Raw genomic sequence first — 57671 nt, 5'->3', positions numbered from 1 at the left:
GTCAAGAACCTTCTCTTTTAACGTCTCATCGTCAAGATTTAATTTGTTTTCTTCTGAACTCATATGATTAGGAATTATTTACTGTTTTGACTGCAATAGGGCTTGATATGCAACTGCATCCAGTTTCATTTGCTTCAGCATAGATACAAGACCGTTTGATCTTGTAGGAGAAAGATGTTGCTTTAAGCCAATCTCATCAATAAAATTGATATCAGCTTGGGCAACTTCGGCAGGCGGATGGCCTGAAAATACTCTCACAAGTAAACTAACCAGTCCTTTTACAATCACTGCATCACTATCTGCCTGATAAAAAATTTTGTCATCTTTTAGGTAAGAGTTTAACCAAACCTGAGACTGACAACCTTTTATTTTCTTTTCCTCTGTTTTATGAGAAGGGTCAAGAATTTCCAGTTTTTTACCTAATTCAATCAGGTATGCATATTTTTCATCCCACTCATCGAAATATGAAAATTCTTCGACAATCTGATTTTGTATTTCCTTAACTGTTTTTTCTGCTGTGCTCATTTTTTGAAACTCCCTTATTTCAACATCTTTACAGCTTTTTTAATTCCCGCTTCCAGTCTGTCTATTTCTTCAAAAGTATTATAAACTGCGAAGGATGCTCTGGCTGTACCGGTGATTCCGAAATGACCCATTAATGGCTGAGTGCAATGGTGGCCTGTTCTTACAGCTATTCCTTCCTGATCAAGCAGAATGCCCAGATCCTGATGATGAATTCCTTCGATCACAAAAGAGATTACACTCACTTTTTCTTTTGCTGTCCCTTTAATGGTAAGGCCAGGAATCGCAGAAAGCTTTTGAGTGGCATACTCTAGAAGCTGATTTTCAACTTCTCTAATTGCTGGTTTCCCGAATCTGTTGATGAAGTCTACAGAAGCTTTTAATGCAATAGCATCAGCTATATTAGGAGTACCAGCTTCAAATTTGTATGGCAATTCATTGAATGAACAAGTGGCATAAGTTACCTCTTTGATCATTTCTCCTCCTCCCTGATAGGGCGGCATTGCTTCGAGTAAGGCCTTTTTACCATATAGAATGCCGATTCCAGTAGGACCGTACATCTTGTGTCCGGAAAATGCATAAAAATCTGCATCCAGTTTCTGAACGTCTATGTCAAGGTGAGAAACTGCCTGAGCTCCGTCTATAAGCACTTTAACGTTTTTACTGTGCGCGATTTTGATAACCTCAGCTATAGGGTTAATGGTGCCTAATGCATTGGATACATGATTAATGGCAATGAGTTTAGTCTTGCTTGTAATCAGGTTTTCCAGCTCACCAAGTATCAGTTCTCCATTTTCATTTACCGGAATAATCTTTACAGTGGCTCCTTTGTCAGTTGCAAGTATTTGCCAGGGAACCATGTTGGAGTGATGCTCTAGTCCGGAAACTACGATTTCATCACCTTTTTGAATATTTTCTTTTCCCCAAGTAGCAGCTACAAGGTTTATGGACTCTGTAGTTCCTTTGGTAAAGATGATCTCTTCTGTAGATGAGGCATTTATAAAAGCTCTGATCGCCTCTCTGGTGCTTTCAAAAGCAGCAGTAGCTTTTTCTGCAAGTGTATGAATGCCACGGTGAATATTAGCATTGTAAGATGAATAGTAACTTACAAGACTGTCAATAACGGCCTTGGGTTTTTGAGTGGTAGCTGCATTGTCAAAATAAACAAGAGGCTTCCCGTTTACCTGTTGATCCAGCACAGGAAATTCTTCTCTTATAGTCGTAAGGTCTAGCCCTTTTATCTTTGTTCCACTCATCTTACTTAGCTTTTATTTTAACTTAATCTGTCGAGGATGGTCTGATCGAGCAACTCTCTCAAAGGCTCTAGTTTGATGTATTCAAGTATATCAGCTGCAAAAGCATGCATTAACAATGCTTTGGCTTTTTTCTCACTGATACCTCTTGATCTCAAATAGAATAATGGCTCTTCATCCATCATACCTGTTGTTGCTCCATGTGAACACTTAACATCATCAGCAAAGATTTCAAGCTGAGGTTTTGTGTTCATTGTAGCGTCCTTGCTTAGAAGGATATTTTTGTTAGACTGAAAGGCATTCGTTTTTTGTGCATCCTGTCTTACATAGATTTTTCCGTTGAATACACCTGTTGATTTATCATCCAGTAAACCTTTGTATAGTTCATTGCTATAACAGTTTGCTTTTGCGTGGTCTACAAGAGTGTGATTGTCTATGTGTGTATTGCCTTTTACCATATACAGTCCGACCAGTGAAGCTTCAGAATATTCTGAAGAAAGTCGGATGTTAAGGTTGTTTCTGATGATGCCTCCATCTAGTGTAATTGTAGTAGCTGCAAAATTGCTTTTCTCTGGCTGGTAAACCTGAGTAGTACCAACATGGTCAGACTTGGCATCATTCTGTATCTTGTAATAGGTTGCATAAGCATCTTTCTTTACAACAATTTGAGTAATGTTGTTTGAGAAATGAGCATTTGAGCCTATTGTAGAATAGTTTTCAATAAAAGTAGCCTGAGCATTTTCTTCAAGAATGAAAAGGTTTCTTGAGTTAGAGAAAATATTACCCTTTCTGCCGTCTCCTACAAAATGAATGATGATAGGCTTGCTTACTACTTTACCTTTTTTTACAGTTATCACAACGCCATTTGCTAAGGCAGTGTTGAGCTCAGTAAGGCTATCGTTTAGTGTGATAGACGAAGCTGTAAGATATTCGTTGATATCACCAGCCTGGCTCAGATCACTGATAACAATTGGTTCGTCAGCATTTACTGATGAAAGTTCTTTGTTATAATTTCCGTTAACAAAAACAACATGATTTGCTTCCAAAGATGAAAGCAATAAACCATCTATATCTTTTTTGTTAAGTGTTGTGGTATCTTCAATCAGATAATCTCTCCCAAGTACAGGAGCGAGATTTGTGTATTTCCACTCTTCGTTTTTTCTTCCTGGAAAACCTTGCTTCTGAAAGGCAGAGATTGCGTCTTTCCTGACATCAGACTGAGCAGGAGAGAGCTTCTTTGAATTTTCGTTGAAGGTTTTTACCAGTTCTTCTGTAGTTGTTAAATTCATGGCTTAAACTGCAGATCCTGCCTTTACTTCGTTTTTAATCCAATCGTAACCTTTTTCTTCAAGCTCAAGCGCAAGTTCTTTTGTGCCTGATTTTACAATACGTCCGTTATATAACACGTGTACAAAATCAGGAACGATATAGTCTAGAAGTCTTTGGTAGTGGGTAACCACTATCGAAGCAGTTTCTTTAGACTTTAGTTTATTTACTCCATTAGCAACAATTCTCAATGCATCGATATCAAGTCCTGAATCAGTTTCATCAAGGATTGATAACTTAGGCTCAAGCATTGCCATCTGGAAGATTTCATTTCTTTTTTTCTCACCGCCAGAGAATCCTTCGTTCAGAGATCTTTTCAATAAAGCCTGATCGATTTCAACAAGCTTCATTTTTTCTTTCATAATATTCAGGAACGTTACAGAGTCAAGAGGCTCTTGCTTGCGGTACTGACGAATTTCATTCACGGCAGTTTTAAGGAAGTTTGTATTAGAAACTCCTGGTATTTCCACAGGATACTGGAATGCAAGAAATACACCTTCTCCGGCTCTTTCTTCAGGAGCAAGATCCAATAAATCTTTTCCTAAAAACTCAACACTTCCGCCTGTTACTTCGTAATCTTCTCTACCTGCAAGTACAGAGGCAAGTGTACTTTTTCCTGATCCGTTAGGTCCCATGATTGCATGAACCTCACCAGCCTTTACTTCCAGGTTTATTCCTTTCAGAATTTCTTTTCCATCTACGGAAGCTTTAAGGTCTTTTATCTTTAACATAAAAGTTATTGTTGAATGTTGAATTTAAATGTTGAAAGCTCCCGGGGACAAAGCATGTAGCTGAATCTCCGGGAGCATTATTGTTAATGCTGAATATATCTAATTTAAGAACGGTTAACCGACACTTCCTTCAAGACTGATAGCAAGAAGTTTTTGTGCTTCAACTGCAAATTCCATAGGAAGCTGGTTTAATACTTCCTTACAGTATCCATTCACAATCAATGCCACAGCAGCCTCTGTTCCTATTCCCCTTTGATTGCAGTAGAAGATTTGATCTTCACCGATTTTTGAAGTAGTAGCTTCATGTTCTACAGTCGCAGTATTGTTTTTTACTTCTATATAGGGGAATGTATGTGCACCGCATTTGTCACCCATCAGAAGAGAATCACACTGAGAGAAGTTTCTTGCATTCTCCGCTCTCTTCATTACTTCTACTAACCCTCTATAGCTGTTTTGGCTTTTTCCTGCAGATATACCTTTTGATACAATTCTGCTTCTGGTGTTTTTACCAATATGGATCATTTTCGTTCCAGTATCTGCTTGTTGCATGTTGTTTGTAACAGCAACAGAGTAGAACTCTCCGATAGAGTTATCTCCTTTAAGAATAACGCTTGGATATTTCCAGGTAATGGAAGATCCCGTTTCAACCTGCGTCCAGGATATTTTAGAATTCACACCGCTGCAGATACCTCTTTTGGTAACAAAGTTGTAAATACCTCCTTTACCTTCTTTGTCTCCAGGATACCAGTTTTGAACGGTAGAATATTTTATCTCAGCATTGTCCATTGCTACAAGCTCAACAACAGCAGCATGTAGCTGATTTTCGTCTCTCATCGGTGCAGTACAGCCTTCAAGATAACTTACATAACTTGAATCTTCTGCAACGATCAATGTACGCTCAAACTGACCAGTATTGGCAGCGTTTATACGGAAGTAAGTAGATAGTTCCATCGGACATCTTACGCCTTTAGGAATAAATACAAATGATCCATCGCTGAATACTGCTGAGTTAAGAGCAGCAAAGTAGTTATCGGTCATGGGAACTACTGATCCCAGATATTTCTTCACAAGTTCAGGATGTTCCTGCACTGCTTCGCTCAGAGAGCAGAATATGATGCCCTGTTCAGCAAGCTTCCCTTTGTAGGTGGTCGCCACAGAAACGCTATCCATTACAGCATCTACAGCAACACCTGAAAGTCTCTTTTGCTCATCAAGAGAGATGCCCAGTTTGTCAAACGTTGCTTTCAATTCAGGATCGATCTCGTCCAGGCTGTTCAGTTTTACTTTTGGCTTAGGCGCTGAGTAATATATAATGTCCTGATAGTTAATTTTAGGATAATTAACATTTTGCCAGTTTGGTTCTGTTAGAGTCAACCAATGTCTATATGCTTTCAGTCTCCATTCCAGAAGCCACTGCGGTTCATTTTTCTTTGCTGAAATGAACTTCACAATATCCTCGTTCAGCCCTTTAGGTGCAGAATCCGCTTCGATCTTTGTCTCAAAGCCGTATTTGTACTCAGAGCTGGTTATTTCTTCCAGAATTTTTATATTCTCACTCATCGCTTTTTTGTTGTAGGAGCTTATTTAGAACAAATCTAATTTAATTTACAAATTTAGAACAAAACATCCAAATATAGGTTCAAAAAACCTTTTTTTTTAGGGAAAGTAAGGAATGTGTTGGTTTTCAATCATCAAAATAGTTTGATATTTCTGTTTATCGATTCTTCCAGAGAAATACTTGTTTCAGTCCGCTGAATTCCTGATACTTTTTGAATTTTGTCATGCAGCACCTGTCTTAAATGCTGAGTGTCTTTACAGATTATTTTTACAAACATGCTGTAATTTCCTGTTGTATAATGGACATTAACCACTTCAGGTATTTCCTGTAACTCTTTTACAGCCTGATCATAAAAGGAGCTCTTTTCCAGGTAAATGCCCAGAAAAGCTGTTACATCGTAGCCTAGGCGTGCATAATCAATAGATAAATGCGACCCTTTGACAATTCCCAGTTGCTCCAGTTTTTTCATCCTGACATGGACTGTACCAGGGGAAACAAAGATTTCCTTTGCGATATCGGTGTAGGCAATCCCTGCATTATCCATAAGGAGGGAAAGTATTTTGAGGTCCACATTATCAATCTCAGAATTTTTATCCATTTTGGAAAAGTTGTTTTGCGTTATTTTTAATAAAAATAGTATATTTTTGAATTAAATGTAAATTTTAGTAAATTTTAGTGAATAATTTGTAAATATTGACCTTATCTATTACTTTTGTATCAGTTCTTTAATGAACAAAACAATGTAGGGTGATGAAACTGGCAGACATGCCCTCCTGTCTCGGGGGTGAGGAATAACGGGATAAACGTAACTTAATGGGTTGACCACTATTAATCTTTCTGAGTTACAGCTAACTGCCTCTTGGAGGTTCGACTCCTTCTCCTACAGCCAAACTAAAAGGTCACTTAGACGAAGCGGCCATATTAATCAGTTTTTTCAAAGACACACAATGTAGGGTGATGAAACTGGCAGACACGCCCTCCTGTCTCGGGGGCGAGGAATAACGGGATAAACGTAACTTAATGGGTTGACCACTATTAATCTTTCTGAGTTATAGCTAACTGCCTCTTGGAGGTTCGACTCCTTCTCCTACAGCCAAATTAAAAGGCCGCTTAGACGAAGCGGCTATAGTATTAGTTTATTCAATGATCACACAATGTAGGGTGATGAAACTGGCAGACATGCCCTCCTGTCTCGGGGGTGAGGAATAACGGGATAAACGTAACTTAATGGGTTGACCACTATTAATCTTTCTGAGTTATAGCTAACTGCCTCTTGGAGGTTCGACTCCTTCTCCTACAGCCAAATTAAAAGGCCGCCTAAATTTTAGGTGGCCTTTTTAGTTTTCAATTATTAGGTCCTTGGAAAATAAAAAAAGCCCTGGTTTTTACCAAGGCTTATCTTTTTGGATTTGACCACTATAATCTTTCTGATTAGTCGACTTTTATATATAGAGAACAAAAATCGGGCTAGTTTTGATTTATAGTTTCTATCTTTTTGTTAATGACCGTTTTGTTTTACAATTTCTATATCGCATTCAATATCAATTTTTTCTCCTACAATTGCCCCTCCGGTGTCCATAACATTATTCCAGTTTAGTCCGAAATCAAAACGATTTACCCAAGCAGACATGTTGAAGCCTGCTATTTCTCGACCTGAAGGGTCTGTTGCAATGCCACCAAGGCGGACATTTGCGGTTATATTTTTTTTGACATCTTTTATTGTAAGATCTCCTTCAACTTCAAATTCTTTAGAATTTATTCTGCGCATGGAGGTGCTTTTGAAATGTATGTTTGGGTATTTTGATGCCCTAAAAAAGTCTTCAGAAAGAAGGTGTGAATCCCGTTCTTTTTTTCCTGTATCAAGACTGCTTACCTCAGCCTTAAATTCTATTTCAGCGGTTGAAAAATCATTGCCCACAGTTTTGACCTTACCTTCAAATGCTTTGAAAATACCTGTGATTTTGGAAATAATAAGATGTTTGGCAAAAAACCTAATGTTAGTATGGTCCTGATCAATAACCCATAAGGTATCTCTTTCTTCTGAAATATTGGTTTGTTGCTTTGATTCTGTTTTCATCTTAATGTAGATCTGTTTTTTCTCAACCGACCGTCTTGGTTTTTGTTTCCTGATCTTTCTGGATCTGATTTAACTTTTATGTGCTAGCACAAGTTCTTTATCTAATAAGCATTCTTTCATACCATGGCAGATCAAAAGATTAAAAAACTTGCAGATAAGATCAGAGAATTGATTAGAAAAGAGGGATACCATTCTTCAGAGCCTGAAGTAGTAGTAATTACCGGTGGTACATCAGGCGTAGGCAGGGCTACTGCAAGAGAATTTGCCAGTAAAGGAGCAAAGGTTGCAATTCTTGCAAGGGGAGAGGATGGTTTGCACGGAACTAAAAAAGATATTGAAGATCTTGGAGGTATAGCATTAACAATTAAAACTGATGTTGCGGATCCTGTTCAGGTGGAAGAAGCATGCAGAAAAGTGGAAGAAAATCTTGGTCCCATCGATATCTGGATCAACAATGCCATGACAAATATTTTTTCTCCTGTTAGCCGCATGAGACCTGATGAATTTAGAAGAGTAACGGATGTAACATACCATGGTCAAGTTTACGGTACACTTGCAGTTCTTAAAAGAATGCTATCAAGAAACAGAGGGGTAATTCTGTTTGTGGGATCGGAAAATGCGTCCAAAGGAATTCCTTTGCAATCAGCATATTGTGGGGCAGAGCAGGCGATTATTGGTTTTGTTGATTCATTGAGGAAAGAATTGGTTCATGAAAACAGCAATGTAAGGGTAACTCTTGTACAGCTGCCTGCAATAAATACACCTCAATTTAACATAGTTAAAAGTAGCCTTTCTAATAAAACAAAGCCTTTAGGAAGAATCTTTCAGCCGGAAGTAGCTGCCGAAGCTATTTATTTCGCCTCAAGGCACAATAGAAAAGAAGTTCATGCTGGATCTCCTTCAATAGAGACTCTCCTTGTTGATAACAATCCGCTCGTTGGCGGAAAGTTCTTAGCTGATTCTGAAATAGAGGGACAGTTGTTAAATGAACCGGAAGATCCCGGAAGAAAAAATAATCTTTGGGAGCCTGTCCCTGGAGATCCTATGGCTCATGGCAAATTTGATGCTAATGCTTCGAATTTCAGCCCGCAACTTTGGTTAACAAAGCATAGGGGAATAATTATGGCTGTCACTGGTGCACTCATTGCCAGTATATTGGTCATAAAAGCATTGTCGGGCAAAAAATCCAATGTACCGCTTTCTTAATAGTTCGATTTCTGTCCGAATAAACATCCTAAGTAAATATAGGTTAAGCCTAAGTATATAAAACTGCTTAGGTAATATGAAAGTTTTTTTCTGGTCCATTGCGGGGATCGCAGGGATATCGCTGTTTTATGTTTTTCTGAAAATTTTATCCGATTATATTCTGTATAGGAAAAATGAAGTAGAGTTAAAGTCGGATTATAATAATTTAAATGCCCATTTGCTCTTTTCATTCCTTGTAACTGGCCTACTTCTTTTCTTTGGCTATAATTATTTTCATGAAGGGCCTTTTCTACCTGTAAATGCATCTGAGCATGGAGTGTATGTAGACAGAATGTTCTGGATAACTACTGCATTAACAGGATTTGTATTTCTATTGACACAAGTATTGCTGTTCTATTTTTCATACAGATATGCTAAGGGTAAAAGTAATAAAGCTTTCTATTGGAAAAACAATCTATATATCGAAGCTATCTGGTTTTCTGTGCCTACTTTGGCTTTCATTGTATTATTTATGACAGGTAATTATTACTGGGAGGTGATCAATCAGGGAGTAAATGAAGATGTTCTTGAGATAGAAATCCTAGGAGAGCAGTTCAACTGGAGAGTGAGATATCCTGGTAAAGATGGAAAACTGGGCAATTATAATTTTCATTATATCGATGGTATCAATGCAATGGGACTAGATCTTAGAGACACCAATGGTTATGATGATTTTATGCCCGTACAGTTACATCTTCCCAGAAACAAAAAAGTCATGCTGAGAATACGTTCAAGAGACGTCATTCACAGTGTGTATATTCCTAATCTTAGGGTAAAGATGGACGCAGTTCCTGGAATGCTTACCAGGTTTTCTTTTATTCCTAGGCATACAACTGAAGAGATGAAGGAAATTACCAATAATCCCGATTTTAACTACGAAATGGGGTGTGCCGAACTTTGCGGAAGAAATCATTTTTCAATGCTTTTAATTCTGGTTGTGGAAGATGAAGATGATTATCAACGATGGTATAATAAGCAAATCCCTTGGCTGGCAAGAAATTCAGAATATCTGGTAAATGTTCCTGTAGAAGGCAAGGAAAAAGCAAAGCAAATAATTGAAGCATTTTCAGGAAAGATAATTTCTAATCTATAAGAACTTATGGAGGTAACAAGGCCCAAAAGGAATAAACTGCTTAGATTCATCTTTACCTACGTCTTTAGTCAGGATCACAAAATGATCGCTAAACAATATCTTTTTACAGCGATATTCTGGGCTCTTCTAGGTTCTTTGTTTTCAGTAATCATGAGAATTCAATTGGGGTTTCCCGATGCTGACATCTCTTGGCTGAAACCTCTTCTGGGAAGGTGGATACAAGATGGAAGACTTGATCCTGAATTTTATCTGTCAATGGTCACAATTCATGGAACAATCATGATCTTTTTTGTGCTCACTGCAGGCTTTAGCGGTACTTTTAGCAATCTTCTTATTCCTTTGCAAATAGGAGCGCGAGATATGGCATCTCCTTTTATCAATATGCTCAGCTATTGGCTGTTTTTTATTTCTGGCTTCATCATGTTTTGCTCTTTGTTTCTTTCTACGGGACCTGCTGCGGGAGGATGGACAAGTTATCCTCCTCTGAGCGCCCTTCCGGAGGCATTGAGAGGGTCAGGTGGAGGAGTGACGTTATGGATCATCAGTATGGTTTTCTTTATTGTCTCTACACTTCTTGCGGGGTTGAATTACATTACGACTGTTCTTAATTTAAGAACTCAGGGAATGTATATGACAAGGCTTCCACTTACTGTTTGGGGCTTATTCTTTACCGCGATTCTTGGGCTCGTATCGTTTCCGGTTTTGTTTTCAGCAATGTTATTGTTGCTTGCAGACAGGACGTTCGGTACTAGTTTTTTTCTTTCAGAAATATACATAGGAGGAAAACCTCTTCATTTTAATGGAGGTAGTCCCATTCTTTTTGAGCACCTGTTCTGGTTTCTAGGTCATCCTGAAGTATATATAGCCATTATGCCAGCATTTGGTATTACATCTGAGGTGATCAGTACATTTTCCAGAAAGCCTATATTTGGCTATTCTGCAATGGTAGTTTCTTTTTTTATCATAACCGTATTATCTGCCCTGGTTTGGGCTCACCATATGTTTGTGTCAGGCATGAACCCCTTTCTGGGTTCCGTATTTAGCCTGACTTCATTTATAATCGCAGTGCCTTCATCGGTGAAAGTATTTAATTGGCTTGCTACACTATGGAAAGGAAGTATTGAGTTTACTCCTGCTATGTTATTTGCAATTGGCATGGTTTCGTTTTTCATCACAGGCGGACTTACTGGTTTGTTTGTTGCCAATCCTGCTATAGACATCATGGTACATGATACGCATTTTGTAGTTGCTCATTTTCATTTGGTAATGGGCAGTGCTGCTATGTTTGGCTTTATTTGTGGTGTTTATCATTGGTACCCCAAAATGTTTGGCAGGTTGTTAAACCCTCAATTGGGTTATCTGCATTTCTGGATTACATTTGCTGGTATTTATCTTATATTTTTTCCGATGCACTATGTTGGAATGGCAGGCTTTCCAAGAAGGTATTACTCATTTACAATTTTTGAATCATTCAGTAAATATTATGATTTGAATATTCTGATCAGTGTTGCGGCATTCGCCACCTTTGGAGGACAGCTTATCTTTATTTATAATTTTATCCATAGTATGTTTAGAGGGAGAGCGGCTGGAAAAAATCCCTGGAGATCCAATACAATTGAGTGGACTACTGAACCAATACCAGGTCATGGAAATTGGAAAGGTCCGCTACCAGTTGTTCATCGCTGGCCTTATGATTATAGCAAACCTGGAGCAAAAGAGGATTATATAAATCAGACAGTTCCTTATTCTGAAACTATGGATTCTAATATGCCCGAAGATCAGAATAGAGGCGGTAAGTCAAATATTAAAGAAGGAGAGAAGAAGGATGAAGATCTCTGATTATTTATTGTTTATTCTTCTGCTTTTACTTCTTGGTATTCCTGAAAGCTCTTCAGGACAGATTAAGGAATTACCTTCAGACAAAGCAAGTATTTCCAAAGGAAAAGAACTGTTCCTTAATAATTGCAATGTATGTCACGCCATATCTGTTGAGAGGATAGGTCCAGCCTTATCCACTGTACCTAAAAGGAGGCCAATCAGCTGGTTATTGAGCTTTATTAAAAACTCACAAGGTGTGATTGCAGCAGGAGATACTCATGCAGTCTTTATTTTCAAAAGCTACAACAATACTGTAATGCCATCATTTAAAAAACTATCAGATGATGATATTTACAATGTATTGGCATATATCCAGGAAGCATCAAAGACAGGAGCTTCAAAAGATTTATACCCTGAAGCTCTGTTAAGCGGAAGTTATGGTGAAGCAGCATTGCATGGTAAATTTCTTTTTGAACAGCAATGTGCAGTTTGTCATGCCTTCGATAAAGAGATCATTGGCCCGGCTCTTGGAAGTACGCCTAAAACCCGTCCTATCAGTTGGCTAATTCCTTTTGTGCATAATTCTCAGAAAGTGATTAAAAATGGAGATCCTTATGCTAATTTTATATCAGAGCAGTATGATCATTATAAAATGCCCGCTTTCACTTATCTGAGTGAAAAGGATATAACTGATATTTTTCTTTATTTGAACGCTAAAGCTTCCGGACCTGTACATGTTTCCGGGTCTAATGCAGCTTTGAATCCAGACCTCTCTCCAATGCCAAAATTAAAAGTAGATCCTGGGCCTCCCAGAATGAGTTTTGAGGAAGGAAGTCATTACCGAAGGTTTATAAGTTTAAGCCTTATGCAAGGTTTATTTCTGCTGGGAGCCTTAATTCACATAGCGTTAATAATTACATTGGCTTTCGGTTTTTTTAAGTTGATAAACAAGTATTAAGAGATTTTGCTTTTCTTTTTTTTATAACATATTCTCCTTTGATTTTTTGAAAATGTCATTGATTTTCAGGGGTGTTTCTCATCTTAAATCGATAATTTATCCAAAAATAAAGCAAGAGAAGGGAACTATTCGAAAAAAATATCCTTTATAAGAGATAATGAATTTTATACCAGGGAATAATTTTTTAATTTTATCCTTTCTAAGGAAAGGTTAGGACAAAATAAAGCATGAGACAAAAGATATTAAGCGGTGGAGCAAAAGAACTTAGCTATGAAATAAGGGAAATAGTGAAGAAAGCTGATCAGTTGAAAAACCTTGGCTTGACTATTTACTGGGAAAATATTGGCGATCCGATTCAGAAAAATTCGGAAATCCCTCTTTGGATGAAGGAGATTATTTCCGGTTTGGTGATGGATAACAAATCTTACAGTTATTGTCCTTCCAAAGGTAATCTTGAGACGAGAAACTTTCTAGCCAAATTGAATAATGCCAGAGGTGGAGCACAGATAACTGCAGATGATATATTATTCTTTAACGGACTTGGAGATGCTATTGCTAAAGTTTATCAGTTTATAGATCCTACTCTGAGAGTTATAGGACCATCTCCAGCGTATAGCACTCACTCTTCAGCTGAAGCTGCGCATGCAAATCAGGTTCCGATTACCTATAAACTTGATCCTAACAACCATTGGTATCCTGATTTAGATGATCTTTACAACAAAGTAAAATACAATCCAAACATCATAGGAATTTTGATTATCAATCCTGATAATCCAACAGGAATGGTGTATCCTTACGAGACTTTGAAAAGGATTGTAGAGATCGCCAGAGAATTTAAACTAATGCTGATCAGTGATGAGATTTATCTTAATATCACATACAACGGGGCAAGGGCATATTCTCTAGCTGAAGTAATTGAAGACCTTCCTGGAATAGCAATGAAAGGTATTTCTAAAGAGCTGCCTTGGCCTGGCTCAAGATGTGGCTGGATGGAGTATTACAATAAGGATAAAGATAAAGAGTTTACCAAATTCTGTGCTGCATTGGACAATGCAAAGATGATTGAAGTTTGCTCTACTACTTTACCTCAGCTGGCTATTCCTAAAATTATGGGTGACCCAAGGTTCCAGCCATACAGAAAAGAACTTAATGAACGTATAGGAAGAAGAAGCAAGATTATAGCCGATATTCTTGGAGAAATTCCTGAACTAATGTTTAATGAAACATTCGGCGCGTTTTACAATACTATCATTTTTAAGGAAGGCGTTTTAAGGGCAGATCAGAAGCTGAAGATTGAAAATCCAGAAGTGAAGAAGCTTGTAGAAAGCTGGGTTGAAAAAGAAGATGTGGCATTAGATAAGAGATTCGTTTATTATCTGTTAGCTTCCACTGGAATATGCGTTGTTCCTATTTCATCCTTCTGTTCGGATTTGAAAGGCTTTAGAATCACTCTTCTTGAAGAGAATGAAGAAATGCTTAGAAATAACTTTATAAGACTCAGAGAAGCGATAAGAGAATATCTAGCAAGCAAAACGGAGACGGTTAAAGTAATAGCTTAAAAATATAACAAATTATAATAAAAGACCCTTGCATATTGAATACTGCAAGGGTTTTTTATTTTCTGGTTCTTCCTCTGTTTTACGCCTTTCTTCTGATAAAAATATCATTTAATACTTTTCATTTAAAATTGAATTGAAGATCTTAAAGATTGTAAATTCAACAAAGCTCAGCTTTAATTTTACTAAGAAATTATAAAAGAAAAAGAATATGCAAAATGGCTTCATAAAATTTGCGTCAAAACCTGCGACTGTAAAAAAAGGTCTGATGGTAAGCTTGATAGTGGGAACTGTTTTAAATGTTATCAATCAGGGCGACCTCTTTATATATCAGAAATGGGAAAGTCTTAATTTCTTTAAATTATTTCTGACGTATGTTACACCCTTTCTGGTTTCTGTATATAGCACAGCTACAGCTCTTCAAAATTTTAATAAGACAGAAAAACATCTTAGTTAAAATTATTAAGTAATAGGAGAATGTCTGAAAGCTTTTCTGAGATATAAATACGGTTGTTAATCAGAAAGGTAAGTTTAATAGATAGACAATGTTATTTGTTTATTGGAAAGGTGATTTTGTTATTTTTAATATTAACTTTTAACGGATTTTTTAAAATATTTTCTAAACTTAAAATCAATCATCATGAAGAAAACATTCGGGACTACATTGTTTTTTTGTTTTTTAATTTTGTCTGAACTCCATTCCCAGGCAATAGATTGGGTAAAGCCTTATGAAGGTGAATTTGCTAATAAGCAGGAGAATATAGATGTTGACAGTAACAGGTATCTTTATGAAAGCTATGAAGAACTCACTCCTGAGGGCTGGCCAGAGACTTTGATCTATCTGGTTAAATATGATAAGAATGATGTTCTTATCTGGAAGGCACTATTGCCTGAAGTTGATTATACAAATGGAATTATTAAAATAGATAATGAGGGGAATATTATATCTGTATGTATTATTGATTACTATGTTAATTTACTGGTTTCAAAATTTACCCCTTCAGGGAATAGAGTTTTTGAAGTTCGGGCTGATCGGAATTCGTTTAGTTGCTTTATTTTCCCAAGGGCTGTAAGTATAGATAAAGACGATAATATTTACATTGCTGGTAATCTAAATGGCTTCTATCAATTTGGCCCTTTTTCTTTGAAACCTCAGATTGAATTTGAAGATCCTTATTATATTCAATATTTTGATGAACCCTTCTTGGTTAAATTGAATAAGATTGGACAATTTAAATGGGGGAATGTTGCGAATAGCTCTGAAGTATATGGCAATCAATGTACCGCCCTAACTAATGATGCACTCGGTAATATTTATATTGGAGGATATCATCAGTCAGACATAGATTTTCAGGGTGAAACTTTACATAATGCTTCAAACTATCCTGATCTCTTTATAATAAAATATGATAGCACGGGAAAGAGAATAAATGCTCTAGGCCTTGGTACTGTGGAAGGGGCGGAAATGGTGGAAAAGTTATCCGGTGATGAAGAAGGCAATGTTTATCTGCAAGGTAGAACTGATTTCCCATTTACTTTAGATAGCTGGAGTGCCTCAGAATCTTTTCTAGTTAAGTTCTCCGATGATGTAATTGGCCATCCTATTCAATACAGAATAAATGCAGGTGGTCCTGATATAAGTGCATCAGATAAGAACTGGGAAAAGGATTATCAATTGCAACGATCTGTTTACCTAGATCCTTTCAGTTCAAACCATACAACAGGTAGCTGGCACTATTGGCAAGGCATTAATACCACTGGGGCTCCTAACGCATTGTTTGGGTCCAACAGATATGATTTGCCTTTTGGCGGTGAGCTTTCTTATAACTTTCCTCTTGCAAACGGTATTTATAGGTTGAGTTTGTTTTTTGCAGAAAAGGTGCCTGGAGTAAACCAAGCAGGAGTGAGGAGTTTTGATGTGAATGTAGAAGATGAAGAAGTACTTTCTAACTATGATATTTTTGCAAGTGTTGGGCTTAATGCTGATAAAAAGAACTTTTATGTAAAGGTAACTGATGGAGTATTGAATATTGATTTTATTCGAAATGTTGGCAATCCCCAGGTGAATGGTATTGAAATAGCCTCATTGGAAACAGAGACATCATTTGTTTCCTCAAGAGCTTCGGATAATGGACTTACTACAGCGATACCTGGAGGCTCTAAATACAATGTATCAGCTAGAGATGCTGAAGTATTATATATTTCTTCTGAAGAAGAAAGTATGCTTCCTGTAAATTTTAAAATTTATGATATGCAAGGAAAGCTTGTATATGAGGAAAATTTATCTTCTTCAGATAAGCAATTTAGATTAGATACTAAGCAATTCGGTAATTCACAACAAGGGCTTTATCTTATCAACATTAATAATGAAGAAATTATTAAGATGATTAAATAGCTTTTTGCATTGCCTTTCAATTTTAATTAATAAGAGTTTTAAAGGTATTGTCATATTGAAATTTTAAAGCATAAAGATCTTATATGTTCATGCTTTTTATTTAAATATCTACAATGTTTCTTTAGAGGAATTTTTTATATTTATAATTAACTGAATTTTAAATAAAATTTTTTAAAGCAAATGTCAGAAAAAGCACCCTTTAAGATTGGAGAAGGCTATATAAGTAGTTATAGTTGTATATTTTTAGGATTATTATCATTGTTTGCAATTCTTTGTTTCCATTTTCCGGAGCATTTTACAACACCGGAATTTCGTGAAGTATACACAGGTGATATGATGAAGACATTATTAATGGCTGTTATCATTGCTTCCTTCTTTTTTGCAACACTTGGTTTTTTACTCAGTAAAAAGAAAAAGCTTCCTGTAATAGGAATAGTACTTTGCACACTCTCTGTAGCCTTGGGTGGGTTTGAAGTAAAAGCAAGAGCTGTTGATAAAACCGCATGGAGCATTGGACTGGACTGGCTTTTAATTGATCTCTTTATTCTTGCCTTGATTTTTATACCTATAGAAATGGCATTTCCGAAACGAATAGGGCAAAAAAGATTTCATGCAGAATGGAGAACAGACCTTGTTTATTTTGCAATCAGTCATTTGTTTGTGCAGTTCTTCGGAGTTATCACACAAGCTCCGGCAAAGGTATTGTTTGGTCAATTAGGGCTTAATGCATTACACACATGGGTTCAGGGCCTTCCTTTTGCTTTAGAGTTTTTACTTGCTTTACTGGTAACTGATTTGTTTCAATACTGGGCTCATCGTCTTTTTCATTCGCACGTATATTTATGGAGATTTCATTCTGTGCATCATTCCACACAATCTATGGACTGGCTTGCAGGGTCAAGGACTCACTTTGTGGACATTTTTGTTACAAGATCAATCTCATTTATTCCTCTTTATGTGTGCGGATTTTCAACGATTACATTTAATGCCTACATTATATTTGTATCAATTCACGCAGTACTGATTCATGCCAACACAGGAATTAATTTCGGAATATTTAAATACATCTTTGTAACGCCTCAGTTCCATCATTGGCATCATAGTGATGATCCGAACATATACGGCAAAAATTTTGCAATTCATTTTCCATTTTTAGATAAAATATTCGGCACATATTATTTGCCTGGAAATGTATGGCCAGAAGGGACAGGAGTGAGAGAAGCCAATTATCCCAAAGGATATATTAAGCAATTGATTCATCCATTTACTAAAAGTCCATTTGATAAAGACTTAAACATGATTGATAAAAGCGAAAGATGATTTTTAAGTTGTAAGTAATAAGTTTTAATTAATAAGAAAAAGAGGAAAACCAGAAAGAATTTGTTGGTTTTCAACAAAATAAAAAGAGCCTGAGTTTTAAAGCGCAGACTCTTTTTATTTATATGACTATTAGTTAACTGAATGTAATCCAATACGATTTCCTTCTGTGTCTATTATATGTGAAATAAATCCGTATTCTCCTATAGGAGTTTTAGGGAATACGATTTTTCCTCCACTCTTTTCAACTCTTGAAAGTTCATTCTGAATATCATCACAGGAGAAATATACCACTGTGCCTGATGAACTAGGTGTTGTTTCTTCGCCTTTAACCAAAGCTCCACCTGAATTAGGACCATCATCAACCATGTCAAAAGTTGCCATCTCGAGATCATCCATTGGCATGTCGGTTAATTTTTTCTCAAAAACCGTACTGTAGAATTTTTTTGCTCTGTCCATTTCTTTTACCGGTATTTCAAACCAGCCTACTACGTTCCTATCCATATTCTTTTATGTTATAAAATACCACTTACCAAGAAAACGAAACGCAATGAATATGGGTTCTCTATCCATAGTTATAAGGCTTGAATGAAACTTTATGTAAGGATGATGAGGGAAGCTTGGAAATGGATATTAACAAAAAAGGAGAACTAAAATTGTTCTCCTTTTGTTACTCACCTTTTTTATGCTTGCGATGTTTTTTGCCGAAGAGTTTAAGTCTTTCCATGTACTTATAGTTATAAGTCTTGGCATTACTAGCCTTCTTTTCATGAAAAGCAGCACCTCTTTCATCTTGTTCATCAGTTTCATTTTCCTTGTGGCTTTTACGATCGCCCTCTATAATGAGACCCATTGGTAACTCTTCAACCGGTAAGTTCTGACCAATCTCCTGTTCTATTTTTCTTACAAGAATCAATTCTATGTCAGTTGCAAATGAAAATGAAAGTTTTTCATTATTTTCTGGTGTCTCTTTTTTGATCCTGTCAATGAACAATACTTTGGAAGGAGGGATATCGAAATGGAATATGAACGGAATGTCTGCCGTATCTGTAATAGGGTTTTCTTCACTGGAAACAATGAGCATTCTTATCTCAGGATTTTCAATGAACGCCTCTAGCGATGGAAGAGAAGGATAGGATGATCTGCTTACTTTAAATAAAGCCACTTCGCCGGGATTCCTTTTATCAAGGCTTTTGCAGATACTTTCCGCCGTTATTTTCGTATTTGCAAAAATAAGAACTTTAGAAAATACCTCTGTATCCCTCATCAGAAGGTTAATCAGATTTAGCTTGGTCTTATAGTTTGGTACATGATAAAGAATCTGATCTATCACATCCAATTGTTCCATGCTGTCGATATCTACTTCAACAGTGTTATGATGTTTGAGAATAGGTTCAATCAGACGTTCGAGTTTTTCGTGATACACTTCAGAAAAAATAATATGCTGACACTTTAAAAGACTTTCAGCTATCTGAAGTATGATAGTCTGAAAACCTTGCTTGATATGGCGTTCAGCATCATCCACTATAAATACTTTTAGTTGGCTAAGGTTGATTTTTGACTTATAATACATTGCCTGTATCCTGTCAGGAGTGCCGACCACAATATCAACACCCTTATCAAGCTCCTCTTTCTGACCTTCCATACCAGCACCAGGAAAGATGCCAATATATCTCAGATCAGTGTTTTTACCCAATAATTGAAAGTGCTCAAGCAAGGCAAGTCCTGATTCTTTATCCGGTACTAAAATTAAAGCTCTAGGAGCCTCTTCCTGAGCATATTTCAGACGCATAAGCGTTGTTAATACTAAGGAGGTAGTTTTACCGCATCCTTCAGGTCCGATACCAAGGAGATCCTGCCCCCCTAGAATTCTGGAAATTGATTTGGCTTGAAATTCTCTTACTTTGTTGAATCCTGCATCCTGCATTGCAGTGATCAGCTGCTTATTCAATTTTAATTGGTCCAAAGACATGTGGAATGTATTTAATATACAAAAATACAAAACTTATTTCTGCAAATAGTAAGAATACAAGGCAATTACTTACATAGTTTAATATATAAATAAGGCTGGTAAATATGCTTTTGTTTGAAAATCAAAGCTTTCATTCTGATTGTTGTCCAGCCTGATCTTGTTTGATCACGAAAGAAAGTAAAGCGACACATAGACCCAGAAATGAAATAATTAGGAATGAAATCCTAAGGCTTGTTAAGCCTGCTACGATGCCAATAATGGGTGGGCCAATCAATAATCCGATAAAGCCAATAGAGGCGACTGCTGTGAGGGCAATTTCTGTAGGCACTTTGTTCGATTTTCCCGCAGCTCCATAAGCAAGTGGAACAACAGAGGAAACTCCCAATCCGATAAGCAAAAAGCCTATGGTCGAGGTTAATAGCTTTGGAAGTATGATTGCAATAAGCAAACCGATTGTTATCAATAGACCGCTGACAAACAGGGTTTGTTTTAACCCAAAGCGAGAGGTATAGCTGTCGGCCAAAAACCTTCCCATCGCCATTGTTCCCATAAAGGCTGAGTAGCCTACTCCAATCCAATCTTTTTCTGCAAGAACAACTTTTTTGAAATAAACTCCACTCCAGTCAAACATGGCTCCTTCACATGTCAAACAGCAAAAAGCAATGACTCCATAAATCAGAATTGATTTATCAGGCAATACAAATAGAGGACCTTTACTTTTCTTCTTTATTGCTTTGGGTATAAAAAATGAGTTTATAGCTGCAATACAGAAAATAAAAATGGTAACAATTAAAAAATGTACTTGTATTGAAACCGTGTTACTGATCATAAATGATCCCAGAGCTGCTCCACTAAATCCTGCAAGGCTCCAGAGACCGTGAAATGACGCCATGATGGAACGATGATATAATGCTTCCACCAATAATGCCTGAGTATTGACGGAGATATTTACTGTGTTGCTTGCTACTCCAAAGAGTAATAAGGCTAGAACTAGCTCAAATTGATCTTCTGCGAGACCTATAAATGATAAGATTAATCCATAAGATATAATGGCAGCCAAAACTACTTTACTACTCCCATATCTGGCAGCCAGCCATCCGGATAAAGGCATGGAAGCCAGCAAGCCAGCGGGTAATGCAAACAAAACCATTCCCAGTGATGCTTCAGTCAGTTTTAATTTTAGTTGTATATCGGGGATTCTTGATGCCCACGTAGAAAAACAAAGACCATGCAGGAAAAATAGTGAACCTACTGCAATTCTTTGTGTTGTACGACTATGTTCAGTCATTGATTTTAATGTTCTTGAGAAATACTATCTAAACTTATAAAACACAAAAGCAGAAAGAAAATCTTTCTGCTTTTTGTTTATGATTATTTAGTTAAAATTTTATTTGTTCTCAATATAGTTGTTTAGTTCACTTATAGACGAAGAGAAAGAGAAGACATCGTTCACTTTGTAGTAATTTTGTTTATCCCCTGTAAAATCATAAAGGTATTTCGCAAGATCCAGCTTATCCTTTTCAAAAGAGAATAGAGTCATCAATTCCATAACCTGTCCGGTTGATACGCATCTTCCTTTTACTCCTTGCTTGGTAACGGTCATCATTGTTTCACTGAAGTTTTTTGAAGAGATACTTGATTTAAATCTGGAAAAATCATCGCTTGTAAAACCACCGTTTGCACATGAGCCGTTAACACCTCCTGCATTGGAGTTTTGAGGGCTGGTTGAAGTATTATCCGTATTACAAGCCTTCGTATTTGTCGATGAATGGTTGTTGTTTTTTAGATCTTTGGAAGCAAGAAATTGATCAAATTCTCTTTCATATGTGGATACGGAAAAAACGGAGCTTACCATATAATAGCTTGACTTATCGCATGTGTAATCGTAAAGATATTTGGCCATGTCAAATCTATTTCTTTGAACATCCAATAACTTTATTAATTGTGTACATTGATTTACAGTCAGCATTTTAGGTCTGGCCACTTGCTGCATCAGAGATTTACGACTAGCTTCCGTTGGTTTGCTTTTTATCAGATTATATGATTTGGTAAATTCCTGTTCAGACATGCCATTCTTGTGACATTTATCAGATGACTGATTTGACTGATTATTGTTGCTGTTATTGTTTTGATTGTGCCCTCTGCCACCCGAATTTTCATTACTTCCACTATTGTTTTGACCACTACCTGAATTTTGCTGATTTGCTGTAGTATTATTATTGCCGTTTCCATTATTTATAATGGTTGTATTATTAATAATAGTTGTGGAGTTATTGTTATTCGTAGTATTGTTTGAATTATTATTGGAGTTATTGGTGTTAACACTTGTATTATTGATCGCTGTTGAACTGTTTCCGCCACTATTATTGACATTGTTATTTGAAGAAGAAACATTTGCACTTCCGCCACCATTGTTGTTTATATCAATGTTGGAGTTTGTCGCATTTACTTGTGTGTTGGAGCTTCCCTGGTTACTATTGTTATTATTGCTTGAAGAAGGATTACCAGTTTGGTTATTGTTTGAAGTTGGATTTTCACCCACAGTAACTATGTTATCTTTATTTATAGCATCAAAAGGATTAGCGCTGATATAAAATAAGACATCGTTAAAATCATTGTCGCTTCCCTGATCTCTTCTGGTATCTTCAAATCCAAGTATCAGTTTATTACTACCTGATAAATTTAAAAGGACAGTATGAGCTTTATCTGTTTCTTTAGTCTCAGGATTAAAAGCAGCGTTGGAATAAATCAGGTAATTGCCTTTGGTGACGGTTTCATTTCTCCACCCGTCTGCAATTAGAAACCATCCTATGCCTGTATTAGCTGTGAAATTTCCGATTTTTACTGTATTTCCCGGATTCAGATTACCACCATTACCAGCCTGAGATGCATTAGGGAAAATGATGAAACAATCTTTTATATCGGCCACTGATCGGGGAGGGTTATTTAAATCATAAGTGTAAAAGCCCAGGCTGTTTTTCCATCCAGCCACTTCTGCGACAAATGTAATCCAGACATCAGCTTGTTTGAATAGTTTTAAATCTGTTTCTGCCTGTTTAGATATATATTCAGGGTGAAATTGAGGTACAGGTTTCCTGTCAGGTAATGCTTCATTAATTTGTTTTAATAAAGCCTGATCAGGAGTAACTGTATTTGTTTCCAGATATTTAGGAGTGCCTTGTTGATCATAGGGGCCCAGATATTTAAAATTCTGAGCAAACGCCAAATTGGTTAGGAGCGAAAATGGAAGAAGCCATTTTAAAAAGGAGGTTCTATAAAGCATAAATGCGTATAAGGCTAATGTTTAGTTACTTTATACGCAGACCCTTATAAAAAAGATTATATCAGCTTCTTGTATCTCTGAAAGAAATATCGATAGTAAAATTTCAGGTGTTTAGATTACTCGTAGCTGATAATTTCTTGAATATTAGCTTTCATTCGACCTGCCATTTCATCAAATGGTAGATCATTCATGTCTTTGCCGAATGGTTCTTCAATTTCTTCTGCAGTCAGAACGATACTCATCATAATGTAATACAGAATTATTTCCAGAGGTAAAGCTCCCCAGCCAAGGTCATTAGCAAGACCAACAGGTAAAAGAATTACGTAGATGTTTATGAAAAATTTAAGAAGCAATCCATATGCAATTGGTATAGGAGTGTTTCTTATTCGTTCACATTTGCCGCAAATGTCGATCAAAGTATTTACCTTGGTAACAAGAAGATATTGTTGCATGTCAGTGAGCATCTTCTCTTTCCAAAGAATTTCGATCCTTGCCATAATAAGGTTAGCGATTGCAGAAGGTTTATGGTGGGCTTGCTCAATAATTTTGTAGTCCGCATCTTCAAGGTTCTGCATATCCTTCATTTTTACTCCACCTCTCAAATGTTCCTTAAGTGCATAAACGAAGGCTGTGAGTAGGTTTGCAATCCTCGTTTTTTCCTTGTTTCCTGGAGGTAGTAAACCATTGATGTCAATGGCAAAATTTCTGGAAATATTTACTAGCGCTCCAAGTTCTTTTCTTGCTTCCCACCATTTGTCATAAGCAGTATTATTTCTAAATACAAGAAGTAGACCTAGTGCAGCACCCATATATCCAGGCAGTGCATTACTTATCTGTATATGAAAGATATCTTTCTGCTCCATATACAGTAATACTGCTGTTACTGCAGTAATGTATACAAGTCCCCTTAATAATCTTTTAATTAATGAACTCTTGAAGGAAAATAACAATCTTACGTCGTTCGTGCTATATTTTATGCCTAGAAAACGTTTCATCAGATCTTCTCTTTATTCATTATTTGCGCCTGCCCATCAATAATGATTTTACCAGTTTCCTTATCAATGACTTTGGTTTCAATTACTGCCTGATGCTTGTCTCTGTTTACTTCCAGAACGGTTAGAGTTGCTTCATAGGAAGTGCCTGCGTACATGGGGCGTTTGAAGTTGACTTCCTGTTTTAAGTAGATTGTTCCTTCTCCGGGGAAATTCATTCCAAGTATTTTGGAGAAAATACTGGTGCCTAGTATACCGTGAATGATAGGCTTTTTAAAAGCTGTTTTAGAAGCATAATCAGAGTCCAGGTGTACAGGATTATGATCTCCTGACACCTCGGCAAAGCTGATTACTTGTTCCTGTGTGAATGAAAACACTTCGGAATAAACCTGACCCAAATCAAGCATAATTAACCGACAGTTTTCTTAAGCGCATTCACAAGCTCTTCTGTTTTTTCAACAGAATAAGCAGGAAAGTTCGCTATTCTTATTTGTTTTTCTTTATAGCTGCTATAGCCACTGCCAACTGCAAGGTCAAATGGTTCCAGTTTCTTATTAACTTCAGGCGCTGGTATGGCAGTATTGGCAACAATGGTAGTTTTGGATCTGTGGGCAGGCTCTTCAACGCCGAAAGAGAAGTTATTGCTATCTTTTATATAGCTATAAAGCATATCAGCTTTTACCTCAGTTTCTTTTCTGATGGTTGCAATACCTTTTTTATTCATATCCTCAATCACTTTTCCTAGCAGGAATATATTCCAAACATTTGGAGTTTCCGGTGTCTGGTTATCTTTTGCTTTGCTTAGAATAGAAGATATAGTATGATAGGTACCTGTCAGCACTTTTTTAGCTTCCAGTTGTTTAGCCTTTTCAATGACTCTATCATTTAAAATCCACACTCCAAGTCCTGCAGGAAGGCCAAAGCATTTCTGCACTGAGAAAAAGGTTGAATCTATTTTGGTAAAGTCAAATTCAGGATAGGGTAGAGATGAAACCGAATCGACAAATAACAGAGCTTCTTTGTTTTTCTCTCTTATTTTGTTGATATCCGCTACAGGCATAGATACCCCTGAGCTGGTTTCATTCTGTGTAAGACAAATAGCTTCTGTTTCGGAAGGGATTTCAATGTTTTCAGGATAGAAACCTTTTCCAAAAGCAGCTTCAGCTTTGAATGCTTTTTTACCAAGCTCTCCGGAAAATTCATAGAACCTTTTTGAAAAACTACCATTTACACAGTGAAAGCTTGCATGCTCTACACAGTTCTGAATAATTCTTTCCCAGATTTCAGTAGCACTGGAAAGAAAGAATATCTGATAGTTATCAGGTATGCTCAAAAGAGTTCTGAGTCCGTCTGTTGTATGTTTATACAACTCCTGGAATTGCTTGCTTCTATGAGATATAACTCCGATTTTTTGCTCAAGCGCAGTTTGAACGTGAGCTGGCACTGTCGGGTATAGCTCAGATGGCCCTACCGTGAAAAATGTCTTTTTTACCACTGTTGTTATTAATACAAAATTCTAAACTTGATTGTGTTATTGATAGCTTTAAGCTCTTGTATTACCTGTTTGTCGTATTCCTTGTTGATGTCTGTAATCACATATCCGACAGTCTCATTGGTTTTTAGGTACTGACCAAGGATGTTGATATTGTGTTTAGCAAGTACATTATTGATTTGTGCAAGGATACCAGGTACGTTTTCATGCAGGTGAATAAGTCTGTGCGCATTATTCAATTCAGGCAACTGAATATTCGGAAAGTTCACACTCTGGAATGTATTTCCAGTATTGATGTAATCCAATATCCTGTTAGGAACAAAGCTAGCAATATTGAACTGTGCTTCTTCTGTACTTCCTCCAATGTGTGGAGTTAAGATTACATTTGGAAGACCTCTTAGTTCATTTATAAATTCTTCGTTATTGTTTTTAGGCTCGTAAGGGAAAACGTCTGCGCTGGCGCCAAGGATTTTTCCACTCTTTAGATTCTCTGCAAGAACCGGAACATCTACCACATGACCACGGCTTAGATTAAGGAATATTACACCTTCTTTCATAAGGTCAAATTCCTTCTTGCCTATAAGGTTTTTGTTGCTGGCTCTTCCATCAACGTGTAAAGAAATTACGTCAGCCAGGCTCAACAATTCATTCAGACTAGAGCATTTTTTAGCATTACCCAGTTGAAGTTTTTCTACTATGTCATAGTAGTATACTTCCATACCCATAGATTCTGCAAGTACAGAAAGCTGCGAACCGATATTTCCATATCCTACAATACCCAGTTTTTTTCCTCTTATCTCATAGCTGTTTTTAGCAGATTTATCCCATTTTCCCTGATGCATTTTATTGCTCTTCTCAATGGTATTTCTGTACAGCATGATGATCTGTCCGATCGCTAGCTCCACCACACTTCTGGTGTTGCTGTATGGGGCATTGAAAGCCGCTACACCGCGTTGCAGGCAAGACTTAAGATCTATTTGGTTCGTACCAATACAAAATGCACCAACTGCGATAAGTTTATTTGCACTTTCAAGTACTTTTTTTGTTAACTGAGTTTTTGATCTGATACCAAGGATAGAGACATTTTTGATACGTTCACAAAGCTCATCTTCATCAAGACCACTTGAAATAACCTCAACTTTATATCCTTCACTTTTGAATAATCTTAAAGCCTCAGGGTGTATGTTTTCAAGAAGCAATACACTTATTCTGTTTTTAGGATAAGAGATTGCCATTGGAAGGTTGTTCTGATAAAGGAATTCATCAAAACTAGGCGCCACGTGCTCTGCTTTTGCAAGTACAGCATCCCTTTCAACATTCTCTGTAAATGCGTAGAATTTATTAGCAAGACCAGCTTCTTTAATCTCGTAATCTGTATATCCATCGCCAATTACATATACATCACCTTTAAGATTTAAAGCTTTTAGTTGCTGTATTTTACCTTTGTCAAGGCACAGTACATTATTCTTATCAAATCCTATAATGTTACCTTGCTCATCATATACAAATGTATTGGCATAGATATTTTCTTCTTTAATTCCGAATTCAGTCACTATAGGAGTAATGAATTCTTTAAATCCACTGGATACGATTAGAATATTATCAGAAAAGTCTTTGAAAAACTCTCTATTTCTCTTCACTGATTCAGAAACCTTAGTTTTTAGTCTTCCGATTAGAGGAAGAAGGTGTCTTTTATTCGCTCTCAACAACTCAAGTCTTCTTGTCAGATTCTGAGTGAACGACGCTTTACCCTCCATTCCGCTGTTTGTCAGCTCGACGATTTCTTTTAAAATTTTATCTTTTTGCGGATCACCGTCAAGTGAAATATCTCCCAGTTCGTCTAGAGCTTCTACTTGTGTGAAAGTGCTGTCAAAATCGATGATGAAATACTTAATATTCTCCATTTTGTTTCCCCAGAAAATTTTTAAGGCGCTAATTTCTTTATTTTTTACCAATAATGGAATTTTAAAAAGCTTTTATTTTAATCCTTGCAATCAAATCCGAATTAGAAATTTAGATTAGAAAACAATTTTCTACTTTTGGTATAATTTATTGACTGATAATTAAGTTATTAACTTGCCAAAAAGTAAAATTTCAAGATTGGTCAATGTTAAAACAAAAAGGAAGGTGAAAACCTTCCTTTTTATGTTAACTATTTGTAAAACAGTAGTTAAAATCTTTCTTTCTTTTTTCCGGCAGTAGCAGTTTTGAATTCAGCTATATCTGTAAAATTTTTGAATTCCAGATCAGTTTTGGCTTTTTCGCAAAAAGCTGGATTGTCCTCACAGGCTCTTTGGAGATTTTCCACAACCATTTCTTCATTATTGGTTCTGGCTCCAATCACAGCCAGTGCATAAAATCCATTTGGATCATTTGGATTGGTATTGATATAGCTGGTCAAAGCTTTTTCAGCTTGAGGGTAATCTTTTAAAAGCATGGCTACTACCCCTTTATTATATTTTACCGCTGGCAGTTTTTCTTCAGCTAATTTAAATTCAGCCAGTGCTTTTTTATATTCACTTTCTTTAGCATAGGCAAGTCCCAAATTATAATGAGCTTCCGGACTTTTCTTTTCTTCAAGGGATAATTGAAGGTATTTTATTGCTTCTGGATAATTACCTTCTTTAAGATATATCATTCCCAAATTATTAAGCATACAATGGTTGTGCGGATTTTTTTCCAACTCAGCCAAATAATGATCTCTGGTACTTTCAGCCTTGGCTTTTCCCTCAGGTGAATTCATATTAATGGAGTTATTCAATGCAAATGTATCCGGTTGAGGTATTTTATAGAAGGCTAGAAACATAGTCTTTTTACCCTCATGGTTAAAGTTACCAGCTTCCTGATCTATCCATTCTCCTTCTTTGAATACTTGATTCACTGGCATCTCTGCAGTTGCCTCACTCGCTTCTGCAATCGTATCTTCAGCTGTGAGGTGAGTTCCTGATACTATAATATTGGTCCTTCTTAATGGAGCCAGATAAGGTACCAGCTTATCCATTCCTCCTGCAATCTTCAGTATCTTTTCTTCTTTAAGATCTGAGTCAATATCAGATCCTGCAATTTCTATAATTTGCCTTTTCTGATCTATGCTAAAGTCAGAGTGTTTTATGCTTTCCTGAAGGCCTTCCCAGTCTTCGGCAACGATACTTACTTTAATCTTATCTTTAATTTTTTCATAAAGAGAAGGGGAAGTTGCTTTAATTTCATTCTTGACAAGTTGCTCAAGTTTGGTGGCTCTCTCTTTTGCCAGTAACTCATTCCTTTCCAGCTTGCCTTCAGGCGAAGCAAAACCTTTTATCTCAATAGAAGAAATTTCCTGTTGATCAGAAATAAAGCTTCTGAAAGTTGAATAGTCCGATTTCTCCATTGAGTGAGCATTCAGATCATAGATGTTTTGTGGAAAGTTAAATTGAGCTATAAGTTTAAGTGCTTCCTGTTTCTCTGATTTCAAAGGCAGGAAATAACCATCGGAACTTAGCAATTCTCCGCTCTTCAGACAACAGTATGCAAGGTTTTCCAATTTCTTAAACTCATATTCATCGGCATTTTTATCGAAATAATACTGCCTGGCGCTCATGTATTTCCCCATCATATCCGGATGGTATGGCGCTGAAAAAGTAAAGGTACAATCTGCATTTGTGGGTTCATCCACTTCACAGTGTACACCGTCTACAGCTATGGTGTCGAAATGGTGACCAGCTATTTCAGGTACTATATAATATTCAGATTTGAACTCTAAACCTGAATTTTCAGGAATGATAATCTGGGCATTAAATCTTATACTATCGCCGTGTACTTCTAGTACCCCAGGTTTTACTTCTACTTGGGCTCCTTCAAATTTTTTTTTCTCCGTGTTTTTGCAGCTTTCCAGGAGTCCTAGAGAAACTAATAAAATTAAATAATAGACGACCTTTTTCATGCACTTCTCCATCTTTAAGTCTGTAAGTTTAACAGTCCCTAAAAATGGAATGTTATTAAATGAAAGTTTGTTGAGTGTAATTGATTGATTTATCGATGATTGTGGGAGTGCGAAGTTGCTTGTAAATGTGCGAAAAATAAAAAGATTAAAAATGGGTTTAGGATTCAGCTATAAACAAAAAGGCCAAAACAAAATGTTCTGGCCTTTATATCTATTATCTTTTACAACCAATGTTATTTAAGATTCATATCATTGATAACGCTTTCAATTTTCTTGTCAAGTTCAACATTTACTTTATCGTAATCTTCTTTTTTACTCAAAAGTGTATTTACGCTGATGTAGAATTTGATTTTAGGCTCTGTACCTGAAGGTCTTGCTGAAACAAGCGTTCCGTCTTCTGTTAAGAATTGAAGAACATTTTCTTTTGGAAGATTGGTAGGAATTTCCTTGCCAGTCTTAAGATCTTTGATTGTTTGTGCCTGATAATCTTTCAGCTGAATAAGAGCAGAACCTGCAACTATTTTAGGAGGGTTGTTTCTAAGGTCTTTCATCATCTGCTGTATTTCTTCAGCTCCGGATTTACCTTTTTTAGTAAGAGAAATAAGTTTTTCTTTGTAGAAACCATATTTCACATACATATCACGCATCATGTCGAACAAGCTTACACCTTTGTCTTTAGCATAGGCCGCCATTTCAGCAATAAATGCACAAGAAGAAATAGCATCTTTATCTCTGACCTGATCTCCTACAAGATAACCGTAGCTTTCTTCTCCTCCGCCTATAAACAACTCTTTACCTTCTAGTTCTCCAATCAATGCTGCTATATATTTAAATCCAGTAAGAGTATTATAGCATTTCACACCATTGTCTGCAGCAATTTTATCTATCAGATAGGTAGTAACAATTGTCTTAACAATAAATTCTTTTCCTTTTATCTTTCCAGCGTCTTTCCATGCATTGATAAGGTAGTTTAAAAGCAAGCTTCCTGTCTGGTTACCATTTAACAATTGAAATTCACCTTTGTGGTTTTTAACTGCAATACCTACACGGTCAGAATCAGGGTCTGTTCCCATAAGGATGTCAGCATCAATCTCTTTTGCTTTTTTCAATGCAAGTGAAAGTGCATCCGGTTCTTCTGGGTTTGGATACACAACTGTTGGAAAGTTACCATCTGGCTTAGACTGCTCTTCAACAACATTGATATTGGTGAAGCCGAATTTCTTCAAAACATCTGGAACGAGCACAATACCTGTTCCATGGATAGGAGTGAAGACAATTTTTAAGTCTTTTTGTCTCTTGATTGCATCTTTGGAGATAGACAATGAATGGATCATATCCAGATATTTGCTGTCTACTTCTTCTCCTATATTTTCAATAAGCACATCGTTTCTTTGGAATTTGATATCGCTTACATCTTTAATATTCTGTACTTCAGTAATTGTGTTCTTATCATGAGGAGCAATCATTTGAGCTCCATCTTTCCAATAAGCTTTGTATCCGTTATATTCTTTCGGATTGTGAGAAGCTGTAAGAACCACTCCACTGTGGCAGCCGAGAAGTCTTACTGCGAAAGAAAGCTCAGGTGTAGGTCTGAGTGCTTTGAAAAAATAAACTTTAATTCCATTTGCAGAGAAAACTTCTGCTGTGATTTTAGCAAAATAATCACTGTTGTTTCTACTGTCATGAGCAATTGCAACTTTAAGTTGCTCACCTGGAAAGCTTTTTTTCAGGTAATTACTTAAGCCTTGGGTCGCCATCCCGATTGTGTATTTATTCATTCTGTTTGAACCAACACCCATGATTCCTCTAAGACCGCCAGTACCGAATTCGAGATCTTTGTAAAAACTGTCGATCAGCTCGTCTTCTTTTCCTCCTTTAATAAGACCTTTGATTTCGTCTTTCGTCTGACTATCATAGTTGCCATTCAGCCACTGATTAATCCTGTCTTTCGTTGCTTTGTCGATTTTTGTTGACTCAATTAATGTGCCTTCCATATTATTTTTCAAAAATTGTGTTTTATAAAAAGATCTGCTCTCAAATTAAGAACAATGCAAGAATAATTAAACTCAATTGTACGAAAATAGTTAAGCGGTAGTTTAAATTTTTGTAAAAATTAAATTTTAGAAAGAATACCTTTACTTTTTTTAATTAAAATTTATTTAGAGATATATTTTTGAATAATTTGCAGTCCGTAATTTTAATGAAACTGAATTAGGTCTTATGGACACGTTACAACTCAATAAAGCACTGAATGCAATTGTAGAAAAGAAGAATCTTCTTGGAACTTTATCTTATGATGATAAGAAATATGATAAAATAGAAGAAGAGCTTCATGATCTTGAAGATGACTTTATGGATAACTTTGGAGATGATCTGGAAGAGGTATTACAAGATGTTCATGATGAAAAGTGTCCTGATAATGAAGTTCTTATGCCGATAGCTTATTTGGCTAACAAGTATAAGGAAGTTGGTAAAAATGCTGACGGATCTAAAATCTATGAAGCATTGCCTAAAGAAGGTGTAATGGTGGATGTGGATGACTTTGCAGGAAAAGATACTAGACTTGTGCTTATCCCAAATCCTACCAGACTTGAACTGATCATTGATGGTAAGAAAAAAGTTGTGCTTTGGGAAGCAGATAAAAGTAATAAGTAATAGGTATAAGATGTTAACAGACTATAAATATATTATAGTCTGTTAACTTATCTGTTAAAGGCTGTAGCCTAATTTTTTTCTGACTCTGTCAAGGACTGAATTTGCAATACCAGAAGCTTTTTCAGCACCGATTTTTAACCTGTTTTCAAGCTCGCCTTTATCATTCATAAACCTGTTAAAGTTTTCACGTTCCTTTGCATAGGTAGAAACAATGGTATCAAACAGCTCTTGTTTGGCGTGGCCATATCCGTAGCCACCTGCTTCATATTTTCCTCTTACCTGTTGTATATGCTCTTCTGAGGCGATAAGTTTAAAAATGTTGAATACATTGCAGGTATCCGGATCTTTCGGCTCTTCCATTCCTTTGCTATCCGTAACTATAGTTTTAATTTTCTTTAGAAGATCTTTATCTGGCAAAAAGATATCAATATAGTTATCGTAAGATTTGCTCATCTTTTTCCCATCAACACCTGGAACAATCATGACTTGTTCGTCTGTTTTGGACTGAGGAAGCACAAAGGTTTCACCATAGGCTTTGTTAAAAGTAGTTGCTATATCTCTTGTAATTTCAAGGTGTTGCAACTGATCTTTTCCTACAGGAACAATCTCAGCATCATAAAGAAGTATATCAGCAGCCATCAGAACTGGATAAGTAAACAAACCTGCATTTACATCAGATAATCTGCTCGATTTATCTTTGAATGAATGCGCATTGGCAAGCATTGGGTAAGGTGTGAAACAATTCAGATACCATGCAAGCTCACATACCTGAGGAACGTCAGACTGACGGTAGAAAATATTTTTATCAGTATCGAACCCGAAAGCAAGCCAAGCAGCAGCTACTGCATAAGTGTTTTCTCTTCTGATAACCGGATCCTTAATATTCGTGAGTGTATGAAGGTCTGCAATGAAAAATAAAGATTCATTTTTTTCGTTTGCAGAAAGTTTGATGGCAGGTAATATTGCCCCTAATAGATTTCCTAAATGGGGTTTACCTGTACTTTGAATACCTGTTAGAATTCTTGACATAATGCGGCAAAAATAGAAAAAAACTCCATTGAGAGCGAAATTTCTCTATAGGAACCCATTATTATAGGATTAAAGTTCTGAAATAACAGAAAATTGCATAGTTTTTGACTTGATTGCTTAAATTAACGAATTCATTTTTGTAAAAAAATCATTGTAGTTCAATATGAGACGCATAGCATTATTCTCCTTCGTATTCTCCTTACTGGCATGTCAGCTATTTGCACAAAGCGGTAAGTTCGAATTTGAAGAAACCACTCACGATTTTGGAAATATTCATGAAGAAAACGGAAAAGTTTCCCATGAATTTAAATTCACCAATAAGGGCTCAGCCCCACTTTTAATCACAGAGATTATCCCTTCCTGTGGTTGTACTACCCCAACCTGGCCCCAAGAGGCGGTAGCTCCTGGTCAATCAGCTGTGATAAAAGCAGAATTCGACCCTATGGGAAGACCGGGGGAGATTCATAAAACACTTACCATTAAGGCTAATACAGAACCTGCTACCTCAGAGGTTTACCTTACAGGAATGGTAATCCCTAAACCGAAAACCCTTGCAGAAGAATTTCCCGATTCACTGGGAAGTATAAGATTAGCATCAAGATATATGAACCTTGGAGGAATAACCAATAAGGAGCCTGTCATTAAAGAATTCGGAGTTTATAATGACGGATCATCTGCTGTTACTTTTAAGCCTGTTCAGGGTTTACCCAAACATATGAAGGTAGCTTTTGAGCCAACGACATTGCAATCTAAAGGAAAGGGAGTCATCAAGATCATTTACGATGCTAAGACTAAAAATGACTTTGGTGGTGTTTCTGACAATTTTGAGCTTATTTCTGATGATAAAATCGGTACTAAAACTACTATAACGGTAAATGCGACCATTAATGAATACTTTCCACCAATGGATGAGGCTCAGATTGAACAGACACCACGACTGGAATTCACCAAGACCGTACATGATTTTGGTGCCGTGAAGTCTGATAAAATTGTTGAAACGGAGTTTGAATTTACCAACACAGGCAAGCAGGATTTGATCATCAGGAAAGTGAAATCCAATTGCAGTTGTATTGTAACAACACCTCCTAAAACTGCTATAAAACCGGGAGCGAAAGGAAAAATAAAAGTCGCTTATAACTCTGCTGGGAGAGAAGGTTCAGAAAGTAAGACAGTGACTGTATATAGTAATGACCCAAGAGGAGCGAATCAGGCTCTGGTAATACGGATGAAGGTAGGGCAGGAGTAGTATTACTAAAAGACAAATTAAAGAGGGATCGTAAAGGTCCCTCTTTAATTTGAAGAGTATAATATCAAATTTTAAGGAAGTTAAAACAAAATGCCCATTAAAATTTTATCATTAGATCAAAACAAATGAAACAGAATAGATGTGTTTTCATTTGATTAATTAAATTAGCATTTCAATTTTTGCATAGAATAAAGGAGTTTTATATGATACGAATAACTGCCATTTTTACATTTTTAACTTTCCTAACGTTTCAGCTTTTTGCTCAAACGGGGGTACTTCAATTTGAAGAAACAACTTTTGATTTTGGTTCAATCAATGAAGAAAAAGGACCAGTTTCTCACGAATTTAAATTTACCAACAAAGGATCCGCTCCTCTTGTAATCAGTGAGGTGAGAGCATCGTGCGGGTGTACTACACCAGCTTGGACGAAGGAGCCTGTTCTGCCTGGACAAACCGGTGTGATCAAAGCTCAGTTTGATCCTACAAACAGACCGGGGGCATTCAATAAATCGCTGACAATTACAGCTAATACTGAGCCTGCGACCAATGTTGTATTTATAAAAGGAACAGTGGTTCCCAAACCAAAGACTCCTTCTGATGAATTCCCGGATACACTTGGAAGTCTTAGAGTTACTTCAAGATATATGAATCTTGGGGGCTTGACTACAAAAGAACCTGTTGTAAGAGAATTCGGTGTATATAATGATGGAGAAACTCCTATTACTTTTCAGGCAGCTCAGTCAGTACCAAAACACATGAAAGTATCTGTAGAACCTGCCACACTTCAGCCAAAGCAAAAAGGAGTTATTAAAATCACTTATGATGCTAAAGCAAAAAATGATTTTGGGTATGTTCACGATAATTTTATTCTTGTTTCCAATGATAAAAAAGGTGGAAGAAAGAATGTCAATGTAGTGGCAACCATCAATGAATATTTCCCTCCAATGAATCCTGAACAACTTGCTCAGGCCCCAAGATTATCATTTGATAAAACTGTTCATGATTTTGGTCCTGTGAAAGCCGGTACCATTGCAGAAACAGAATTTGAATTTACTAACACCGGTAAGCAAGATCTTATCATTCGAAAAGTTAAAGCTAGTTGTGGATGTACTGCTGGAACACCGGAGAAAACACTTTTGAAACCAGGAGAGAAAAGCAAAATTAAAGTTACATTCAACTCAGCAGGTAGAGAAGGTGCAGAGACTAAAACTGTAACGATATATAGTAATGATCCTCAAGGCTCGAATCAGACTTTGACTATAAAGGCGAAGGTGAGTAAGGAGTAAGGTTATTTTTGATTCTGATTTTGGATTAATCAGCATCAATATTATAGTTATAAATAAAAGGGAACGATTCAATTTAGATCGTTCCCTTTTTAATTCTGGTTGTGTTAAATAGAAACAATGACAAAAAAATTCTTATACTTATTTATATTACTATCAATTCCGGCACTATCACAGAATGTGGAAAGAAGATTTGAGCTTGGGGATTCAATAAATCTAACATTAACTCAAAAAAAATTTAATTATAAGAAATCATAGTATGACTTTTGGTAGAGATTGTTTAGTTGTTCTAATTGATGGTAAACCCGTTTTCGGAACAGATGCAACATTGCCCAAAAATCAGTTGACTAGTGTAATTTTAACAATAGGAAAAAAAGTTTCAGTTTAGGCACGGAGGAATGTTTGATCCATATGTGGATATAAAAGTCAAGGAGGAGTTTTTTATTGAGCCTAATTATGCTGGATTTATTCTACGAGCTAAATTTTCAATAGGTGCAGGAACTTATGGTGTGGAGTGGCTTATTGTAGAAGATAAATCATATAAAACAGTAATTACCAACGATCTTAAAATAATAGGTGATGATTTTATTCCTCTCACTAATTCTAGTAGCGAACGGAATTGAGGGATTTCAGATTAAAAAATAGAATTTATACCACCACTTCTTAAAAAGAATAAGCAATTCCTATTTTTTGGGATTAAAAGCCTATATGTCTTAAACCACAAACTGAAACCCCACCCCATGCACATTGCGAATGCATATCGTTGTATCTTCTTTTAGGTATTTTCTTAATTTTGCGATAAAAACATCCATACTTCTTCCCATAAAATAATCGTCATCTCCCCAGAGCTCTTTCAGCATATCTTCCCTTTTTATTAATTGATTCTGATGGGTACAGAAGAATCGAAGTATATCTCCTTCCTTTTGAGTGAGTGTGAAAATTTCTTTTGGAGATGTAAGCTTAAGATTTTTGTAATCAAATGTGAATAGCCCGAATTTATAAAAAGGCTCGACATCAGATAGACCTGAGCGTCTAAGAAAGACAGCAATCCTCATTAAAAGTTCTTCTACACTGAATGGCTTTGTAATAAAATCATCTCCACCGGTTTTGAAGCCTTGAATCCTGTCTTCTTTCATAGACTTTGCACTGATGAATAAAACAGGGATGGCTTTATTAAGCATTCTTATTTCTTTAGCAACTGTAAAGCCGTCGACAGCGGGCATCATCACATCAAGAAGACAAAGATCAAACTTCTCCTTTTTAAAAAGCTTCAATGCATTTTCACCATTTGAAACATGTGCAACTTCATATCCATTTAATTCAAGATGATCCTTTAATACAAAAGCAAAGCAATCATCATCTTCAGCAAATAAAATTCGTAGTTTCATTTATTTCTTGGAAGAGTAACTGTAAAAATACTGCCTTTCTCAATCTGGCTTTTCAATTCAATGTGCCCATTATGGGCTTTCACAATGTTTTTGACATAATTAAGACCTAGCCCGAAACCCTTTACATTGTGGACATTTCCGTTAGGTACTCTGAAAAATTTTTCAAAAATCTTTTTCTGATATTCTAATGCGATACCAATACCATTATCTGCCAGACGTATTACGATGTCTGAATTATTTTCTTCTGTGGTAACAATAACTTTAGGATCCTTTTCACAATACTTAACCGCATTATCTAACAAGTTAAAGACTATGTTAAGCAAGTGGAGTCTGTCTCCCATAAAGATGGGATTTTCTGCTAAGAAATTATATTCAATTGTAAGACTCTCATTATTCCCTGATGAATTTAGTTTGGAAAGGGCTTCAAGGAGCAAATCGTGAATATTAATTTGTTCGTGCTTTAACTGAATATTTCCCTTATCTATTTTTGCCATCTGAAGCACCCGCTCTACATGCTGATTAAGCCTGTGAGCCTGACGCTCAATTATAGCTGCATAACTATTAAGCCTTTGTGGATTGTCTATAATTTTGCTGTCCTTTAAAACTTCACAAGATATCAATATGGTTGAAATCGGGGTTCGAAACTCATGAGTCATATTATTGATAAAATCTTTTTGTATCTCAGAGAGTCTTTTTTGTTGGAATACTACAAATAATACATATGCAAAGAATATGATTAAAACTATAAGAACAATGGTTGAAATCAACCACAGTTTCATTCCAGAAAGAAGAACCTTTTCCCTTTCCGGAAAATAAACACTGAAATAAAAGTTGTCATAGTTCCAATGAGGTAAATTCCCTGTCACAGTTGCAGTACATGTGGAAGTGCTATCGAAGCAAACCATGCCGGTCACGTCAATTCTTTTTCCCATACAATCATATATGGAGTAAAATATATCTGTTTTTATTCCTTCTTTTAAAAATTCATTTCTTAACAAACCTCCAAGAAGATTTGAATCTATTTTGTCATTAACTTTAACCGTAAAAAAGTCGGGACTTATTTCCGCGACCGGATCAACAAGGGGAGAGCTATTGTGATTGTACTTAAGAATATTTTCCGCAACATTTTTTAAACTTAACCTTACTGTCAGGTCAAATTCCTTCTCTTTTAATTCATAGTTTTTAATTACCCAATATGCTTGTATAAGCAAAATTCCTATGATCGATAATGTGCCGACAACCAAAATAAGTCTTATTGTATTCCTGCTCATTACCGAAAATAATCAAATTCTTAATCATCAATTTAATTTTAACAAATCATTAACAATTATTATGATTTTAATAACAAGGAGATTGGATGAAAACAGTGATGTTTACATAAAAATAAAACTTATGAAAAAAGTATTTTTTGTCTGCATGTTATTGTGCTCTGTAAATCTGACACAGGGTCAGTACAAAGAGGAGCCAGCAATTATCCTTGAGGTCTCCCATTTAAAATGGGATCAAAAGGTGATCAACTTAGGGAAGTTAAAACTTAATAACCCCGGCACCGCTACTTTCCGCTTTACAAACAATGGAACCAGTCCCCTTATTGTAAGTGACGTTAAGGCATCATGTTCCTGCACAGTAGCTGAGTTTACCAAAGAACCGGTTGCTCCAGGAAAATCGGGAGTGGTAAAAGCTCAGTATAATGCTTCAAAACTTGGTTCCTTTACCAAAACTGTAACGGTATATTATAATGAAGAAGGAGGTATGGAAACGTTGACTATTGAGGGAGAAGTTGTAGAATAATTAATTACATACTAAGATAAATAAATAACCCACTATAACAGTGGGTTATTTATTCTATTTTATAATTCATATTTCTTAATTCCTTTCCAGCATCAGTCTGTAAAAGGTTATAGCTTCCATATAATTTTTTGTACTTATTCTTTCGTTGTTCCCGTGTATTCTTTTTAAATCATCTTTTTGAAGATCCCAGGGATTAAATCTGTAGATGTTTTTACTAATGCTTCTGTAATGCTTTGAATCTGTAGTTGCCAGCATTAGGTAAGGTGAAATTACTGCATGTGGAAATACTTCCGAAACTGATTGACTGATCAGTTTGAACGCTTCATTACCGGGATCTGACACTTCTGAAGCTTCAATCTGATCCGGAAGTACTTTAAGTTTGATAGCAGGATTATTAATAGTTTTTGTAATGTAATCAAGGATATATTGAAGTGTATCTCCAGGAAGCGTTCTTAAATTTACCACAGCCCTAGCTTTCATTGGGAGTACATTTTCTTTAGTACCTGCATTAAATATAGTAGGGGCCATGGTGGTCCTCACAGAAGCATTGGTACTTTCAGTTTTCCCCATCTGACTTGTTATAACTGGCTTCAACAATTTATAGTTGGCAAAAACAATCTTCATAGGATACTCCATTTCAGGGGCAGTAAATTTAAAGAGCTGTTCTGTGGCACCGGCAATTTTTGCAGGAAAGGGATGCTTCTGAAGTTCTGCTATTGCCTCACTTAATAATCCTATGGAAGTTTGGGCAGGTGGCATTGAGCTATGTCCTCCGTCTGTTTCAATAGTTAATTCAATACTTAAATAACCTTTTTCTGCAATACCTATCACGGCTACAGGAGCTTTTACACCTGGCATAATACCATGAATGATTGTTCCTCCTTCATCCAATACATAATCGAAAGTTATGCCACGACTTTTAAGCACTTCAGCCATCTTCTTATTTCCATTATCACCACCAAGCTCTTCATCATGACCAAAGGCAAAATAGATAGATCTTTTAGGCTGATAGTTTTCTTTCAGAAGCGATTCGACAGATTCAAGGATTGCAAGTAAAGCACCTTTATCATCCAATGTTCCTCTTCCATAGATGTACCCATCAAGTAAGTCTCCGGAAAAGGGCTCTTTTTCCCATTCTCCACAGGGAGGCACTACGTCTTGGTGAGCCATAAGAAGTATAGGGTCAAGTTGTTTGTCTTTGCCTTCCCAGTGGAATAGTAAACTCAGTCCATGATTTTCTTTCTTAAGTTTACTATGTACCAAAGGAAAGTTCTGTTCAAGAAAGTGGTGAAACTCGAGAAACTTTGAAGTATCTGTCTTATCATTTTCATATGAGACTGTTTGAAACTGTAGACCTTTACTTAATCTACTCAGAGCTGATGTGTCTGAATAAAGCCTGGCTTGCTTTATATTTTTGGGTTGCATGCTTTTTAAAGTGAACGTATTAAAAAGCAGAACTGCCACCACCAGTATAACCAGTAGTAGCAGTATAAGTGCGATAGTTCTCATATCTTATTATTTAAAAGCAGAAATGCCTGTAATGTCACTACCTGTTATAAGTTGGTGAATATCATGCGTTCCTTCATAAGTGATAACAGACTCAAGATTCATCATATGGCGCATGATTGGAAACTCACCTGTAATTCCCATACCTCCGAGTATTTGTCTTGCCTCACGTGCAATAGTGATTGCCATATGAACATTATTTCTTTTGGCCATACTTATTTGTGGAGTTGTGGCTTTACCTTCATTCTTCAATGTGCCTAGTCTCCATGCAAGCAATTGTGCCTTAGTGATCTCTGTAATCATTTCTGCAAGTTTTCTCTGAGTGAGCTGAAAACCTGCAATCGGTTTACCGAACTGGTGTCTTTCAATGGCATATTTTCTTGCTGTTTCATAGCAATCCATTGCTGCACCAATTGCTCCCCAAGCGATGCCATATCTGGCAGAATCCAGGCATCTGAGAGGTCCGCTAAGGCCATCGGCAAGTGGTAATAGGTTTTCTTTAGGCACTTTTACATTATCGAATACAAGTTCTCCGGTAATGCTTGCCCGTAATGACCATTTATGATGGGTTTCGGGAGTGGTAAATCCTTCCATTCCTCTTTCCACGATGAGTCCTCTTATACGACCTTCCTCATTCTTAGCCCAAACCACGGCAATATCAGCTTTAGGAGAATTGGTAATCCACATTTTAGCTCCATTTAAGAGATAGTGATCTCCCATGTCTTTAAAGTTGGTAACCATTGCAGATGGGTTGGATCCATGATCAGGTTCTGTCAGTCCAAAACATCCAAGAAATTCACCAGATGCAAGTTTGGGAAGATACTTTTTCTTTTGTTCTTCAGAGCCATACTTAAAGATCGGAAACATTACTAATGAACCCTGAACAGAAGCAGTACTACGCATTCCGGAATCACCTCTTTCTATCTCTTGCATCATTAACCCGTAAGAAATATAGTCGAGGCCACCACCACCATATTCCTGAGGTATTGTAGGACCAAAAGCTCCAACTTCACCGAATTTTTTCACAATGAATTCAGGAAAATAAGCTTTCTGTGCACAATCTTCAATGATGGGCATAATTTCCCTGTTTACAAAGTCCCTGATCGCTCCTCGTACAAGCTTCTGCTCGTCAGTTAAAAGATCATCTATTTGATAATAGTCAGGCGAATGAAAATCTGTTCTTGGCATGAAAGGTTATTGTTTTAAAAAAATTAAATGATCAAATTTACAACCTACTAACGCATTTAATGTTCCTAAGATGCAGAATCCGGAAAAAGAAACCAAAATACAAGAACTTTTAAAACTCCTGGAAGATAAATATGCCAAAGAAGGGCAGGATCTTACAGTGCACCTGGAAGGGCTTCTTAATTCTAAATACCTCAATTACTGGGATTATATTCATCTTGACGCATTACTGAATCTTCAGGTACCAAAGACTGAATACTCTGATGAGTTGATGTTTATTATTTATCATCAGATTACAGAGTTGTATTTCAAAATGGTTTTGCATGAGATCAATAATATCAGAAAACAGGAATTCATTGACAAAGACTCATTTTTTCATCGTTTGAATAGAGTCAATTGGTTTTTTGGACAGCTGATACAATCATTTGATATTATTTCTGTTGGAATGGAACAGGAACAGTTCCTGAAATTCAGAACTGCTCTCCATCCGGCTAGTGGTTTCCAGTCTGTTCAATACAGAATGACAGAGATTGCATCAACAGATTTTATCAATCTGGTGAGCAAAGATCACAGAGACGATTTTCATGATTATTCTACAATAGATCAGATGTTTGAAAAGATCTATTGGAAAAAAGGAGCTATCGAAGTAACTACCGGAAAAAAGACTTTGACCTTAAAGCAGTTTGAAGAAAAATATAGCGATGTATTGATCAGATTGGCGAATGATTGTGTTTCTACAAATCTTTGGTCCATCTTCAAGCGGTTACCTTTTGATGCCCAGGAAGATGAAAAGCTAATATCTGCAATGAGGAAATATGATACCTATGCAAATATCAACTGGCCTCTGGCTCACTATAAATATGCCGTAAGCTATTTGATAAGGTCTAAGCAGATTGTACCTTCTACTGGTGGTACTAATTGGCAGAAATATTTACCTCCAAGATTTCAAAAGCAGATATTCTTCCCATCTCTCTGGTCTGAGCAGGAATTGCAGGATTGGGGTAAAACCTGGGTGGAAACAGAAGTATTTGCTCATTTGATGTAAAAATCTTTAAAGCCTGAATTAGGACATGTAATTCAGGCTTGCTTTTGCGTTTAAGCTTAAAAAAGTAGTTTGTGAAATATTATATTCTATTTTTCTTAACGTTTATTTTTTTTCTCCCACGCCTACATGGTCAACATATTCAGGTTCAAACCTGGTATGATCATAAAAAAACACTTTTGAAGGAAGATTATTTTGTGAAATCAACCAATACGCCAGTCCTTGATAGCCTCTATATATCTTATTACCAAAATGGGGGAATAAAATCCAGAGGCCATTATTCTAATGGCAAAGCCAATGGAATCTGGGAATATTTTTATGAAAATGGTAATCCTAAAATGAAAGGGGAGCTGAAAGACAACATTAGTCAAGGTTACTGGACCTACTACTATGAAAATGGGGGAGTTAACATGGAAGGTGATGTGATTAAAGATCAGCGTGAAGGCCAATGGAAATTTTACTATGAAAGTGGAACTATCAAATCTGAAGGACTTTATCGTAAAAATCTAAAAAACGGTCCTTGGAAGTATTACTATGAAGATTCTAAAAATAAGGGAACTGCATATTTTCAGGATGATAAGGGTAATTTCATGGAGTTTTATCCTGATGGAACTATTAAGAGTACAGGAGAAATCTCGAATGGCAAAAGCAATGGATTGTGGAAATATTATTATGAAGATGGATCAATAAAGTCTGAAGGATCTGAAAAAAATGGACAGAAAGAGGGGATGTGGAAATTTTATTATAAAAATGGAAAGGTTTCCAGCGAAGGAATTTTTGAAAAAGGACTCCCTGAAGGAAAATGGAAATATTTTTATGAAGATGGCGCTTTAAGTTCTGAAGGAGACCAGAAAGAAGGAAAAAGGGACGGTTATTGGAAACTGTATTATAATAATGGTAATTTTAAGGGAGAAGGAAACTTTGTGAAGGGAGAAGGTCCATATAAGGAATATTATGAAAATGGTAAGTTGAAAATAGAAGGGCAGGTTAAAAATGATAAAAGCGAGGGACCTTGGAAGTATTATTATGAAAATGGAAAGCTGGAAGGAAGCTGCTATTATAACCAAGGAGAAGGGACTTACACAGGATTTTACGAATCCGGAACCCCAAAAATGGAGGGAAAGATAGTTGATGGAAATAAAGTTGGAGTATGGAAATTGTTCAAAGAAAACGGCGAATTGGCTGGGTTATATCGCACTTATTATGAAAATGATTCACCGGTATTTAGGGAAATAAAAGACTCTCTAAATAAAAATAATGAGTCTGGGCTTACTTCAAAAATGCCCACATTTTTTCACAAAAGGAAGTTACCTCGCTATTTCGTGAAAAAAGTCAATGAGTACCAGGGTTTTATCATAGCTTTCGGCCCTCTGGGAATTGCAAAAAAATCAATCATCAGCAGTCAGCCAAGTGCCATTCCATTTTCAGTAGAATATTATTTCCAAGAAAGGCTGGGATATGAATTAGGTTATGTCTTAATTCGAGATCCTTTTTTTAAAAGTACGCCTGGCTATGATGAATTATATAAAAGAGGAAATGCTTTTTACCTAAGGCAGAAATTTTATAACCGTGATAAAGATAATGGGATGTTTTATTTTGGCCATGAAATAAGGTATACCAAATTGGATAACACCGTTAATAAAAACGGATTTTCAGGAAGTTCCCATTCCAAAGGATTGACTATGTCTCAAAGCATAGTGGAATATTCCATAATTTTTGGTGACAGGTTGTCCAAAGATGCAAAGAAAAAAGGTTGGACAGTAGATGTTTTTGCTGGCCTGGGAATTGGTTACAGATTTATCTCAAGAAACTGGGACCCTTCTGTAGAAAATTATGAAAAGGATTTTCTAAGTATAAAAGGAACTGGCATTTCAATTCCTTTCCGTTTCGGAGTAAACATTGGATACAGCCTGAAAAAGTGATAAGTTTTTAAGTAAGTTTTAATTTGAAAGCTTAAAGCATAGTCGATAATAAAGTGTATAACCAGGGATTACCTGTCTTTTAAGGATAAAAACCTTACAGAAATGAAACAAATAGTAGAGTTAACTGTGCCTGTACGGGTGGCAGAAAATCCTGATTTATTGAATCAGGAAATTTTGAAAAAGGCAGGAATATCTTCCGGAGAAAATGTGCTTTTCAGGCATCTGAGACGCTCCATAGATGCCAGAAGCAGGCAGGTTAAAATCAATTTTCAAACAGAAATTTTTGTAAACGAGACTCCTGGCTCTCGGATCAGCTGGAAGAAAGAATTTCCGAATCTGAATAAAAGGCCTCAGGCCATTGTGGTAGGAGCCGGTCCTGCTGGTCTTTTTGCAGCCATCAGGCTTATAGAGTTAGGCGTAAAGCCAATCGTACTTGAAAGAGGTAAGGATGTTCGTAATAGAAGGCGTGATTTGGCAGCTATCAATAAAGATCACATTGTTAATCCTGAATCTAATTATTGCTTTGGAGAAGGTGGTGCGGGCACTTATTCGGACGGGAAGCTTTACACACGATCCGGAAAACGTGGAGATATAAGGCGCGTTCTTGAAATTCTTGTGGCTCACGGTGCTACCGAAGAAATTCTGGTCGATGCACATCCTCACATCGGGACTAATAAGTTGCCAATGGTTGTTCAGGATCTCAGAAATACAGTCATTGAAGCAGGAGGAGAAGTACGGTTTGATTCAAAGGTAACGGATTTTATCCTTGAAGGTGATGAGATGAAAGGTGTTGTTTTAAGCACCGGAGAAAGTATACCTGGAATAGGGGTAATACTGGCAACAGGTCATTCCGCCAGAGATATTTTTTATCTTCTTCATGACAAGAAAATTATAGTTGAAGCTAAGCCCTTTGCACTAGGCGTGCGGGTGGAACACCAACAAAGCCTTATTGATTCACTCCAGTATCACTGCGAGAATAGGGGCGACTATCTTCCCGCAGCAAGTTATGCACTGGTTAGTCAAGTGCCGTTTCAGGGAGTTCAGAGAGGGGTATTTTCATTTTGTATGTGCCCTGGTGGTTTTATTGTTCCGGCAGCCACGGCTCAGGAAGAGATCGTAGTGAATGGGATGTCACCATCCAGACGGGATTCCAAATTTGCGAATAGCGGTATAGTTGTGTCTGTCGAGAAAGAAGAATTCAGAGAGTTTGAGAAGTTTGGTCCATTAGCAGGATTGGAATTTCAGAAAAAGGTAGAGCGCCAAGCTTGGATTATGGGAGGACAAACTCAAACAGCTCCTGCTCAACGCCTGGCGGATTTCGTTCAGAAAAAAATATCTTCATCATTGCTGGAAACCTCGTACCAACCTGGATTAAAATCCTGCGAAATGGGAGACGTATTGCCAGCTTTTATTGTTCAGAGATTAAGGCAGGGCTTTAAGGATTTTGGTCAGAAAATGAGAGGTTACCTGACCAATGAAGCTCAGATTGTAGGTGTTGAAAGCAGAACGTCTTCGCCGGTATCCATTCCAAGAAAAAAAGAGGAACGGGAACATATACAAATCAAAAGATTGTTCCCTTGTGGTGAAGGAGCCGGATATGCAGGAGGGATTGTATCTGCTGCCATGGATGGAGAAAAATGTGCGGAAAGTCTGGCGGCAATTTATGGAGCTAAGAATCATTGATTTTTGAATATTATGAATAAAAGAACTGTCATTTTGGGTGCTACTCCCGATTCTTCAAGATTTGCATACAAAGCGGCTCATATGCTGGTGAGGTTCGGTCATGAAATATTTCCTGTAGGAATTAAAAAAGGCGAAGTTGCAGGAAAAACTATTATGAATGACAAGCCAAATATTGATGGTATAGATACTGTCACTCTTTATGTAGGTCCACAGAATCAGACCAATCTTTATGATTATATTATAAATCTGAAGCCAAAAAGGATAATATTTAATCCAGGTACAGAGAATGATGAACTGATAGAGCTGGCACAAAAAAATAATATAGAACCTGTAATGGGGTGCACCCTGGTGATGCTATCTGTAGGAACTTATTAATGCTTTGATAAATAGTTGATTGTTAGTCTGAAAAACTAATAACGAGGATATTTTCGCCTGTTGATAAATATTTATCCATTCCTCCCTTATAAAGGCGAATAATCTAATTAAAAATTGTAAATTTACACTTTACAATACCCATCTATAATGAGCGAAATTACTGATAAAGTGAGCAATTACTCAGCGGATAACATTCAAGTTCTGGAAGGCCTGGAAGCTGTTAGAAAGCGTCCGGCCATGTATATCGGAGATATTGGCGTTAAAGGTCTTCATCACCTTGTCTGGGAAGTAGTAGATAACTCCATTGATGAGGCGCTGGCCGGCTATTGTGATACGATAAATGTCACTATAAATGAGGATAATTCAATAACTGTTTCTGATAACGGTCGTGGTATTCCAACAGGAATTCACACTAAGGAGCAAAGATCTGCCCTTGAAGTTGTAATGACAGTATTGCACGCGGGAGGAAAATTTGATAAAGACACTTATAAAGTTTCAGGAGGTCTTCACGGTGTGGGTGTTTCATGTGTAAACGCGTTGTCAACCCATTTAAAGGTAACAGTATACAGGGAAGGTAAAATTTTCCAACAAGAATATGCTAGAGGCGTTCCTCAATATCCTGTAAAAGTGATAGGAGAAAGTGAAAAGACAGGAACAACTACTCATTTCATTCCTGATGATACAATTTTCACATCAAAAGAATATAAATACGAAACCGTTGCAACCCGTTTGAGAGAATTAGCATTCCTTAATAAAGGAATTACAATTCACCTTACAGACATCAGAACAAAGGCAGAAGACGGGACTTCAATTACTGAAACTTTTTATTCGCAAGGTGGTCTTAGAGAATTTGTTCAGTATCTTGATTCTACAAGAGAAAAGCTTATTCCTGATCCTCTTTATATGGAGAGTGACAAAGGACCGATTCCTGTTGAGGTTGCAATGCAGTACAACACTTCTTACTCTGAAAACGTATTTTCTTACGTCAATAATATCAATACTATAGAAGGAGGTACTCACGTAGCTGGTTTCAGACGTGCTTTAACCAGAACCCTGAAAGCCTATGCTGAAAAATCAGGAATGCTGGAGAAGCTGAAGATAGAAATCAGTGGGGATGACTTCAGAGAAGGCCTAACAGCAATTGTTTCAGTAAAAGTAGCTGAGCCTCAGTTTGAAGGTCAGACAAAAACAAAATTAGGGAACTCCGATGTGATGGGAGCTGTAGATGTAGTAGTAGGAGATATGCTTACTACCTATCTGGAAGAACATCCAAAAGAAGCGAAAGCAATAGTGGCAAAAGTTGTACTTGCTGCTCAGGCCAGGTTAGCCGCTAAGAAAGCAAGGGAAATGGTTCAGAGAAAGAATGTTCTTTCTGGAACTGGTTTGCCAGGTAAGCTTGCAGACTGTGCAGAATCGGACCCTTCACTTTGTGAAGTATACCTTGTAGAGGGAGACTCCGCAGGTGGATCGGCAAAGCAGGGAAGAGATAGGAAATTCCAGGCAATTCTACCGCTAAGAGGTAAAATTCTTAACGTGGAAAAAGCTCAGGAACATAGAATCTACGAAAACGATGAGATTAAAAATATCATCACAGCTTTAGGTGTTAGCTTCGGAACTCCAGAAGATGATAAAGCCCTGAATCTTGACAAATTGAGATACCACAAAATCATTATCATGACAGATGCTGATATTGATGGTAGTCACATCAGAACTCTGATTCTGACTTTCTTCTTCAGATATATGAAGAAACTGATAGAAAATGGCTATCTCTATATTGCACTTCCTCCACTTTATCTTGTTAAAAAAGGAAAAGAGGAAAGATATTGCTGGACTGAAGACCAACGCGATATGGCAATTAAAGAAATTGCGAAAGAAGGAAAAGAAGACTCTGTAAACATACAGAGATATAAAGGTCTCGGAGAAATGAACCCGGAGCAGTTGTGGACAACAACTATGGATCCGGAGAAAAGAAGTTTAAAGAAAGTATCTATTGAGTCTGCCGCGGAAGCTGATCACCTGTTTTCAATGCTGATGGGAGATGAAGTAGCGCCTCGCCGCGAATTCATTGAGAAAAACGCAAAATACGCAAAACTGGACATCTAAAATATACCGGTGGTATTCAGGTAATTTTAAACTTTTTCCGGAGATATATTATTTTTATATCGAGGAAGGTTTATAAATTGCATATTATTATGCATACCTCTAATCATTGAAAGTGAAAATAAGAAAGCTCCTGGGAGGGTTCAAATCTGTTGAGACGATAAAAAATAAACTTAACAGGTATAGAAGACATATTTCAATGTTACTGCAACAGACCCCGGTAATTACCAATAGTAAGTACATCAGCAGAGATCTGAGCTGGATGAAATTCAACTACAGAGTTTTAGACCAGGCTAAGAAATCCAATCGTACAATTTTTGAGAGACTTAAATTTCTGGCAATAACCTCTTCCAACCTTGATGAATTTTTTATGATCAGGGTTGGAAGTCTTTATAATTATATAGATTACGGTAAGGAAAGAGTTGATTATTCAGGCCTGCGAGAAATTCCGTTTAGAAAAACTTTACTCAGTGAAGTTCAGAGCTTTTGCAAAGATCAGGTAACTTATTATGGTAAAGAACTTAAGCCATTATTTTCAGAAAATGGATTTGTAATTGCAGGAATCGAGGATCTTTTTGAGGAAGAAAAGGAAAAGGTGATTTCTTATTTCAAGAAACTTGTCTTTCCGATGCTTACCCCAATGGTATATGACAATTACCATTCTTTTCCTATTCTTATGAATAAAATCCTCATTTTTGGTGTAATTACCAGAAATAAGGAAAGTGCCTCTGACCAGAGAAAGTTATCCTTTGTTCAAATACCTCAAAACTTGCCTCGATTTTTTGAAATAGAAAGGGACGAAAAAATTATCTTTATTCCTATCGAGGAAATAATTCGCTGGCAAATCCATAAGCTGTTCAGAAACGTCGATATATTATCAGTAAATCTGTTCCGTATAACGCGAAACGGAGATTTTTCACTTGAAGAAAGTGATGATATGGAAGCTCAATTTATTGATGAAATAAAGAGAAAGCTCAAAACAAGAAGAACAGCAAGGGTTGTAAGGGTAGAAGTAGAGCCAAAATACTCTCAATGGATGATGAAGCTCTTAACAGAGCGTTGGGAAATTGACGAGTCCAATATTTTTGTAAATGACAACCTAATTGATTATACCAGTCTTTGGCAAATAATCAATCATAAGAGATTTAAAGACAAACTTCCAACTCTTCCAGCTCCTGTAAAACCGATAAGCTTTGGCAAAGAGGTGGATGAAGATCTTTTTGAATACCTCAAGTTTCATGATGTATTGCTACATCATCCTTATAATAATGTCAGGCCCGTTATTGATCTTATAGAAAGAGCTGCCGAAGATCCGGATGTCCTTTCTATCAAAATCACCATTTACAGATTGGCTAAAGAGTCCAGAATAACAAATGCTTTATTAAAAGCAGCTGAAAACGGTAAACACGTTTCGGTTCTCTTTGAAGTCAAAGCTAGATTTGATGAAGAAAATAACATTAAGGAAGCTCAGAGACTGCAAAAGGCTGGTTGTTTTGTGATATATGGAGTGAGCAATTATAAGACGCACACCAAGCTGATGATGATCGTCCGTAAAGAGGACAATGAGAAGGTGACGAGATATGTCCATATGTCAAGTGGTAATTACAATGAAGAAACAGCTAAGTTTTATACAGATCTTGGATTGCTCACTACCAATGAGGTTTATGCTCATGATATCAATGAATTTTTTAATGTTATAACTGGACATTCTGTACATTCGGAATATAAGTATTTAATCACTGCTCCTGGAAATATGCGTAAAAAGCTCATAGAGCTTATTAATCAGGAGGCCGAAAACGCTAAGAACGGATTGCCAAGCGGAATTGTGATAAAAATTAATTCTCTTCAGGATAATGAAACGATAGATGCTCTATATCTTGCTTCTCAGGCCGGAGTTTCAATAAAATTGATTGTAAGAGGAATGTGTTGCCTCAAACCAGGAGTTGAAGGTGTTAGTGAAAATATTTTTGTTAAGTCTATTGTAGGGAACTTTCTTGAGCATTCCAGAATATACTATTTCCATAATGCAGGTGATTCAAAGGTCTATGGCGGTAGTGCTGATATGATGGTGAGAAGTTTTGAAAGAAGAATAGAATCTCTGTTTCTGATTGCAGATCCATTATTGAAGCAACAAACAATCAGCATTTTAGATTATTCACTTAGAGATAATGTGAATAGCTATGTGTTGTTGAATGACGGTACTTATGTCAATCAGGCCACTGAAGGTGAAGAGCCGTTTAACGTGCATGAAGAGTTTTATAATGTTACTAAAGAAATAGTTTTAAAAGCGAAGCTCTTCTAAGAAGAGCTTCAGTTATTTTTGTCCGCAATATTTTGATAATAAAATTTTAATGGAAGAACCTGAAAAAAAGAGCAACAGGCTTGAGACATACTGTGGCTTGTTACTTGCTGTGTTTGCTGCAGTACTTGCTATCGCAGATCTGGGAGGAGGAAAATACGGAGATGATGAAATTATTGAGACCAATGAGAAAAGCTCTGCTTATATGTGGTATCAGTCCAAGAGCATTAAAGAATCATTGGCTGAAGGGCAAGGCGAGTTGCTAAAGTCATTGCTTAAGTCAGGAGTGATTGTTGAGGATAAAAGAGCGGCCATTGAAGGTGTTGTTGAAGAATTAGGCAAAGAGGCGGAGAGATATTCTAAAGAGAAGAAAGAAATTTTACTTGGGTCAAATGCAGTAGGTAAAGAGAATTGGGTACAGGAACTTGATGGGAAACTAGGCCAGGTAATTGGAGTAAAAGAATGGGAAGAACATCTGCAGGTTCTCGGAAGGGCAGGAGATTATTTTGATCTAGCTACACTGTTTCTTCAGATTGCTCTGGTGATGGGGGCTATAAGCCTTATCACTTCAACTGAAAAAAGCAAAAAAGCTTTTTTTATGCTGCTTATAGGGCTGGGATTAATAGGAAGTACATTTACAGTTTATGCATTCAGTATCGTTCATTAACATATGAAAGTCCCTGTATCTGCTGTTGTCATAACTTACAATGAGGAAAGAAACATTGAAAGATGTTTACAATCCCTTGCTCGTCTTACGGACGATATTGTAGTGGTGGATTCTTTCAGCAGAGACAGTACTGAAGAAATTTGCAGAAAATATAATGTCAATTTTCTGAGAAGAAAGTGGGAAGGATATGGTCCAACAAAGAACCTTGGCAATAGCTATGCGAGGTATGATTATATACTTTCTCTGGATGCAGATGAGGAATTGTCCGGAGATCTGATAGCAGAAATCAAAAACGAATTTAATAATCCCCAATACGATTGCTACGAAGTACCCCGAAAGTCCAATTTCTGTGGCAAATGGCTAAAGTTTGGGCACTGGAATCCTGAATCGCATATTAGGATTTTTCGAAAAGATAAAATCTACTGGGATAGTAGCCCCGTGCACGAAAAGCTCTGTCTTGAAAAGGAAGCAACAATTAAAAAACTTAAAGGGGCTATTCTTCACTATACTATTTATTCACTTGATCAGTATGATCAGAAAAATGATAAGTACAGTACTCTGGCAGCTGAAAGACTTTTTAAAGATGGAAAGAAGCCTGGATTTATTAAGTTATACATAAGCCCTTTTTACAGGTTTTTTCATTCTTACATACTTAAGCTGGGTATACTTGACGGATATTATGGATATGTCATTGCCAAAGAGACAGGCAAAGTGACTTTTCAAAAATATAATAAACTGAAAAAGTTAAGAGAAGAAAAATAAGTTCCCGGATTATTTAGGGAACTTATTTGTATTGATAATAGTAACTTGCTCTTCTAGATTGTGCATATTCCTTCTAAACAACATTTGTATCAGTCCATCCTTCAAACCTAATTCAGGTACTACCATTTCTTTAGCTCCTGCATATTTCATCACAGAAATATAGATATCCGAAGCAGGAACAATAACATCTGCACGGTCAGGATTCAGGTTTAATACATGAATTCTATCTTCGTAAGTCATTGCAGCTACCTGTTTCTGCACTCCTTCAATCTTGTCAATTTTAATGCTGGGCTTCAGTTCTTTAGATCTTGAAAGATTAGCTAATTCATAGATTTTTCCTATGTTACCCCCAGTACCAATAGCATAGACTGGAATATTTGCCTTGGATATATTGTCTTTAACCCAATCCTCCATTCTTTTCCACTCTTCTGGCGCATCTAGCTTGTTTAGTCTTCTTACAGATCCGATTTTAAAAGATTGAGCGGCAACTTTCTTTTTGTTTACAAAGATGTTCAGCTCTGTACTACCACCACCTACATCAATATGTATGTAGCTTTTTTCGTCAAGTTCATTAAATAGAACCGCATTTATTAGATCAGCTTCCTTATCTCCGTCAATAATATCTATCGAAATACCAACGTCATTCTTCACTCGTTCTGCAATTTCCCTTCCGTTTGTAGATTCACGCATAGCTGAAGTTGCACAGAATATATAATCATCAACTTCATAAAGCTCCAAAAGCATTTTGAAAGTTTTCATCAGCTTTACGAACTTTTCTTCTTTTTCCGGACTGATCTTATTGAATTGAAATACATCCTGACCAAGCCTTAAGGGAAAACGAACATATTCAAGTTTTTTAAAATTGAATATGTCATTGTGTTTCAGGATGCTTGTTATCTGAAAACGGATAGCATTGGAGCCAATATCTACTGCAGCAAATTTCAAATTAATTGGGTTTTATTGTAAAATTGAACAGCATTGAGTTTCAGGAGTTAATCCGAATCGAAGCTTTTCTTAATTCAATTCAAAAATAGAGGAATTAAGGAAAAGACATGTTTAAAATGTTAAAAAATTATTACATCAACCATTGAACCCAAAGAATTTTGGAGATTATTTCTTTAAAAAGAAACTTTATTATTAATTTGCATTGAACTTATCCGGAAAGACGGAGGGATTGGGCCCTTAGATGTCTTAGCAACCCTTTAAAAGAAGGTGCTAACTCCCACTCTGAGAATTTTATTTTCAGCAGAGAAAGATAAGGTAGAACTCCTTCCCCGGGAATCTCTCCGTTTAAGCTCTTCATAATTTTATTCATCTAAAAAAAAGTTATTGAAAAATGACTGTTGACATTCAGGAAGTATTAAAGAAAAAAATACTTGTGCTTGATGGTGCTATGGGAACCATGATTCAGGGGTATACACTTGAAGAGGATGATTTCAGAGGAGAGAGATTTAAAGATCATAAGGGCGATTTAAAAGGCAATAACGATTTGCTATCTCTTACCCGTCCCGATATCATTAAAGAGATCCACTTGAAATATCTTGAAGCTGGTGCAGATATCATCGAAACCAATACTTTTAGTGGTACTTCGATTGCTATGGCAGATTATCATATGGAAGATCTTGTTTATGAACTAAACTATGAATCTGCAAAGATTGCTAAAGAAGCTACAGATATATATAATCAGAAGGATCCTTCAAAACCAAGATTTGTAGCGGGTTCTATAGGCCCGACAAATAGAACAGCTTCTCTATCTCCTGATGTCAATAATCCAGGCTACAGAGCTGTAACTTTTGATGATCTTGTAAAAGCATACTACGAGCAAGTAAAAGGACTTGCAGAAGGAGGAGCGGACCTGTTTCTTGTAGAAACGGTTTTCGACACACTTAACTGTAAAGCTGCTTTATTTGCTATTGAATCATATAAGGAAGATACACGATCTAAGATTCCAGTGATGATCTCCGGGACAATTACTGACGCAAGTGGAAGAACTCTATCCGGACAAACAGTAGAGGCCTTTTTATATTCAGTAACTCACTTGCCTGTTTTAACAGTTGGTTTCAACTGTGCATTAGGAGCAAAACAGTTAAAGCAACATATCAGAGATTTAGCGAAGGAGTCTGTTACTGGAATTAGTGCACACCCTAATGCTGGTCTCCCTAATGAATTCGGTCAATATGATGAAAGTCCGGAGGAGATGGCTTCAACCATCAAGGAATTTCTAGACGAAGGTCTCCTAAATATTATTGGAGGATGTTGCGGAACTACTCCTGCACACATTAAAGCAATCGCTGATTTAGCTGCTAAATATAAACCAAGAACAAATCCTGAATCAGATCATCTTTCAAGATACAGCGGCCTTGAGCCTTTGAAAGTATTTAAAGGAGCTAACTTTATAAATATTGGGGAAAGAACCAATGTAACAGGTTCTAAGATGTTTGCCCGTCTTATCAAAGAAGGTAATTACGAGGAAGCGCTTGCTGTAGCCAGAAACCAGGTAGAAGGAGGAGCTCAGGTTATTGACGTGAATATGGATGAGGGGATGCTTGACTCAGAGCAGGCAATGACTACTTTCCTTAATCTTATTGCTTCCGAACCTGATATTGCAAAACTTCCAATCATGGTGGACTCATCCAAATGGTCCGTGATTGAAGCTGGTCTTAAATGTGTACAAGGTAAAGCCATTGTAAACTCTATAAGCTTAAAAGAAGGTGAAGAGAAGTTTAAGGAGCATGCTAGAAAAGTCAGAAAGTATGGAGCTGCAGTGGTTGTTATGGCTTTTGACGAGCAAGGACAAGCGGATTCTTACCAAAGAAGAATTGAAATCTGTAAAAGAGCTTATGATATTCTTACCAAGGAAGTAAAATTCCCGGCAGAAGATATAATTTTTGACCCGAATATACTTACAGTTGCTACAGGTATTGAAGAACACAATAACTATGCAGTGGATTTTATCAATGCCACAAAATGGATCAAAGAAAATCTCCCGGGTGTAAAGGTAAGCGGTGGTGTTAGTAACATATCTTTTTCTTTCAGAGGGAATGATGTAGTTAGAGAAGCCATGCACTCAGCATTCCTGTATCACGCTATCAAAGCTGGTTTGGATATGGGGATTGTCAATGCGGGTATGATTGAGGTTTATGAAAATATTCCTAAGGACCTGCTGGAACACGTCGAAGATGTATTGTTGAACAGACGTCCGGACGCCACTGAGCGAATGCTCGAGATGGCCGAAAAAGTTAAAAATAAAGGTAAGGAAACAGTTAAGGACGAGACCTGGCGTAAGCTTCCTGTAAGGGAAAGATTGGCTCATGCTTTGGTAAAAGGTATTGTTGATTATATAGACCAGGACGTAGAAGAAGCAAGACATATGTTTGATAAGCCATTGGAGGTGATTGAAGGACCTTTAATGGATGGAATGAACATTGTAGGTGATCTTTTCGGTGAAGGAAAAATGTTCCTGCCTCAGGTAGTGAAGAGTGCTAGAGTAATGAAAAAGGCGGTAGCATATCTGCTTCCATTTATTGAAGAAGAAAAGAAAAAAGGAGGAGGAGAAGGACAAAGTGCTGGTAAGATCCTTATGGCTACAGTAAAGGGGGATGTTCACGATATCGGTAAAAATATCGTAGGTGTAGTTTTGGGATGTAATAACTACGAGATCATCGATCTTGGAGTAATGGTGCCTACAGATAAAATTATCAAAGCAGCTCAAGAAAATAACGTTGATATCATTGGGCTAAGCGGTCTGATAACACCTTCTCTTGATGAAATGGTAACAGTTGCAAGAGAAATGGAAAAAGCTGGTTTAAAAGTTCCTTTGTTGATCGGAGGTGCTACAACATCAAGGATCCATACAGCAGTGAAGATTGATCCGCACTACAGCGGTTCTGTTGTTCATGTACTGGATGCTTCAAGAAGTGTTCCGGTTGCAGGAAGCCTTATGAGCCGTGAAAACAAAGATAACTTTATTCAAAATCTTAAATCGGAATATTCTAAAGCCCGCGAAGAACATTCTAAAAGGCAAAAAGATAAAAATTACATCAGCATTGAGCAGGCAAGAGCAAATAAAACACCTATCGACTGGTCAACTACGAAAGTTACTAAGCCAGCTTTCCTTGGTACTAAATTCTTTGATGACTATTCTTTGTCAGAGATTAGTAAGTACATCGACTGGACTCCTTTCTTCCAGACATGGCAGCTTAAAGGAAAGTTTCCTAAGATTCTTGAAGATCCTATTATCGGAACAGAGGCAAAAAAACTTTATGATGATGCAAGAGCACTTTTGAAAGAGGTAATTGAGAAAAAGTTACTTCAGGCGAAAGCAGTTATAGGTTTCTACCCTGCTACAAGAGGTGGAGATGATGATATCGTTTTGCATGAATTTAATAAAGAAATAATAGATCACGGCAATCATAAGCATGAAGTCTTTAGAGAGGACAGAAGTAAAGTCCTTACAACTTTCCATACTTTAAGACAACAAGGCTTGAAAGGAAAAGGTATACCTAATCTGGCACTCAGCGATTACATCGCTCCTAAAGAATCAGGAATTAACGATTATATAGGTGGTTTTGCGGTGACGGCAGGCATAGGAATTGAAGCTTTAATCGAGAAGTTTGATAAAGACCACGACGATTATAATTCAATACTTATAAAAGCAATAGCAGACAGACTTGCTGAAGCCTTTGCAGAATGCATGCATGAGAAGGTAAGGAAAGAGTATTGGGGATATGCAAGTGATGAGTCATTCGATAATGAGGCTTTAATAAAAGAAGAGTATATTGGAATCAGACCTGCTCCAGGGTATCCTGCATGTCCGGATCATACAGAGAAGAGTATCTTATTCAAGCTTCTTGATCCTAACTGTAGGACAGGAATTGCATTAACGGAAAGCTTTGCAATGTACCCCGCATCATCTGTAAGTGGTATGTATTTCTCTCACCCTGATTCTAAATATTTTGGTTTGGGTAAAATAGAAAAGGATCAAGTGGTTGATTATGCTAAGAGAAAGAATATGTCAGTAGAAGATATAGAGAAGTGGCTTAGTCCTGTTCTGAACTATGATATTTAAATGAAGTAAAAAGTTAAAAGTTTAGAATAAAAAAATGCAAGTTTAATTCTTAACTTAAATGTAACCCTTCTCCTAAAGGACATGGCCGTCAACTTAGTGATGAGACAAGTAAAAAATAGTTTTCCCTGCTATGTAAAAGAGAAGTAATAATGGAAAAATA

The 57671-nt window shown here is 36.7% G+C and carries 46 protein-coding genes and 1 riboswitch (1 of these 47 running past the window's edge); of the genes, 22 read left to right on the top strand and 24 right to left on the bottom strand.

The window, feature by feature from the left end:
* From J7604_RS13890 to J7604_RS13855, 8 genes are all read right to left on the bottom strand, one after another.
* A protein-coding gene (locus tag J7604_RS13890; protein ID WP_293896936.1) for an SUF system Fe-S cluster assembly protein crosses the window boundary here: on the bottom strand, window positions 1–63 show its start. Its footprint begins 276 nt before the window's first position; 63 of the gene's 339 nt are visible here — the first part of the coding sequence; its start codon is at window positions 61–63; its stop codon lies off the left edge, out of view.
* Between the two features lie 15 nt (window positions 64–78).
* Window positions 79–525, bottom strand: a complete 447-nt coding sequence (locus J7604_RS13885; protein ID WP_293896935.1) for a SufE family protein — start codon at window positions 523–525, stop codon at window positions 79–81.
* 14 nt (window positions 526–539) lie between these two features.
* The gene (locus J7604_RS13880) at window positions 540–1778 is read right to left on the bottom strand and encodes an aminotransferase class V-fold PLP-dependent enzyme (RefSeq protein WP_293896934.1); all 1239 of its coding nucleotides are present in this window, start codon (window positions 1776–1778) and stop codon (window positions 540–542) included.
* Between the two features lie 17 nt (window positions 1779–1795).
* Window positions 1796–3064, bottom strand: coding sequence for a Fe-S cluster assembly protein SufD (sufD, locus tag J7604_RS13875; protein ID WP_293896933.1), 1269 nt, complete (start codon window positions 3062–3064; stop codon window positions 1796–1798).
* A 3-nt stretch (window positions 3065–3067) separates the two neighbouring features.
* A complete protein-coding gene (gene sufC, locus J7604_RS13870) occupies window positions 3068–3832 on the bottom strand; it encodes a Fe-S cluster assembly ATPase SufC (RefSeq protein ID WP_293896932.1) in 765 nt (254 codons plus the stop codon).
* A gap of 114 nt (window positions 3833–3946) precedes the next feature.
* A complete protein-coding gene (gene sufB / locus J7604_RS13865; RefSeq protein ID WP_293896931.1) occupies window positions 3947–5392 on the bottom strand; it encodes a Fe-S cluster assembly protein SufB in 1446 nt (481 codons plus the stop codon).
* 131 nt (window positions 5393–5523) lie between these two features.
* On the bottom strand, window positions 5524–5988 hold the full coding sequence (locus J7604_RS13860; RefSeq protein WP_293896930.1) for an Lrp/AsnC ligand binding domain-containing protein: 465 nt from the start codon (window positions 5986–5988) through the stop codon (window positions 5524–5526).
* Window positions 5989–6888: 900 nt separating this feature from the next.
* A complete protein-coding gene (locus J7604_RS13855) occupies window positions 6889–7467 on the bottom strand; it encodes a YceI family protein (protein ID WP_293896929.1) in 579 nt (192 codons plus the stop codon).
* A gap of 123 nt (window positions 7468–7590) precedes the next feature.
* On the opposite strand from J7604_RS13855, the gene J7604_RS13850 reads away from it, so the two are divergent.
* The 8 genes from J7604_RS13850 (at window position 7591) to J7604_RS13815 (ending at window position 17852) form a co-directional block, all read left to right on the top strand.
* Window positions 7591–8673: an SDR family oxidoreductase gene (locus J7604_RS13850; RefSeq protein WP_293896928.1), complete on the top strand. Its 1083-nt coding sequence runs from the start codon at window positions 7591–7593 to the stop codon at window positions 8671–8673.
* 76 nt (window positions 8674–8749) lie between these two features.
* A complete protein-coding gene (locus J7604_RS13845) occupies window positions 8750–9805 on the top strand; it encodes a cytochrome c oxidase subunit II (protein ID WP_293896927.1) in 1056 nt (351 codons plus the stop codon).
* Window positions 9806–9811: 6 nt separating this feature from the next.
* Entirely contained in the window at window positions 9812–11644 is a 1833-nt protein-coding gene (locus J7604_RS13840) for a cbb3-type cytochrome c oxidase subunit I (RefSeq protein WP_293896926.1), read from the top strand.
* Window positions 11631–12581, top strand: coding sequence for a cytochrome c (locus J7604_RS13835; protein ID WP_293896925.1), 951 nt, complete (start codon window positions 11631–11633; stop codon window positions 12579–12581). The genes J7604_RS13840 and J7604_RS13835 overlap by 14 nt, the downstream gene beginning before the upstream one ends.
* Window positions 12582–12808: 227 nt before the next feature.
* Complete coding sequence (locus J7604_RS13830; protein WP_293896924.1) at window positions 12809–14140, top strand: pyridoxal phosphate-dependent aminotransferase; 1332 nt, start codon at window positions 12809–12811, stop codon at window positions 14138–14140.
* 208 nt (window positions 14141–14348) lie between these two features.
* A complete protein-coding gene (nrtS, locus tag J7604_RS13825; protein ID WP_293896923.1) occupies window positions 14349–14594 on the top strand; it encodes a nitrate/nitrite transporter NrtS in 246 nt (81 codons plus the stop codon).
* A gap of 183 nt (window positions 14595–14777) precedes the next feature.
* Window positions 14778–16532 (top strand): malectin domain-containing carbohydrate-binding protein, encoded by a 1755-nt coding sequence (locus J7604_RS13820; RefSeq protein ID WP_293896922.1) that lies wholly within the window; start codon window positions 14778–14780, stop codon window positions 16530–16532.
* A gap of 180 nt (window positions 16533–16712) precedes the next feature.
* Window positions 16713–17852: a sterol desaturase family protein gene (locus tag J7604_RS13815; protein WP_293896921.1), complete on the top strand. Its 1140-nt coding sequence runs from the start codon at window positions 16713–16715 to the stop codon at window positions 17850–17852.
* A 129-nt stretch (window positions 17853–17981) separates the two neighbouring features.
* On the opposite strand, the gene J7604_RS13810 is transcribed toward J7604_RS13815, so the two are convergent.
* From J7604_RS13810 to J7604_RS13765, 10 genes are all read right to left on the bottom strand, one after another.
* Entirely contained in the window at window positions 17982–18353 is a 372-nt protein-coding gene (locus J7604_RS13810; RefSeq protein ID WP_293896920.1) for a VOC family protein, read from the bottom strand.
* Between the two features lie 166 nt (window positions 18354–18519).
* Window positions 18520–19821 (bottom strand): DEAD/DEAH box helicase, encoded by a 1302-nt coding sequence (locus tag J7604_RS13805; protein WP_293896919.1) that lies wholly within the window; start codon window positions 19819–19821, stop codon window positions 18520–18522.
* Window positions 19822–19951: 130 nt separating this feature from the next.
* Window positions 19952–21109: an MFS transporter gene (locus tag J7604_RS13800; RefSeq protein ID WP_293896918.1), complete on the bottom strand. Its 1158-nt coding sequence runs from the start codon at window positions 21107–21109 to the stop codon at window positions 19952–19954.
* A 99-nt stretch (window positions 21110–21208) separates the two neighbouring features.
* Window positions 21209–23104: a DUF4476 domain-containing protein gene (locus J7604_RS13795; protein WP_293896917.1), complete on the bottom strand. Its 1896-nt coding sequence runs from the start codon at window positions 23102–23104 to the stop codon at window positions 21209–21211.
* Window positions 23105–23220: 116 nt separating this feature from the next.
* Entirely contained in the window at window positions 23221–24099 is an 879-nt protein-coding gene (locus J7604_RS13790) for a bestrophin family protein (protein ID WP_293896916.1), read from the bottom strand.
* Window positions 24099–24503 carry a MaoC family dehydratase gene (locus J7604_RS13785; RefSeq protein ID WP_293896915.1) on the bottom strand — a complete coding sequence of 135 codons (405 nt, stop codon included), beginning with the start codon at window positions 24501–24503 and terminating at the stop codon, window positions 24099–24101. Before J7604_RS13785 ends, J7604_RS13790 begins: the two co-directional genes overlap by 1 nt.
* 2 nt (window positions 24504–24505) lie before the next feature.
* The gene (locus tag J7604_RS13780) at window positions 24506–25591 is read right to left on the bottom strand and encodes an aminotransferase class V-fold PLP-dependent enzyme (RefSeq protein ID WP_293896914.1); all 1086 of its coding nucleotides are present in this window, start codon (window positions 25589–25591) and stop codon (window positions 24506–24508) included.
* 8 nt (window positions 25592–25599) lie between these two features.
* Entirely contained in the window at window positions 25600–27492 is a 1893-nt protein-coding gene (gene serA, locus J7604_RS13775) for a phosphoglycerate dehydrogenase (RefSeq protein ID WP_293896913.1), read from the bottom strand.
* 266 nt (window positions 27493–27758) lie between these two features.
* Window positions 27759–29510, bottom strand: coding sequence for a tetratricopeptide repeat protein (locus J7604_RS13770; protein WP_293896912.1), 1752 nt, complete (start codon window positions 29508–29510; stop codon window positions 27759–27761).
* Window positions 29511–29743: 233 nt separating this feature from the next.
* Window positions 29744–31504: a phospho-sugar mutase gene (locus J7604_RS13765; protein ID WP_293896911.1), complete on the bottom strand. Its 1761-nt coding sequence runs from the start codon at window positions 31502–31504 to the stop codon at window positions 29744–29746.
* Window positions 31505–31730: 226 nt separating this feature from the next.
* On the opposite strand from J7604_RS13765, the gene J7604_RS13760 reads away from it, so the two are divergent.
* Complete coding sequence (locus J7604_RS13760; protein ID WP_293896910.1) at window positions 31731–32165, top strand: hypothetical protein; 435 nt, start codon at window positions 31731–31733, stop codon at window positions 32163–32165.
* Between the two features lie 54 nt (window positions 32166–32219).
* Here J7604_RS13760 and trpS read toward each other — a convergent pair whose 3' ends face one another.
* Complete coding sequence (gene trpS, locus J7604_RS13755) at window positions 32220–33194, bottom strand: tryptophan--tRNA ligase (protein ID WP_293896909.1); 975 nt, start codon at window positions 33192–33194, stop codon at window positions 32220–32222.
* A gap of 163 nt (window positions 33195–33357) precedes the next feature.
* Between trpS and J7604_RS13750 the strand changes: the two genes are divergently transcribed.
* From J7604_RS13750 to J7604_RS13740, 3 genes are all read left to right on the top strand, one after another.
* On the top strand, window positions 33358–34440 hold the full coding sequence (locus J7604_RS13750) for a DUF1573 domain-containing protein (protein ID WP_293896908.1): 1083 nt from the start codon (window positions 33358–33360) through the stop codon (window positions 34438–34440).
* A 203-nt stretch (window positions 34441–34643) separates the two neighbouring features.
* Window positions 34644–35726, top strand: coding sequence for a DUF1573 domain-containing protein (locus tag J7604_RS13745; RefSeq protein ID WP_293896907.1), 1083 nt, complete (start codon window positions 34644–34646; stop codon window positions 35724–35726).
* Window positions 35727–36121: 395 nt separating this feature from the next.
* Complete coding sequence (locus tag J7604_RS13740) at window positions 36122–36346, top strand: hypothetical protein (RefSeq protein WP_293896906.1); 225 nt, start codon at window positions 36122–36124, stop codon at window positions 36344–36346.
* 90 nt (window positions 36347–36436) lie between these two features.
* On the opposite strand, the gene J7604_RS13735 is transcribed toward J7604_RS13740, so the two are convergent.
* Both J7604_RS13735 and J7604_RS13730 read right to left on the bottom strand, forming a co-directional pair.
* Complete coding sequence (locus J7604_RS13735) at window positions 36437–37111, bottom strand: response regulator transcription factor (RefSeq protein ID WP_293896905.1); 675 nt, start codon at window positions 37109–37111, stop codon at window positions 36437–36439.
* The gene (locus J7604_RS13730) at window positions 37108–38382 is read right to left on the bottom strand and encodes a HAMP domain-containing sensor histidine kinase (protein ID WP_293896904.1); all 1275 of its coding nucleotides are present in this window, start codon (window positions 38380–38382) and stop codon (window positions 37108–37110) included. Before J7604_RS13730 ends, J7604_RS13735 begins: the two co-directional genes overlap by 4 nt.
* A gap of 121 nt (window positions 38383–38503) precedes the next feature.
* On the opposite strand from J7604_RS13730, the gene J7604_RS13725 reads away from it, so the two are divergent.
* Window positions 38504–38902 (top strand): DUF1573 domain-containing protein, encoded by a 399-nt coding sequence (locus tag J7604_RS13725; protein WP_293896903.1) that lies wholly within the window; start codon window positions 38504–38506, stop codon window positions 38900–38902.
* A gap of 75 nt (window positions 38903–38977) precedes the next feature.
* Here J7604_RS13725 and J7604_RS13720 read toward each other — a convergent pair whose 3' ends face one another.
* Window positions 38978–40411, bottom strand: coding sequence for a M20 family peptidase (locus J7604_RS13720; RefSeq protein WP_293896902.1), 1434 nt, complete (start codon window positions 40409–40411; stop codon window positions 38978–38980).
* A 6-nt stretch (window positions 40412–40417) separates the two neighbouring features.
* Window positions 40418–41596 carry an acyl-CoA dehydrogenase family protein gene (locus J7604_RS13715; protein ID WP_293896901.1) on the bottom strand — a complete coding sequence of 393 codons (1179 nt, stop codon included), beginning with the start codon at window positions 41594–41596 and terminating at the stop codon, window positions 40418–40420.
* 70 nt (window positions 41597–41666) lie between these two features.
* Between J7604_RS13715 and J7604_RS13710 the strand changes: the two genes are divergently transcribed.
* The 8 genes from J7604_RS13710 (at window position 41667) to J7604_RS13675 (ending at window position 52443) form a co-directional block, all read left to right on the top strand.
* On the top strand, window positions 41667–42638 hold the full coding sequence (locus J7604_RS13710; RefSeq protein WP_293896900.1) for a tryptophan 2,3-dioxygenase family protein: 972 nt from the start codon (window positions 41667–41669) through the stop codon (window positions 42636–42638).
* Between the two features lie 176 nt (window positions 42639–42814).
* Window positions 42815–44557: a toxin-antitoxin system YwqK family antitoxin gene (locus tag J7604_RS13705; RefSeq protein WP_293896899.1), complete on the top strand. Its 1743-nt coding sequence runs from the start codon at window positions 42815–42817 to the stop codon at window positions 44555–44557.
* 102 nt (window positions 44558–44659) lie between these two features.
* Window positions 44660–46240, top strand: coding sequence for an NAD(P)/FAD-dependent oxidoreductase (locus J7604_RS13700; protein WP_293896898.1), 1581 nt, complete (start codon window positions 44660–44662; stop codon window positions 46238–46240).
* A 12-nt stretch (window positions 46241–46252) separates the two neighbouring features.
* Window positions 46253–46615, top strand: coding sequence for a CoA-binding protein (locus J7604_RS13695; protein ID WP_293896897.1), 363 nt, complete (start codon window positions 46253–46255; stop codon window positions 46613–46615).
* Between the two features lie 147 nt (window positions 46616–46762).
* Window positions 46763–48718, top strand: coding sequence for a DNA topoisomerase (ATP-hydrolyzing) subunit B (gene gyrB / locus J7604_RS13690; RefSeq protein WP_293896896.1), 1956 nt, complete (start codon window positions 46763–46765; stop codon window positions 48716–48718).
* A gap of 196 nt (window positions 48719–48914) precedes the next feature.
* Window positions 48915–51017 carry a polyphosphate kinase 1 gene (gene ppk1 / locus J7604_RS13685; RefSeq protein WP_293897123.1) on the top strand — a complete coding sequence of 701 codons (2103 nt, stop codon included), beginning with the start codon at window positions 48915–48917 and terminating at the stop codon, window positions 51015–51017.
* A 49-nt stretch (window positions 51018–51066) separates the two neighbouring features.
* Complete coding sequence (locus J7604_RS13680; protein WP_293896895.1) at window positions 51067–51681, top strand: DUF4337 domain-containing protein; 615 nt, start codon at window positions 51067–51069, stop codon at window positions 51679–51681.
* A 3-nt stretch (window positions 51682–51684) separates the two neighbouring features.
* The gene (locus J7604_RS13675; protein ID WP_293896894.1) at window positions 51685–52443 is read left to right on the top strand and encodes a glycosyltransferase family 2 protein; all 759 of its coding nucleotides are present in this window, start codon (window positions 51685–51687) and stop codon (window positions 52441–52443) included.
* Window positions 52444–52452: 9 nt separating this feature from the next.
* On the opposite strand, the gene J7604_RS13670 is transcribed toward J7604_RS13675, so the two are convergent.
* Window positions 52453–53388, bottom strand: a complete 936-nt coding sequence (locus J7604_RS13670) for a phosphatase (protein ID WP_293896893.1) — start codon at window positions 53386–53388, stop codon at window positions 52453–52455.
* A gap of 205 nt (window positions 53389–53593) precedes the next feature.
* Window positions 53594–53705: riboswitch (SAM riboswitch) on the top strand.
* Window positions 53706–53779: 74 nt separating this feature from the next.
* On the opposite strand from J7604_RS13670, the gene metH reads away from it, so the two are divergent.
* On the top strand, window positions 53780–57511 hold the full coding sequence (gene metH / locus J7604_RS13665; protein ID WP_293896892.1) for a methionine synthase: 3732 nt from the start codon (window positions 53780–53782) through the stop codon (window positions 57509–57511).
* Window positions 57512–57671: the final 160 nt, after the last annotated feature.

Source organism: Sporocytophaga sp. (assembly GCF_017745095.1).
Taxonomy (GTDB): Bacteria; Bacteroidota; Bacteroidia; order Cytophagales; family Cytophagaceae; genus Sporocytophaga.
This window is presented reverse-complemented; position numbering and strand designations above follow the sequence as displayed.

Excerpts from the sequence above, each read along its gene's own strand:
- J7604_RS13885 (WP_293896935.1), bottom strand. The coding sequence starts at position 525 with ATGAGCACAGCAGAAAAAACAGTTAAGGAAATACAAAATCAGATTGTC.
- J7604_RS13880 (WP_293896934.1), bottom strand. The coding sequence starts at position 1,778 with ATGAGTGGAACAAAGATAAAAGGGCTAGACCTTACGACTATAAGAGAA.
- sufD (WP_293896933.1), bottom strand. The coding sequence starts at position 3,064 with ATGAATTTAACAACTACAGAAGAACTGGTAAAAACCTTCAACGAAAAT.
- sufC (WP_293896932.1), bottom strand. The coding sequence starts at position 3,832 with ATGTTAAAGATAAAAGACCTTAAAGCTTCCGTAGATGGAAAAGAAATT.
- sufB (WP_293896931.1), bottom strand. The coding sequence starts at position 5,392 with ATGAGTGAGAATATAAAAATTCTGGAAGAAATAACCAGCTCTGAGTAC.
- J7604_RS13860 (WP_293896930.1), bottom strand. The coding sequence starts at position 5,988 with ATGGATAAAAATTCTGAGATTGATAATGTGGACCTCAAAATACTTTCC.
- J7604_RS13855 (WP_293896929.1), bottom strand. The coding sequence starts at position 7,467 with ATGAAAACAGAATCAAAGCAACAAACCAATATTTCAGAAGAAAGAGAT.
- J7604_RS13850 (WP_293896928.1), top strand. The coding sequence starts at position 7,591 with ATGGCAGATCAAAAGATTAAAAAACTTGCAGATAAGATCAGAGAATTG.
- J7604_RS13845 (WP_293896927.1), top strand. The coding sequence starts at position 8,750 with ATGAAAGTTTTTTTCTGGTCCATTGCGGGGATCGCAGGGATATCGCTG.
- J7604_RS13840 (WP_293896926.1), top strand. The coding sequence starts at position 9,812 with ATGGAGGTAACAAGGCCCAAAAGGAATAAACTGCTTAGATTCATCTTT.
- J7604_RS13835 (WP_293896925.1), top strand. The coding sequence starts at position 11,631 with ATGAAGATCTCTGATTATTTATTGTTTATTCTTCTGCTTTTACTTCTT.
- J7604_RS13830 (WP_293896924.1), top strand. The coding sequence starts at position 12,809 with ATGAGACAAAAGATATTAAGCGGTGGAGCAAAAGAACTTAGCTATGAA.
- nrtS (WP_293896923.1), top strand. The coding sequence starts at position 14,349 with ATGCAAAATGGCTTCATAAAATTTGCGTCAAAACCTGCGACTGTAAAA.
- J7604_RS13820 (WP_293896922.1), top strand. The coding sequence starts at position 14,778 with ATGAAGAAAACATTCGGGACTACATTGTTTTTTTGTTTTTTAATTTTG.
- J7604_RS13815 (WP_293896921.1), top strand. The coding sequence starts at position 16,713 with ATGTCAGAAAAAGCACCCTTTAAGATTGGAGAAGGCTATATAAGTAGT.
- J7604_RS13810 (WP_293896920.1), bottom strand. The coding sequence starts at position 18,353 with ATGGATAGGAACGTAGTAGGCTGGTTTGAAATACCGGTAAAAGAAATG.
- J7604_RS13805 (WP_293896919.1), bottom strand. The coding sequence starts at position 19,821 with ATGTCTTTGGACCAATTAAAATTGAATAAGCAGCTGATCACTGCAATG.
- J7604_RS13800 (WP_293896918.1), bottom strand. The coding sequence starts at position 21,109 with ATGACTGAACATAGTCGTACAACACAAAGAATTGCAGTAGGTTCACTA.
- J7604_RS13795 (WP_293896917.1), bottom strand. The coding sequence starts at position 23,104 with ATGCTTTATAGAACCTCCTTTTTAAAATGGCTTCTTCCATTTTCGCTC.
- J7604_RS13790 (WP_293896916.1), bottom strand. The coding sequence starts at position 24,099 with ATGAAACGTTTTCTAGGCATAAAATATAGCACGAACGACGTAAGATTG.
- J7604_RS13785 (WP_293896915.1), bottom strand. The coding sequence starts at position 24,503 with ATGCTTGATTTGGGTCAGGTTTATTCCGAAGTGTTTTCATTCACACAG.
- serA (WP_293896913.1), bottom strand. The coding sequence starts at position 27,492 with ATGGAGAATATTAAGTATTTCATCATCGATTTTGACAGCACTTTCACA.
- J7604_RS13770 (WP_293896912.1), bottom strand. The coding sequence starts at position 29,510 with ATGAAAAAGGTCGTCTATTATTTAATTTTATTAGTTTCTCTAGGACTC.
- J7604_RS13765 (WP_293896911.1), bottom strand. The coding sequence starts at position 31,504 with ATGGAAGGCACATTAATTGAGTCAACAAAAATCGACAAAGCAACGAAA.
- J7604_RS13760 (WP_293896910.1), top strand. The coding sequence starts at position 31,731 with ATGGACACGTTACAACTCAATAAAGCACTGAATGCAATTGTAGAAAAG.
- trpS (WP_293896909.1), bottom strand. The coding sequence starts at position 33,194 with ATGTCAAGAATTCTAACAGGTATTCAAAGTACAGGTAAACCCCATTTA.
- J7604_RS13750 (WP_293896908.1), top strand. The coding sequence starts at position 33,358 with ATGAGACGCATAGCATTATTCTCCTTCGTATTCTCCTTACTGGCATGT.
- J7604_RS13745 (WP_293896907.1), top strand. The coding sequence starts at position 34,644 with ATGATACGAATAACTGCCATTTTTACATTTTTAACTTTCCTAACGTTT.
- J7604_RS13740 (WP_293896906.1), top strand. The coding sequence starts at position 36,122 with ATGTTTGATCCATATGTGGATATAAAAGTCAAGGAGGAGTTTTTTATT.
- J7604_RS13735 (WP_293896905.1), bottom strand. The coding sequence starts at position 37,111 with ATGAAACTACGAATTTTATTTGCTGAAGATGATGATTGCTTTGCTTTT.
- J7604_RS13730 (WP_293896904.1), bottom strand. The coding sequence starts at position 38,382 with ATGAGCAGGAATACAATAAGACTTATTTTGGTTGTCGGCACATTATCG.
- J7604_RS13725 (WP_293896903.1), top strand. The coding sequence starts at position 38,504 with ATGAAAAAAGTATTTTTTGTCTGCATGTTATTGTGCTCTGTAAATCTG.
- J7604_RS13720 (WP_293896902.1), bottom strand. The coding sequence starts at position 40,411 with ATGAGAACTATCGCACTTATACTGCTACTACTGGTTATACTGGTGGTG.
- J7604_RS13715 (WP_293896901.1), bottom strand. The coding sequence starts at position 41,596 with ATGCCAAGAACAGATTTTCATTCGCCTGACTATTATCAAATAGATGAT.
- J7604_RS13710 (WP_293896900.1), top strand. The coding sequence starts at position 41,667 with ATGCAGAATCCGGAAAAAGAAACCAAAATACAAGAACTTTTAAAACTC.
- J7604_RS13700 (WP_293896898.1), top strand. The coding sequence starts at position 44,660 with ATGAAACAAATAGTAGAGTTAACTGTGCCTGTACGGGTGGCAGAAAAT.
- J7604_RS13695 (WP_293896897.1), top strand. The coding sequence starts at position 46,253 with ATGAATAAAAGAACTGTCATTTTGGGTGCTACTCCCGATTCTTCAAGA.
- gyrB (WP_293896896.1), top strand. The coding sequence starts at position 46,763 with ATGAGCGAAATTACTGATAAAGTGAGCAATTACTCAGCGGATAACATT.
- ppk1 (WP_293897123.1), top strand. The coding sequence starts at position 48,915 with ATGTTACTGCAACAGACCCCGGTAATTACCAATAGTAAGTACATCAGC.
- J7604_RS13680 (WP_293896895.1), top strand. The coding sequence starts at position 51,067 with ATGGAAGAACCTGAAAAAAAGAGCAACAGGCTTGAGACATACTGTGGC.
- J7604_RS13675 (WP_293896894.1), top strand. The coding sequence starts at position 51,685 with ATGAAAGTCCCTGTATCTGCTGTTGTCATAACTTACAATGAGGAAAGA.
- metH (WP_293896892.1), top strand. The coding sequence starts at position 53,780 with ATGACTGTTGACATTCAGGAAGTATTAAAGAAAAAAATACTTGTGCTT.